52 protein-coding genes, 1 tRNA gene and 1 pseudogene (2 of these 54 only partly in view) are annotated in these 56,063 nt (G+C 65.7%); 43 read left to right on the top strand and 11 right to left on the bottom strand.

What is annotated here, in order from left to right:
- On the bottom strand, positions 1-526 hold the 5' portion of the coding sequence (gene fsa / locus PU724_RS17290; RefSeq protein ID WP_127283048.1) for a fructose-6-phosphate aldolase. Its footprint begins 131 nt before the window's first position; only the first 526 of its 657 coding nucleotides appear in the window; its start codon is at positions 524-526; the stop codon falls past the left edge of the window.
- Between the two features lie 89 nt (positions 527-615).
- On the opposite strand from fsa, the gene PU724_RS17285 reads away from it, so the two are divergent.
- The 8 genes from PU724_RS17285 (at position 616) to PU724_RS17250 (ending at position 9,431) form a co-directional block, all read left to right on the top strand.
- On the top strand, positions 616-2,799 hold the full coding sequence (locus tag PU724_RS17285; RefSeq protein WP_354423088.1) for a primosomal protein N': 2,184 nt from the start codon (positions 616-618) through the stop codon (positions 2,797-2,799).
- A gap of 30 nt (positions 2,800-2,829) precedes the next feature.
- Complete coding sequence (locus PU724_RS17280) at positions 2,830-3,525, top strand: aspartate/glutamate racemase family protein (protein WP_354423086.1); 696 nt, start codon at positions 2,830-2,832, stop codon at positions 3,523-3,525.
- Positions 3,526-3,619: 94 nt separating this feature from the next.
- Positions 3,620-4,015: an AGROH133_08824 family phage infection protein gene (locus PU724_RS17275; RefSeq protein ID WP_126057603.1), complete on the top strand. Its 396-nt coding sequence runs from the start codon at positions 3,620-3,622 to the stop codon at positions 4,013-4,015.
- Positions 4,016-4,261: 246 nt separating this feature from the next.
- Positions 4,262-4,822: a F0F1 ATP synthase subunit delta gene (locus PU724_RS17270; RefSeq protein ID WP_354423084.1), complete on the top strand. Its 561-nt coding sequence runs from the start codon at positions 4,262-4,264 to the stop codon at positions 4,820-4,822.
- The gene (atpA, locus tag PU724_RS17265; RefSeq protein WP_126057605.1) at positions 4,822-6,351 is read left to right on the top strand and encodes a F0F1 ATP synthase subunit alpha; all 1,530 of its coding nucleotides are present in this window, start codon (positions 4,822-4,824) and stop codon (positions 6,349-6,351) included. Before PU724_RS17270 ends, atpA begins: the two co-directional genes overlap by 1 nt.
- A gap of 34 nt (positions 6,352-6,385) precedes the next feature.
- Positions 6,386-7,273, top strand: coding sequence for a F0F1 ATP synthase subunit gamma (locus PU724_RS17260; protein ID WP_126057606.1), 888 nt, complete (start codon positions 6,386-6,388; stop codon positions 7,271-7,273).
- A gap of 76 nt (positions 7,274-7,349) precedes the next feature.
- Positions 7,350-8,915, top strand: coding sequence for a F0F1 ATP synthase subunit beta (gene atpD / locus PU724_RS17255; protein WP_127283052.1), 1,566 nt, complete (start codon positions 7,350-7,352; stop codon positions 8,913-8,915).
- A 108-nt stretch (positions 8,916-9,023) separates the two neighbouring features.
- Positions 9,024-9,431: a F0F1 ATP synthase subunit epsilon gene (locus PU724_RS17250; RefSeq protein ID WP_127283053.1), complete on the top strand. Its 408-nt coding sequence runs from the start codon at positions 9,024-9,026 to the stop codon at positions 9,429-9,431.
- A 151-nt stretch (positions 9,432-9,582) separates the two neighbouring features.
- Here PU724_RS17250 and PU724_RS17245 read toward each other — a convergent pair whose 3' ends face one another.
- A complete protein-coding gene (locus PU724_RS17245) occupies positions 9,583-11,232 on the bottom strand; it encodes a mannitol dehydrogenase family protein (protein WP_354423081.1) in 1,650 nt (549 codons plus the stop codon).
- A gap of 178 nt (positions 11,233-11,410) precedes the next feature.
- Here PU724_RS17245 and PU724_RS17240 point away from each other — a divergent pair, with 178 nt between their 5' ends.
- Genes PU724_RS17240 through PU724_RS17230 form a run of 3 tightly spaced genes read left to right on the top strand, consistent with a single transcriptional unit; the run spans position 11,411 to position 12,736 of the window.
- A complete protein-coding gene (locus tag PU724_RS17240) occupies positions 11,411-11,587 on the top strand; it encodes a hypothetical protein (protein ID WP_354423345.1) in 177 nt (58 codons plus the stop codon).
- Between the two features lie 19 nt (positions 11,588-11,606).
- Positions 11,607-12,386: a 2-dehydro-3-deoxy-D-gluconate 5-dehydrogenase KduD gene (gene kduD, locus PU724_RS17235; protein WP_354423079.1), complete on the top strand. Its 780-nt coding sequence runs from the start codon at positions 11,607-11,609 to the stop codon at positions 12,384-12,386.
- Positions 12,387-12,397: 11 nt separating this feature from the next.
- Positions 12,398-12,736 (top strand): cupin domain-containing protein, encoded by a 339-nt coding sequence (locus PU724_RS17230; RefSeq protein WP_354423077.1) that lies wholly within the window; start codon positions 12,398-12,400, stop codon positions 12,734-12,736.
- A gap of 15 nt (positions 12,737-12,751) precedes the next feature.
- Here PU724_RS17230 and PU724_RS17225 read toward each other — a convergent pair whose 3' ends face one another.
- The gene (locus tag PU724_RS17225; protein WP_354423076.1) at positions 12,752-13,765 is read right to left on the bottom strand and encodes a glycosyltransferase family 9 protein; all 1,014 of its coding nucleotides are present in this window, start codon (positions 13,763-13,765) and stop codon (positions 12,752-12,754) included.
- 343 nt (positions 13,766-14,108) lie between these two features.
- Here PU724_RS17225 and PU724_RS17220 point away from each other — a divergent pair, with 343 nt between their 5' ends.
- The 3 genes from PU724_RS17220 (at position 14,109) to PU724_RS17210 (ending at position 19,487) form a co-directional block, all read left to right on the top strand.
- Positions 14,109-15,776 (top strand): sulfotransferase, encoded by a 1,668-nt coding sequence (locus PU724_RS17220; protein WP_354423075.1) that lies wholly within the window; start codon positions 14,109-14,111, stop codon positions 15,774-15,776.
- A gap of 138 nt (positions 15,777-15,914) precedes the next feature.
- Positions 15,915-17,756: a DNA helicase RecQ gene (recQ, locus tag PU724_RS17215; protein ID WP_354423330.1), complete on the top strand. Its 1,842-nt coding sequence runs from the start codon at positions 15,915-15,917 to the stop codon at positions 17,754-17,756.
- Between the two features lie 243 nt (positions 17,757-17,999).
- Positions 18,000-19,487 (top strand): HAL/PAL/TAL family ammonia-lyase, encoded by a 1,488-nt coding sequence (locus PU724_RS17210; RefSeq protein WP_354423073.1) that lies wholly within the window; start codon positions 18,000-18,002, stop codon positions 19,485-19,487.
- Between the two features lie 114 nt (positions 19,488-19,601).
- Here PU724_RS17210 and PU724_RS17205 read toward each other — a convergent pair.
- A tRNA-Ser gene (locus tag PU724_RS17205) sits at positions 19,602-19,691 on the bottom strand.
- 305 nt (positions 19,692-19,996) lie between these two features.
- On the opposite strand from PU724_RS17205, the gene PU724_RS17200 reads away from it, so the two are divergent.
- The 4 genes from PU724_RS17200 to PU724_RS17185 all read left to right on the top strand — a co-directional run bounded on the left by PU724_RS17200 (position 19,997) and on the right by PU724_RS17185 (position 22,469).
- A complete protein-coding gene (locus PU724_RS17200) occupies positions 19,997-20,509 on the top strand; it encodes a hypothetical protein (protein ID WP_426213406.1) in 513 nt (170 codons plus the stop codon).
- 195 nt (positions 20,510-20,704) lie between these two features.
- Positions 20,705-21,391, top strand: coding sequence for a 50S ribosomal protein L21 (locus tag PU724_RS17195; protein ID WP_127284546.1), 687 nt, complete (start codon positions 20,705-20,707; stop codon positions 21,389-21,391).
- Between the two features lie 102 nt (positions 21,392-21,493).
- Positions 21,494-21,763 (top strand): 50S ribosomal protein L27, encoded by a 270-nt coding sequence (gene rpmA / locus PU724_RS17190; RefSeq protein WP_126057796.1) that lies wholly within the window; start codon positions 21,494-21,496, stop codon positions 21,761-21,763.
- Positions 21,764-21,881: 118 nt separating this feature from the next.
- Positions 21,882-22,469, top strand: coding sequence for a GNAT family N-acetyltransferase (locus PU724_RS17185; protein ID WP_127309311.1), 588 nt, complete (start codon positions 21,882-21,884; stop codon positions 22,467-22,469).
- Positions 22,470-22,645: 176 nt separating this feature from the next.
- Here the strand turns inward: PU724_RS17185 and PU724_RS17180 are convergent, their stop codons facing one another.
- Positions 22,646-23,509, bottom strand: a complete 864-nt coding sequence (locus PU724_RS17180) for an endonuclease/exonuclease/phosphatase family protein (RefSeq protein ID WP_127309312.1) — start codon at positions 23,507-23,509, stop codon at positions 22,646-22,648.
- Between the two features lie 250 nt (positions 23,510-23,759).
- Between PU724_RS17180 and obgE the strand changes: the two genes are divergently transcribed.
- The 5 genes from obgE to PU724_RS17155 all read left to right on the top strand — a co-directional run bounded on the left by obgE (position 23,760) and on the right by PU724_RS17155 (position 29,459).
- Positions 23,760-24,788: a GTPase ObgE gene (obgE, locus tag PU724_RS17175; RefSeq protein WP_354423068.1), complete on the top strand. Its 1,029-nt coding sequence runs from the start codon at positions 23,760-23,762 to the stop codon at positions 24,786-24,788.
- Positions 24,789-24,790: 2 nt separating this feature from the next.
- Entirely contained in the window at positions 24,791-25,957 is a 1,167-nt protein-coding gene (proB, locus tag PU724_RS17170) for a glutamate 5-kinase (RefSeq protein ID WP_127284550.1), read from the top strand.
- A 3-nt stretch (positions 25,958-25,960) separates the two neighbouring features.
- Entirely contained in the window at positions 25,961-27,247 is a 1,287-nt protein-coding gene (locus tag PU724_RS17165; RefSeq protein ID WP_354423066.1) for a glutamate-5-semialdehyde dehydrogenase, read from the top strand.
- Positions 27,248-27,496: 249 nt separating this feature from the next.
- Positions 27,497-28,084 (top strand): nicotinate-nucleotide adenylyltransferase, encoded by a 588-nt coding sequence (locus PU724_RS17160; protein WP_127284556.1) that lies wholly within the window; start codon positions 27,497-27,499, stop codon positions 28,082-28,084.
- 85 nt (positions 28,085-28,169) lie between these two features.
- Positions 28,170-29,459 (top strand): MFS transporter, encoded by a 1,290-nt coding sequence (locus PU724_RS17155; protein ID WP_354423064.1) that lies wholly within the window; start codon positions 28,170-28,172, stop codon positions 29,457-29,459.
- 22 nt (positions 29,460-29,481) lie between these two features.
- Here the strand turns inward: PU724_RS17155 and PU724_RS17150 are convergent, their stop codons facing one another.
- On the bottom strand, positions 29,482-30,339 hold the full coding sequence (locus PU724_RS17150) for a mechanosensitive ion channel family protein (RefSeq protein ID WP_127310251.1): 858 nt from the start codon (positions 30,337-30,339) through the stop codon (positions 29,482-29,484).
- A gap of 242 nt (positions 30,340-30,581) precedes the next feature.
- Here PU724_RS17150 and rsfS point away from each other — a divergent pair, with 242 nt between their 5' ends.
- From rsfS to PU724_RS17100, 10 genes are all read left to right on the top strand, one after another.
- Complete coding sequence (gene rsfS, locus PU724_RS17145; RefSeq protein WP_127284554.1) at positions 30,582-30,959, top strand: ribosome silencing factor; 378 nt, start codon at positions 30,582-30,584, stop codon at positions 30,957-30,959.
- Positions 30,960-31,028: 69 nt separating this feature from the next.
- On the top strand, positions 31,029-31,511 hold the full coding sequence (gene rlmH, locus PU724_RS17140) for a 23S rRNA (pseudouridine(1915)-N(3))-methyltransferase RlmH (RefSeq protein ID WP_127284555.1): 483 nt from the start codon (positions 31,029-31,031) through the stop codon (positions 31,509-31,511).
- A gap of 259 nt (positions 31,512-31,770) precedes the next feature.
- Complete coding sequence (locus PU724_RS17135) at positions 31,771-33,126, top strand: murein hydrolase activator EnvC family protein (protein WP_354423062.1); 1,356 nt, start codon at positions 31,771-31,773, stop codon at positions 33,124-33,126.
- A 1-nt stretch (position 33,127) separates the two neighbouring features.
- Entirely contained in the window at positions 33,128-34,453 is a 1,326-nt protein-coding gene (locus PU724_RS17130) for a S41 family peptidase (protein WP_354423060.1), read from the top strand.
- A 205-nt stretch (positions 34,454-34,658) separates the two neighbouring features.
- Positions 34,659-35,846 carry a divergent polysaccharide deacetylase family protein gene (locus tag PU724_RS17125; RefSeq protein WP_354423058.1) on the top strand — a complete coding sequence of 396 codons (1,188 nt, stop codon included), beginning with the start codon at positions 34,659-34,661 and terminating at the stop codon, positions 35,844-35,846.
- A gap of 132 nt (positions 35,847-35,978) precedes the next feature.
- Positions 35,979-36,494, top strand: a complete 516-nt coding sequence (locus PU724_RS17120; RefSeq protein WP_354423057.1) for an RNA pyrophosphohydrolase — start codon at positions 35,979-35,981, stop codon at positions 36,492-36,494.
- Positions 36,495-36,898: 404 nt separating this feature from the next.
- Entirely contained in the window at positions 36,899-37,993 is a 1,095-nt protein-coding gene (gene alr / locus PU724_RS17115; RefSeq protein ID WP_354423055.1) for an alanine racemase, read from the top strand.
- A 269-nt stretch (positions 37,994-38,262) separates the two neighbouring features.
- Positions 38,263-38,682: a nucleoside diphosphate kinase regulator gene (rnk, locus tag PU724_RS17110; RefSeq protein WP_354423053.1), complete on the top strand. Its 420-nt coding sequence runs from the start codon at positions 38,263-38,265 to the stop codon at positions 38,680-38,682.
- Positions 38,679-39,212, top strand: coding sequence for a GreA/GreB family elongation factor (locus PU724_RS17105; protein ID WP_354423051.1), 534 nt, complete (start codon positions 38,679-38,681; stop codon positions 39,210-39,212). Before rnk ends, PU724_RS17105 begins: the two co-directional genes overlap by 4 nt.
- Positions 39,213-39,234: 22 nt before the next feature.
- Positions 39,235-40,491 carry a D-amino acid dehydrogenase gene (locus tag PU724_RS17100; RefSeq protein ID WP_292174342.1) on the top strand — a complete coding sequence of 419 codons (1,257 nt, stop codon included), beginning with the start codon at positions 39,235-39,237 and terminating at the stop codon, positions 40,489-40,491.
- Between the two features lie 57 nt (positions 40,492-40,548).
- Here the strand turns inward: PU724_RS17100 and PU724_RS17095 are convergent, their stop codons facing one another.
- The 3 genes from PU724_RS17095 to PU724_RS17085 all read right to left on the bottom strand — a co-directional run bounded on the left by PU724_RS17095 (position 40,549) and on the right by PU724_RS17085 (position 44,137).
- On the bottom strand, positions 40,549-42,714 hold the full coding sequence (locus tag PU724_RS17095; RefSeq protein ID WP_354423049.1) for a phospholipase D-like domain-containing protein: 2,166 nt from the start codon (positions 42,712-42,714) through the stop codon (positions 40,549-40,551).
- A complete protein-coding gene (locus PU724_RS17090; protein WP_127286145.1) occupies positions 42,711-43,151 on the bottom strand; it encodes a phospholipase A2 family protein in 441 nt (146 codons plus the stop codon). The genes PU724_RS17095 and PU724_RS17090 overlap by 4 nt, the downstream gene beginning before the upstream one ends.
- Positions 43,152-43,255: 104 nt before the next feature.
- A complete protein-coding gene (locus PU724_RS17085) occupies positions 43,256-44,137 on the bottom strand; it encodes a LysR family transcriptional regulator (RefSeq protein WP_354423047.1) in 882 nt (293 codons plus the stop codon).
- A 377-nt stretch (positions 44,138-44,514) separates the two neighbouring features.
- Here PU724_RS17085 and PU724_RS17080 point away from each other — a divergent pair, with 377 nt between their 5' ends.
- The 3 genes from PU724_RS17080 (at position 44,515) to PU724_RS17070 (ending at position 47,412) form a co-directional block, all read left to right on the top strand.
- Positions 44,515-46,011 (top strand): CoA-acylating methylmalonate-semialdehyde dehydrogenase, encoded by a 1,497-nt coding sequence (locus tag PU724_RS17080; RefSeq protein ID WP_127282950.1) that lies wholly within the window; start codon positions 44,515-44,517, stop codon positions 46,009-46,011.
- Between the two features lie 498 nt (positions 46,012-46,509).
- Positions 46,510-46,815 carry a hypothetical protein gene (locus PU724_RS17075; protein ID WP_127282951.1) on the top strand — a complete coding sequence of 102 codons (306 nt, stop codon included), beginning with the start codon at positions 46,510-46,512 and terminating at the stop codon, positions 46,813-46,815.
- Between the two features lie 276 nt (positions 46,816-47,091).
- Positions 47,092-47,412, top strand: a complete 321-nt coding sequence (locus PU724_RS17070; protein ID WP_127282952.1) for a hypothetical protein — start codon at positions 47,092-47,094, stop codon at positions 47,410-47,412.
- A gap of 13 nt (positions 47,413-47,425) precedes the next feature.
- On the opposite strand, the gene PU724_RS17065 is transcribed toward PU724_RS17070, so the two are convergent.
- On the bottom strand, positions 47,426-48,085 hold the full coding sequence (locus tag PU724_RS17065) for a GntR family transcriptional regulator (protein ID WP_127282953.1): 660 nt from the start codon (positions 48,083-48,085) through the stop codon (positions 47,426-47,428).
- A gap of 101 nt (positions 48,086-48,186) precedes the next feature.
- Here PU724_RS17065 and PU724_RS17060 point away from each other — a divergent pair, with 101 nt between their 5' ends.
- The 3 genes from PU724_RS17060 to PU724_RS17050 all read left to right on the top strand — a co-directional run bounded on the left by PU724_RS17060 (position 48,187) and on the right by PU724_RS17050 (position 51,557).
- The gene (locus PU724_RS17060; RefSeq protein WP_127282954.1) at positions 48,187-49,122 is read left to right on the top strand and encodes a dihydrodipicolinate synthase family protein; all 936 of its coding nucleotides are present in this window, start codon (positions 48,187-48,189) and stop codon (positions 49,120-49,122) included.
- Between the two features lie 12 nt (positions 49,123-49,134).
- Entirely contained in the window at positions 49,135-50,451 is a 1,317-nt protein-coding gene (locus PU724_RS17055) for an NAD(P)/FAD-dependent oxidoreductase (RefSeq protein ID WP_354423044.1), read from the top strand.
- Positions 50,452-50,555: 104 nt separating this feature from the next.
- A complete protein-coding gene (locus PU724_RS17050) occupies positions 50,556-51,557 on the top strand; it encodes a 4-hydroxyproline epimerase (protein WP_292105674.1) in 1,002 nt (333 codons plus the stop codon).
- A 110-nt stretch (positions 51,558-51,667) separates the two neighbouring features.
- On the opposite strand, the gene PU724_RS17045 is transcribed toward PU724_RS17050, so the two are convergent.
- Positions 51,668-52,555 (bottom strand): LysR substrate-binding domain-containing protein, encoded by an 888-nt coding sequence (locus PU724_RS17045; RefSeq protein ID WP_354423041.1) that lies wholly within the window; start codon positions 52,553-52,555, stop codon positions 51,668-51,670.
- Between the two features lie 175 nt (positions 52,556-52,730).
- Between PU724_RS17045 and PU724_RS17040 the strand changes: the two genes are divergently transcribed.
- From PU724_RS17040 to PU724_RS17025, 4 genes and pseudogenes are all read left to right on the top strand, one after another.
- Positions 52,731-53,117, top strand: a complete 387-nt coding sequence (locus tag PU724_RS17040) for an ectoine synthase (RefSeq protein WP_354423039.1) — start codon at positions 52,731-52,733, stop codon at positions 53,115-53,117.
- A gap of 417 nt (positions 53,118-53,534) precedes the next feature.
- Positions 53,535-54,437 (top strand): branched-chain amino acid ABC transporter permease, encoded by a 903-nt coding sequence (locus tag PU724_RS17035; RefSeq protein ID WP_127282959.1) that lies wholly within the window; start codon positions 53,535-53,537, stop codon positions 54,435-54,437.
- 4 nt (positions 54,438-54,441) lie between these two features.
- Complete coding sequence (livM, locus tag PU724_RS17030; RefSeq protein WP_127309970.1) at positions 54,442-55,866, top strand: high-affinity branched-chain amino acid ABC transporter permease LivM; 1,425 nt, start codon at positions 54,442-54,444, stop codon at positions 55,864-55,866.
- A pseudogene (locus tag PU724_RS17025) lies at positions 55,866-56,063 on the top strand (ABC transporter ATP-binding protein) (its annotated part continues 930 nt past the right edge of the window); the annotation flags it as partial. The gene livM and the pseudogene PU724_RS17025, both read left to right, overlap by 1 nt.

The raw sequence follows: 56,063 nt of genomic DNA, 5'->3' as shown, positions 1-56,063 counted from the left end.
CCGCCTGCTTGACGTGGTTCACGGTGCGCACCGAGGCGGTCAGGATCTCGGTCTGGTAGTCGTAGTTGTCGTAGATCTGCCGGATCTCCTGGATCAGCTCCATGCCGTCCGAGCCGGTGTCGTCGATGCGGCCGACGAAGGGCGAGATGAAAGAGGCGCCGGCCTTGGCGGCGAGCAGCGCCTGGTTGGCGGAGAAGCAGAGCGTGACGTTGACCATGCGCTTCATCTCGGTGCGGATGGTCTTGCAGGCCTTCAGCCCGTCCAGCGTCAGCGGCACCTTGATGCAGACATTGGGGGCGATCTTGGCCAGCACCTCGGCCTCGGCCATCATCTGCTTGTATTCGGTCGCCACGACCTCGGCCGAGACCGGGCCCTCGACGATGTCACAGATCTGCTTGGTCACCTCGGCAATCTTGCCACCCGATTTCAGGATCAGCGAGGGATTGGTGGTGACGCCATCGAGCAGCCCCAGATCGTTCAGCTCGCGGATTTCCTTGATATCGGCGGTGTCGACAAAAAATTTCATCGCGGTCTCCTGAAGATTTTCATGTGCATGACATGCAGCTTGGGGGTCGGCCTTTGCTCTAGACCAAAGTCGGGGCAAGGTCACGCCTCATGATGGAAGATTCGCCCTTTGTCGCGGCCGCGCCGGTGCTGGTGCCGATGCCGGCCGAGCGGCCCTACACCTATGCGGTGCCGGCCGGCATGCGCGTGGTGCCGGGTTCGATCGTGCGCGTGCCGCTGGGGCCCCGGCAGGTCGCCGGCATCGTCTGGGACGGCACCGTCGAGACGGTCGACGCGAGGAAATTGCGGCCAATCGAGCAGGTGTTCGATTGCCCGCCGATCGACCGCGCGATGCGCCGCTTCGTCGACTGGATCGCGCAATACACGCTGGCGGCGCCGGGCATGGTGGCGCGCATGCTGCTTCGTGCGCCTGAGGCCTTCGACCCGGAGCCCTGGATCGAAGGCCTGCAGCTCACCCTGGCCAGACCCGACCGGATGACCGAGGCGAGGGCGCGCGTGCTGGCGACGGCCGAGGGCGGCCTCGCCTGGACGCGCTCGGGCCTGGCGCATGCGGCCGGCGTGTCGTCGGCGGTCATCGACGGCTTGCGGGCGCAAGGCGTGTTCGAGACGGTGATGATCCCGCCGCGGCCGGTGGTGGCGGCACCCGATCCGGCCTACGCGCAGCCGGCGCTGATGCCCGACCAGGAGGACGCGGCGGCCCTGCTGCGCGCCGGTGTCGCGGCGAACGCCTTCGGCGTCACCCTGCTCGACGGCGTCACCGGATCCGGCAAGACCGAGGTCTATTTCGAGGCGGTGGCGGCGGCGCTCGACCAGGGCAGGCAGGTGCTGATCCTGCTGCCGGAAATCGCGCTGACCCATGCCTTCCTGGAACGCTTCCAGGACCGGTTCGGCGCCAAGCCGGCCGAGTGGCATTCGGACCTGCCGCCGAGGATGCGCGAGAAAGTCTGGCGGCAGGTGGCGGAAGGCGGCGTGCGCGTCGTCGCCGGCGCGCGCTCGGCGCTGTTCCTGCCTTTCCCTGAGCTTGGCCTGGTCGTCGTCGACGAGGAGCACGACCCCGCCTACAAGCAGGAGGATCGCGTCTTCTACAATGCCCGCGACATGGCGGTGGTTCGCGGCCACATAGGCGGCTTCCCGATCGTGCTCGCCTCGGCGACGCCGTCGGTCGAAAGCCGGGTCAATGCCAGCCAGGGCCGCTATCATCGGGCGGTGCTTTCGTCGCGCTTTGCCGAGGCCGCGCTGCCCGACCTGAAGTCGATCGACATGCGACGGGCGCCGCCGGCGCGCGGCGGCTTCCTGTCGCCGCTGCTTCTCGACCAGATGCGGCGCACGCTGGAGAAAAAGGAGCAGTCGCTCTTATTCCTCAACCGGCGCGGCTACGCGCCGCTGACGTTGTGCCGCGTCTGCGGCCACCGCTTTGGCTGTCCGGTCTGCTCGGCCTGGCTGGTCGAGCACCGCTTTCGCGGCCAGCTTGTCTGCCACCATTGCGGGCACAATGAGCGTCGGCCGGAGGCGTGCCCGGAATGCGGCACGCTCGACCATCTGGTCGCTTGCGGTCCCGGCGTCGAGCGCATTGCCGAGGAGGTGGTGGCGCATTTCCCCGACGCCCGCACCATCGTGCTCTCGTCCGACCTGATGGGCGGCGTGCGACGGCTCAGGCTCGAGTTGGAAGCCATCGCCAATGGCGAGGCCGACATCGTCATCGGCACGCAGCTCGTCGCCAAGGGCCACAATTTTCCCAACATGACATTGGTCGGCGTGGTCGACGCCGATCTCGGCCTCGCCAATGGTGATCCGCGCGCGGCCGAGCGAACCTTCCAGCTGCTCAGCCAGGTGACGGGTCGCGCCGGCCGCACCGGCAAGAAGAGCCTCGGCCTGCTGCAGACCTACCAGCCGGACCATCCGGTGATGCGGGCCATCGTCTCCGGCGATGCCGAGGCGTTTTACGAGCGCGAGGTCGCCGAGCGCGAGCGGGCGGCGCTGCCGCCCTTCGGCCGGCTCGCCGGCGTCATCGTCAGCGCCGCGACGCGGGCCGAAGCGGAGGCGCATGCGCGCGGCCTGCGCCGCGCCGCGCCGCAGGCGGCCGATCTGTTCGTGCTGGGCCCGGCCGAGGCGCCGTTGTCACTGCTCGGCGGGCGCCACCGCTTCCGCCTGCTGATCCAGGGCGAGCGGCGCGCCGACATGCAGGGCTTCATCCGCGCCATGCTGGCCGAAGGGCCGAAATTGCGCGGCTCGGTCCGGGTGCAGGTCGATATCGATCCGCAGAGCTTTTTGTGAGATTGATCACGCGATCGGAGGCATGAACAGATGAAGACCCTCGGCCTCATCGGCGGCATGAGTTGGGAATCGACCGCCATCTACTATCGCCTGCTCAACGAGATCGTGCGCGAGCGGCTCGGTGGGCTGCATTCGGCGAAGCTGCTCTTATGGTCGTTCGACTTCGCCGAGATCGCCGAGCGCCAGCATGCCGGCGACTGGCAGGGCGCGGGCGTGCTGCTCGTCGAGGCCGCGCGCAAGCTGGAGGCGGGCGGCGCCGAGGGCCTGGTGGTCTGCACCAACACCATGCACAGGCTGGCGGACGACGTGCAGGCGGCGGTGTCGATCCCCCTGATCCACATCGCCGACGCCACCGCGGTCGCGGTCAGGGATGCCGGCGTCAGGCGGCCGGCGCTGCTCGCCACCCGCTTCACCATGGAGCAGGATTTCTACAAGGGCCGGCTCGCCGAGAAATATGGCCTGCAGCCTATCGTGCCCGACCAGGCCGGCCGCGACATGGTGCACCGGGTGATCTATGACGAACTCTGCCAGGGTATCGTCAAACCCGATTCGCATGCGGCCTATGTCGAGGAAGTCGGCCGGCTGCAGCGCGATGAGAATATCGACGGCGTCATCATGGGGTGCACCGAGATCACCATGCTGATCGGCCAGGCGGACTTCGACATTCCGGTGTTCGACACCACGCGCCTGCATGCCGAGGCGGCGGTCGCATTCGCTCTGCCTTGATACGCCTTTCCTAAAGTTCCGGCGCCATCTGGCGCACGGCTTTTCCTCCGCTAGAATGCCCCGGTTTTCAAACAGGCTTTTGCGAGGGGACAAGATGGAATTTGCGTTTCCGTGGCCGATGAGCCAGGGCGAGTGGCTGGCATGGTCGAGCGCGGTGGCGACCTTGCTCATCGGCCTGCTGTTGTTCCTGGCGCCGAACCTTGCTTTCCGGATCCTCAGGCTGCAGGCCAGACCGGAGAAGGCGGCGGCGATCGCCGAGGGGCGCGGCCGCATGTCGGGCTTCTATCTCGGCGTCAGCCTGTGCTGCATCCTGCTCGCTCAGCCGCTGCTTTACATGGCGCTCGGCTTCTCCTGGCTGTTCACCGCTTTCGGCCGTTTGCTGTCGATGATGTCGGACGGCGCCAACACCCCTTTCAACTGGGCTTCGATCGTCGTTGAGCTGGTGCTGGCGGCATTGCCGCTGGCCTTTGCTTTCGGCTTTTTGCCCTGAATCCTTGACTAATCCGGCGCTTGCGGTTGGTCTCTACCGCCGGATGCGACAAAAGTGCCTGAAAACCATGCCGGACGACGCATTGCGGTCTTAAAAGGCCTGTGCTAGACGGCAATCGACTTTCGGCCGGGGATAGCGGAAGCCGCGCCTCCGTGCTTGGAAAAATGCAGTAAGGTCAAAGATTTAGCCAGAGTTCTCGCTCGCGCCAACAATCTGCGGCCTGTCAGACAAGAGAAAAGACGGTCCGTGGCTCAATCGTCATCGCCAATCTCAGCTGTCGCAGAACGCTATGCGGGTTCGCTGTTCGAACTCGCGCTGCAGGCAAATTCGGTCGCCCAGGTCGAGGCTGACCTCACCAGTTTCGAGGCGCTGCTTGAAGGCAGCGCCGATCTTTCCCGGCTGATCAACAGCCCGGTGTTCTCCAGCGAGGATCAGGCCAAGGCGATCGCCTCGATCGTCGCCAAGGCAAAGCTCGGCGGGCTCGCCGGCAATTTCCTGCGCGTCGTCGCCAAGAACCGCCGCCTGTTCGCAGTGCCCGGCATGATCAAGGCTTTCCGCCGCATCGCCGCCGATCATCGTGGCGAGGCTTCGGCCGAGGTCACCTCGGCGCATGCGCTGACGGCGGCGCAGGAGACCGAACTGAAGGCGGCGCTGAAGGGCGTTGCCGGCAAGGACGTGGCCATCACGGTCACCGTCGACCCGTCGCTGCTCGGCGGGCTGGTGGTCAAGATGGGCTCGCGCCAGATCGATACGTCGCTCAAAACCAAACTCAATTCGCTCAAGCTTGCACTGAAAGAGGTCGGCTGATGGACATCCGCGCCGCGGAAATTTCCGCAATTCTGAAAGACCAGATCAAGAATTTCGGCAAGGAGGCCGAGGTCTCCGAAGTCGGCCAGGTGCTGTCCGTCGGTGACGGCATCGCCCGCGTCTACGGCCTCGACAATGTCCAGGCCGGTGAAATGGTCGAATTCCCCGGCGGCATCCGCGGCATGGCGCTGAACCTCGAAGCCGACAATGTCGGCGTCGTCATCTTCGGCAACGACCGCGACATCAAGGAAGGCGACACCGTCAAGCGGACCGGCGCCATTGTCGACGCGCCTGTCGGCATGGGCCTGCTCGGCCGCGTCGTCGATGCGCTCGGCAACCCGATCGACGGCAAGGGCCCGATCAAGGCGACCGAACGCAAGCGCGTCGACGTCAAGGCGCCCGGCATCATTCCGCGCAAGTCGGTGAACGAGCCGATGTCGACCGGCCTCAAGGCCATCGATGCGCTGATCCCGGTCGGCCGCGGCCAGCGCGAGCTGGTCATCGGCGATCGTCAGACCGGCAAGACCGCGATCATTCTCGACACGATGCTGAACCAGAAGTCGGTGCACGAAAACGGCCCGGAAAAGGAAAAGCTCTACTGCGTCTACGTCGCCGTCGGCCAGAAGCGCTCGACCGTCGCGCAGTTCGTGAAGGTTCTCGAGGAGCGCGGCGCGCTTGAATATTCGATCGTCGTCGCCGCCACCGCTTCCGACCCGGCGCCGATGCAGTTCCTGGCGCCGTTCACCGGCGCCACCATGGGCGAATATTTCCGCGACAACGGAATGCACGCGCTGATCAGCTATGACGATCTGTCGAAGCAGGCCGTCGCCTATCGCCAGATGTCACTCCTGCTGCGCCGCCCGCCGGGCCGCGAAGCCTATCCGGGCGACGTCTTCTATCTGCACTCGCGCCTGCTCGAGCGCGCCGCAAAGCTCAACGACGATCTGGGCGGCGGTTCGCTGACCGCGCTGCCGATCATCGAGACGCAGGCCAACGACGTGTCGGCCTACATCCCGACCAACGTGATCTCGATCACCGACGGCCAGATCTTCCTCGAAACCAACCTGTTCTTCCAGGGCATCCGCCCGGCGGTCAATGTCGGCCTGTCGGTGTCGCGCGTCGGTTCGTCGGCGCAGATCAAGGCGATGAAGCAGGTTGCCGGCTCGATCAAGGGCGAGCTCGCGCAGTATCGCGAAATGGCTGCCTTCGCTCAGTTCGGCTCCGACCTCGACGCCGCCACGCAGCGCCTGCTCAACCGCGGCTCGCGCCTGACCGAGCTGTTGAAGCAGCCGCAGTTCTCGCCGCTCAAGGTCGAGGAGCAGGTTGCGGTGATCTTCGCCGGCGTCAACGGTTACCTCGACAAGCTGGCGATCAACCAGGTCGGCAAGTTCGAGCATGGGCTGCTCAGCCACATGCGCTCGGCCGGCAAGGACGTGCTCGACGGCATTCGCAAGGAGAAGGCGTTGTCGGACGATCTGCGCGCCAAGCTCAAGGCCGAGATCGACGCCTTCGCCAAGACCTTCGCCTAAGAAGAAGCCGGACGCACGGGATCAGGTTTGAAGCATGCCTTCATTAAAAGACCTTCGTAACCGTATCGCCTCGGTCAAGGCGACGCAGAAGATCACCAAGGCGATGCAGATGGTCGCCGCGGCGAAGCTGCGCCGCGCGCAGGAAGCGGCGGAAGCGGCGCGTCCCTATTCCGAGCGGATGGGCGCGGTGCTGGCCAACATCACCCAGGCGATCGGCGGCGGCGGCGATGCTCCGGCGCTGATGACCGGCACCGGCAGGGACGACGTGCAACTGCTCGTCGTCTGCACCGCCGAGCGCGGCCTCTGCGGCGGCTTCAATTCGCAGATCGCCCGTCTTGCCCGCGACCACATCCGCAAGCTCCTGGCCGACGGCAAGCAGGTCAAGATCATCTGCGTCGGCAAGAAGGGCTATGACATCCTGCGCCGCGACTACGCATCGCTGATCCTTGAGCGCGTCGACCTGCGTGAAGTGCGGACGCTCGGCTTCGCCAATGCCGATGCAATCGCGAAGAAAGTCATCCACCTCTTCAACGAGGGCGGTTTCGACGTCTGCACGCTGTTCTATTCGCAGTTCAAGTCGGTGATCAGCCAGATCCCGACGGCGCAGCAGATCATCCCGGCGGCGACTGCCGCTCCGGCTGCTGCCGAGGCGACCAATGGCGGCAACGCCGTCTACGAATACGAGCCGGAGCCGGGCGAGATCCTCTCCGACCTCATCCCGCGCAACATCTCGGTCCAGATCTTCCGCGCGCTGCTCGAGAACGCAGCCGGCGAGATGGGCGCCAAGATGAGCGCCATGGACAATGCGACGCGCAACGCCGGCGACATGATCAACAAGCTGTCGATCACCTACAACCGCCAGCGGCAGGCGCAGATCACCAAGGAATTGATCGAAATCATTTCGGGCGCCGAGGCGCTCTAGTCGCGGGCCCATGTGGAGGTCGCTGACCTCCATGCGGACAGCGCGAGAAACAGAAAGACGAAAAAGGGCAAAGACGATGGCGAAAGCAGCGACTCCGAAGACCGCCGCCAAGGCGGCACCGGCCAAGGCTCCGGCAGCAGCCGCGAAGGCCGCTCCGGCCAAGAAGGCGGCGGCACCGGCCAAGGCAGCACCGGCCAAGGCGGCGAGCGTCGCCGTCAAGAAGACCGGCGCCGTCGGCAAGGTCCGCCAGGTCATCGGCGCCGTCGTCGACGTGCAATTCGGCGACCACCTGCCGGCGATCCTGAACGCGCTGGAAACCTCCAATGTCGGCAACCGCCTCGTGCTCGAAGTGGCCCAGCATCTGGGCGAGAACACCGTGCGCTGCATCGCCATGGACTCCACCGAAGGCCTGGTCCGCGGCCAGGAGGTCTATGACACCGGCGCGCCGATCTCGGTGCCGGTCGGTCCCGGCCTGCTCGGCCGCATCATCAACGTCATCGGCGAGCCGGTCGACGAGGAAGGCACGGTCGACGGCGTCGAACAGCGCGCCATCCACCAGCCGGCTCCGGCCTATGTCGACCAGTCGACGGAAGCGCAGATCCTGGTCACCGGCATCAAGGTGCTCGACCTGCTCGCTCCTTACGCCCGCGGCGGCAAGATCGGCCTGTTCGGCGGCGCCGGCGTCGGCAAGACGGTGCTGATCCAGGAACTGATCAACAACGTCGCCAAGGCGCATGGCGGCTTCTCGGTGTTCGCCGGCGTCGGCGAGCGCACCCGCGAAGGCAACGACCTCTATCACGAGTTCATCGAATCGGGCGTCAACAAGAAGGGCGGCGGCGCCGGCTCCAAGGCCGCTCTCGTCTACGGCCAGATGAACGAGCCGCCGGGCGCCCGCGCCCGCGTCGGCCTGACCGGCCTCACCGTCGCCGAGTACTTCCGCGACCAGGGCCAGGACGTGCTGTTCTTCGTCGACAACATCTTCCGCTTCACCCAGGCGGGCTCGGAAGTGTCGGCGCTGCTCGGGCGCATTCCCTCGGCCGTGGGCTATCAGCCGACGCTGGCCACCGACATGGGCGCGCTGCAGGAGCGCATCACGACGACAACCAAGGGCTCGATCACCTCGGTGCAGGCGATCTACGTGCCGGCCGACGACTTGACCGACCCGGCGCCGGCGACCTCGTTCGCTCACCTTGACGCTACCACCGTGCTCAACCGCGCGATCTCGGAAAAGGGCATCTACCCGGCCGTCGATCCGCTCGACTCTACCTCGCGCATGCTCGACCCGATGGTCGTCGGCGAGGAGCACTACCAGGTCGCGCGCCAGGTGCAGTCGATCCTCCAGCGCTACAAGTCGCTGCAGGACATCATCGCCATCCTGGGCATGGACGAGCTGTCGGAAGAGGACAAGCAGACCGTCGCCCGCGCCCGCAAGATCGAGCGCTTCCTGTCGCAGCCGTTCTTCGTCGCCGAAGTGTTCACGGGCTCGCCGGGCAAGCTGGTCGACCTCGCCGACACCATCAAGGGTTTCAAGGGCCTCTGCGCCGGCGACTACGACCACCTGCCGGAAGCCGCGTTCTACATGGTCGGCGGCATCGAGGAAGCGGTCGAGAAGGCTCAGCGCCTGGCGGCTGAAGCGGCGTAATCAAGGCAATAGGGAGTAGTCAGTAGTCAGTAGTGAATAGCAGCTGGGTGATCGGACAATTGTCCTCTCCCTACTCCCTACTCACTATTCCCTACTCACTAGATTGACATGGCTGAAGCTTTCAAGTTCGAACTGGTCTCGCCGGAGCGCCTGCTGGTTTCCGAAGAGGTCGAGTCCGTCGTCATTCCGGGCGCCGAAGGCGAGATGACCGTGATGGCCTTGCACGCGCCGGTCATGACCACGATCAAGCCGGGCGTCGTCACGGTGAAGACCGTCGGCGGCAAGGAAGAGCGCTACGTGGTGTTCGGCGGCTTCGCCGATATCGTGCCTTCGGGTTGCACGCTGCTTGCCGAATCGGCGGTGGCGGTCGGCGACATCGACCGTGCCGACCTCGCCCGCCGCATCCAGGAAGCCAAGGAAGACGCCGCCGACGCCAAGGACGACCAGGCGCGCAGCAAGGCGGAACAATTCCTTAGCCAGCTCACCACGCTGGAAGGCGCCATCCTGCCGGCCTGAGGTTCAGTTCTCACAGACGATTGAGAAAGCGGGGGCATGCCCCGCTTTTTTGTTTGCCTGGCCGTCCAATGGCAACGACTATTCATCGCGCCAAGTGGTAAGCATGTCCGCAGGTAAACAGGCGCGAGCGCCTCACTAAAGGAATCTCGGCTTAGTCAGCCTCAATGCTGTCTATGCCAAGCGCGGCGAAGGCCAGGGTGGGGCCGTCGCGGCGCAAGTGGACGAGATGGACAGCCACGAGTTCAATCAAGGTCTGGCGTTCGGGGTGGTCCCTGGCGAAGCCTGCGAGATCGAACACGGCCGTCACGGTTTCGTTCGCCGGCAGCTGCCGGCTCAAAAGTTCCGTCAGCGGCGCGTCGAGCGGATCCGTGAAATGGGCTTCCGGCAAGGCCTTGCCGCGCGCCGCGCAGGCGGCGATCCAGGCGGCCACCACCAGCGTGAGATGGACCATTTCGGTGCCGGCTTCCAGGCACTCCAAGACTGACGCCACGATGCGCTGCGGCAGTTTCTGGCTGCCGTCATTGGCGATCTGCGCGGTGCGGTGGGCAAGCGCGGTGTTCGAAAAGCGTTGGGCGAGTTCCGCCGTATAGGCGCTGGTGTCGAGCCCGGCGTCCTCGGGCAGCGTCGAAATGGCCTCGGCCCACAGGCGATCGACGAACTGCCGGATCGCCGGATCGGCGAAGGCGCGGTCGACGGTCGCATGGCCGCTGAGCAGGCCGAGATAGGCGATGCCCGAATGCGAACCGTTGAGCAGTCTCAGCTTCATGTCCTCGAAGGGACCGACATCGGCGACCATGGTGACGCCGAATCTTTCCCAGGCCGGCCTGCCGGCTGGAAAATCGTCCTCGACCACCCATTGGCAGAACGGCTCGGTCATCACCGGCCAGGCATCCTCGACGCCGAGCTCGACCGCGATGCGTGTCCGGTCGGCGTCCGTGGTGGCCGGCACGATGCGGTCGACCATGCTCGACGGGAAGGCCACGTCGTTTGCGATATGGCTGGCAAGAGGGGCATCGCCCTGTGGGGCGAGCCCGGCATCGCCTGCGGCGAGCTGGACATCGCCCTGTTGGGCGAGCCCGGCATCGCCTGCGGCGAGCTGGACATCGCCCTGTTGGGCGAGCTGGACATCGCCCTGTTGGGCGAGCTGGACATCGCCCTGTCGGGCGAGTCCTTGATCGCGAAGCGCGGCGAACTCGACCAGCAACCGGTGCAGCGTGGCGCCGTTGGCCGGCAGGTTGTCGCAGCAAAGAACGGTGAAAGGCGGCGTGCCGGCGGCGCGGCGGCGCGCCAGCGCTTCGGTCAGGAAACCATGCGCCGTGCGCGGCGATCCCGGATTGGCCAGATCGTGGACGATGTCGGGGTGGGTTTCGTCGAGCCGGCCGTCGGCGGCCCTCAGATAGGCCTTCTCGGTGATGGTCAGCGTGACGATGCGGGTGCGCGGGTCGATCAGCGCGGCCAGCACCGCGCCTGGGTCCTCGGGCGCCACCAGCATCGACTGGATCGAGCCGATGATACGCAGGCTCTCGCCGCCGCTGTCTCGGATCGCCAGCGTGTAGAGCCCGTCCTGCGGCGCCAGCGCATCGCGCGTGTCGGCGCTGCGCAGCGAGACGCCGACAATGCCCCAGTCACGGTCTCCCGCCGCCAGGCAGTCGTCGACATAGGCGGCCTGGTGGGCACGGTGGAAGGCGCCGACTCCGAGATGGACAATGCCCGGCGCGATGTCGTCCCGATCGTAGGCGGGAACCGAAGCCTGATTTGGCAAGGACCGCAGCGTCCCATCGGAGAGGCGGTCGTGGGTCATGGCACCAAAAACGCTGAGAGGTTTCGGCGGAGCGGCATGCGGATGTCCCCGTGCGATGGATCGGATGCGGGGTATCATCTGTTCCCCAATGCCGCAAGCAGGCGGGTGGATGCCGGCCGCGTTGACATCGTTCCTGCTCGACCGTACCGATTGTCCATCCTGGGGAGCCGCTATGTCCATGATCGCGCTGACCGATCCGGATCTGCTGTTCCCCACCGAGGCGGATGCGCGCGTTGCCGGCGCGCCTTACGCCGGCGTGGAAAAGCTGCCCATCGTCAGCCCGCACGGCCATACACAGGCGAACCGGCTTTTGCGCGGCTTGGACGCGATCACGGAGGCACTGCGTCATCGATGACAGACAAATGTTGGATATCATGAGCAGGACATTGCCCGATCTTTCCGCCTTCAGCCTCGCCGGCAAGCGCATCCTGGTCACCGGCGCCAATACCGGCATCGGCCAGGGCATCGCGGTGTCGGTCGCGCGTGCCGGCGGCACGGTGGTCGGCGTCGGCCGCTCGGCGATGGATGAGACCGCCGAAAGGATAGAGGCGGCCGGCGGACACTTCGAGGCGGTGCGCTGCGACCTTGCCGACTCGACGGCAGCGCAGGCGATGCTCGACCGGGTCTGGCACGACAGCGGATCGCTCGACGGCCTGGTCAACAATGCCGGTATCATAAGGCGGGCCGATGCGGTCGAGCTGACGGAGGCCGACTGGGACGACGTCATCGACGTCAATCTGAAGACGGTGTTCATGCTGAGCCAAGGTTTTGCCCGGAATGTGCTTGCCGAACCCGGACGGCGCGGCAAGATCGTCAACATCGCTTCGGTGCTGAGTTTCCAGGGCGGCATCCGCGTCGCCTCCTACACGGCCTCCAAGCACGGCGTGCTCGGCATCACCCGGCTGCTCGCCTGCGAATGGGCGCAAAAGGGCATCCACGTCAATGCCATCGCACCCGGCTATATCGAGACCAACAACACCGAGGCGCTGCGCGCCGATCCCGATCGCAGCGCCTCGATCCTGGCGCGCATCCCGGCCGGGCGCTGGGGGCGGCCGGAAGACATCGGCGACGCCGCCGCGTTCCTGCTCGCGCCGGCGTCGGACTATATGCACGGCGCCGTGGTCCCGGTGGACGGCGGCTGGCTGGCGCGGTGAGGAAGATGACGATGACCGAAGCGAAGATATTCTCGTATGCCGGCGAGGCAGCATGGACGCCGACGCAGGACGGCAACCGCCGGCGCGTGCTCGTCCACACCGACGAGCTGATGATGGTCGAGTTCGGCTTCGACAAGGGTGGCGTCGGCGCGCTGCATTCGCATCCGCATGTGCAGGCGAGCTACGTCGCCGAAGGCCGCTTCGAGGTGACCGTCGACGGCCGCACCGAAGTCCTGGAAGCGGGCAGCAGCTTCATCGTTCCGTCCAATCTGCTGCACGGCGTCAGGGCGCTGGAGGCCGGGCGCCTGGTCGACAGCTTCACGCCGCACCGCGCCGATTTCCTCGGCTGATTTCTTGACGGGGATCTAGCGGGGCAAGGCGTGGTCGCGTCGGCTCGCGGCGAGCAAGCGATGGGTGGCCTCGATAATCGCCTCGGCGGGCGTATCGGAGACTTTAGCCGATCTCCCGCGCCTTGGCGCGGTGACCACCTCGACGGTGTTCGACAGCGGCCGCCACCGCTCCATGTTGGCGCCGTTGTTGATGATCACCGTCGGGGTCATGACCGTGGCGAACAGATGGCCCAGGCCGCCTTCCATGCCGACATAGGCGGCCGCCATTTCGCCGAGCGCAAGCAGCAGGTCGCTGAACGCTTCGGCATCGAGCCCAAGCTCCGGGCCGACCGGTTGAAGGCGGGGTTCCTTCGCGGCAAGGGCCTGCTGGCTCGGTCCGCTGCCGGGGGTGACCAGATACAGCACCTGGTAGCCGGCATCGATGAGGTTGCCGGCGACGGCGGCGACCTGGGCGTCACTCATGAACTTGTTGCCCTTGGCGTTGCCGCCAAGAAGGATCAGCGGACGCTGGTCCGCGCCGCGTAACTGACGCGCCAGGGCGCGGGCAGCCTGCGGAACGTCCAGCCTGTGGTCGAATGGCAGATGCCTGCCGGCCAGCCGCTCCACTAGCCGATGGTAGCGCCAGGCATTGTGTTCGGGACGCAGCGTCCATCGGACGCCCGGACGCCAGGACAGCAAATAGCCGGCAAAATTGGGCTCGTAGCGAACGCCCCGGCCGATGAGCTGCAATCCGGTCACCAGCAGGCCGGGCACACCGGTGCGGAAATCGACCAGCGTCGTTTGTCCGCCGCGCGGCTTGAACTCGGCGAGAACAGCCGAAAGCGGCGTCACCGGCCTGAAATCGTCGATGAGGGAAGCGGCGTGCTTGCTCAAGACACCGGTGAGCGAGGAGTTGCCCATTGTGCCATAGACGATGTGGCTATGCGGGAAGGCCGTTCTTGCGGCGCGCAATGCCGGCAGCCTTAGCAATCCGTCGCCGAGGGCGTCGTTGCGGGCGTAGAAGATCAGCAGCGGTGCGGTCGAATCCATGCCGGTGCGGAACCCGTGGCTCAGGGCGGAAATGAGCCTCGATCAAGGCGCGCTCTGGTCCAGCCGCTGATACTGAAGCCGTCCTGGCGAGTCAAAGGCGATCTGCCGCGCATCCAGGAACAGAAAACCCGCGCCTCCGGGGAGGCGCGGGTATGTTGCCTGGGCGCGTGTCGCGCCGCGGTACTCAAAACATCACCGCAGGACTGGGACGGTGCCGCAACATGGTGAAGATAGGTTTAACGCGGGCTCGATCGAGGTGCTCCAGCCTGTGGATAAACCAGGCCATTTGCAGGCATCTGGAAATGCACGTATCTGACCATGTACGCGGGCGGAGAGGCAAAGCTTGAACGAAGGCCGCAAAGAGGCTTTTCAGCTTGGGACTCGCCTGGTCCTGGCGGCGCGGCGGCACGGACCCATCGTCACGCCGGGCATGCTGCCGGGCGACGACGGCGCCAACATCAACGGCCCGTCGCTGATCAGGGTCCCCGACTGGCTGCCGGGCCGGCTCGGCGCCTATTATCTCTATTTCGCCCACCACACCGGCACATACATCCGGCTCGCCTATGCGGATTCGCCGCAGGGCCCGTGGCGGGTCCATCCCGGCGGGTCGCTGTCGCTCGACCAGTGCGCGTTCCTGCGAGAACACATCGCTTCGCCGGACGTCCATGTCGACGCCCAAGGCCGCCGCCTGGTCATGTATTTTCACGGACCGACCGAGGCCGGCGGCCGCAGGCAGACGAGTTTTGCCGCGACCTCGCGCGACGGCATCCATTTCGAGCCCCATCCTGAGCCGCTCGGGCCATCCTACGCGCGGATCTTCCGTCACGGCGGCTGGTGGTACGGGCTTTTCGGCACCGGCGCGGTCTGGCTGTCGCGCTCCAGCGACGGGCTTTCGGGCTTCGAGCCGGGCCCCGTGCTGTTGTCTGCCTCGGGCCGCCGTCTCTCCCCCAGGCATGTCGCCGTGCAGACATGCGGCGAGCAGCTCAGGGTCTACTACACGCGCCGGGGCGATGCGCCGGAGCGGATCCTCTACGGGACCGTCGATCTTGCCCGCGACTGGCAACGCTGGAAGGTGCGCGGCAAGGCCGAGCTGCTGCGGCCTTCATGTGGGTTCGAAGGCAATGGCGAGCCCGTCCGGCGCAGCCGCACAGGAGCGGCAAAAGGCCGGGAAAACGCCCTGCGCGATCCGGCGATCTTCGAGGAAGGCGGCCGGACATGGCTGCTCTATGCCGTCGCCGGCGAGAGTGGTATCGCGCTGGCCGAAATCCATACGGCGCAGGAGCGGATGGCGGAACGGCTTGCCGGAACCCTTCGGCGGGTGACCTCTGCGCTGTCGGAACGGCTTCGACGCCTCGGCATCCGCACCAGGGCGCCCAGGCGGATATTCATTGCCGGCTGCGCGCGCAGCGGAACCACGCTCGCCCGCCGGCTGATGGGCTGCTTCGACGATACCTATGTCCATGAATTCGAATCGCCGTTCCCGAAGCTGCTCGAACTGAAGCGCCCGCATGCCAATCTCGTCGTCAAGCGCACCGCCGAGAGCCATGAGCTGCTCTGGCAACTGCCCGCCGGCATCGGCCTCATCTATTGCGTGCGCCATCCTTTCGACGTGCTAACCAGCGCGCATCCACAGACGGTGCATCTGCGCCCCTTCCATGTCACGACCGAACGCTGGGAGGCGGAGTATGCCGGCTTGATCCGGTTGCGCGAAGCCCAGCCGGCGCGAAAGATCCTCTATCTGCGCTATGAGGACCTGATTGCCGAGCCGGATGCCGAACAGGCGCGGATCGCCGGCGCGTTCGGCATTGCGCCGGCGATCCGCTTCAGCGCCGATGCGGACAATCCGGTCCACGCCACCTCGTTGCGGAAATGGGAACGCAATGAGGCGCTCAGGACCTATCTCCAGGGTCTGCCGCCGGCCTTCCTCGCCCGCGTCGAGATGTTCTGCCGCGAATTCGGCTACGAACTGCCGGCAGATGTGAACGCCGGAAGGGGCGAACGTGGAGTGTGAGTCGCACCGGGCGCCTGCGGCGGCGCACGGTCCGCCGCTTGAAGCCGACCAGAACGCAGGCGGCATACGCGGCGGGTGGCGCCCGGGCGATCTTGCCTTTAAGACCACGGCCTCGACCAAACCGGGGACCATTGGGTGATGCACAGATCGGCGGCGAGCGTCCCGGCGGATGGACGGGATGCCAAGCATCGCGTCCTCAAGGACGTCTTCGGTTTCGACGATTTTCGTCCCGGCCAGGCGGCGGTGATGGAGGCGCTGCTTGCCGGGCAACATGTGCTGGCGGTGATGCCGACCGGCGCCGGCAAGTCGCTCTGCTACCAGGTCCCGGCGCTGGTGCTGGGCGGGCTCACCATCGTGGTTTCGCCGCTGGTGGCGCTGATGCAGGACCAGGTCGCGGCGCTGCGCCTGGCAGGGGTCGCCGCCGACACGATCAATTCATCGCTCGACCGCGACGCCAACGTCGCCGCCTGGCGCCGCGTCGCGTCGGGCCAGACGCGGCTGCTCTATCTCGCCCCGGAGCGGCTGATGACCGAGCGCATGCTCGATGCGCTGGCCAGGCTCGACGTCCGCCTGATCGCCGTCGACGAGGCGCATTGCATTTCGCAGTGGGGGCCGGCGTTCCGCCGCGAATACGAGGACTTGTCGCGGCTCGGCGGCATCTTCCCGGATGTGCCCGTCATCGCGCTGACGGCGACGGCGGACGAAGGGACGCGCGCCGACATCGAAGCCCGGCTGTTCGCCGGACGCGTCGAGACCCTGGTGCTGGGCTTCGACCGGCCGAACATCAAGCTTGCCATCGAGGCCAAGCAGGACAGCAAGCGCCAGCTGCTGCGCTTCGTCGAGCGGCATCCCGGCCGCAGCGGCATCGTCTACTGCCTGTCGCGCCGGAAGACGGAGGAGATGGCGGCCTTCCTCGAGAAGAACGGCGTCACCGCGCTCGCCTATCACGCCGGCATGAGCAAGGAGGCGCGCGAAGCGAATCAGAACGCCTTCATGACGCTCTCCGGCGTGGTGATGGTGGCGACCATCGCCTTCGGCATGGGCATCGACAAGCCCGACGTCGCCTATGTCTTCCACACCGACCTGCCGGGCAGCCTCGAAGCCTATTACCAGGAGATCGGCCGCGCCGGCCGCGACGGCAGGGCGGCGGAGGCGCATATGCTGTTCGGCCTCGGCGACATCCGCACGCGCCGCATGTTCATCGACGATGAGGACGCCGCGCCCGAGCACAAGCGGCGCTCGCATGGCCGGCTCGACACGCTGATCGGCTATTGCGAGACGGCGCAGTGCCGGCGCCAGGTGCTGCTCGGCTATTTCGGCGAACAGGCCGAGCCGTGCGGCAATTGCGACAACTGCCTTGAGCAGGTGCCGCGCGCCGACGGCAGCGCCGAGGCGCGTCTCATCCTCGCCGCCGTCGCACAGAGCGGCGAGCGTTTCGGCGCCGCCCATGTCATCGACATCCTGCTCGGCCATGAGACCGAGAAGGTGCTGGCCAGGAGCCATCAAAGGCTTGCCAGCTTCGGCACCGGCATGGCGCACAAACGGCCTGCGTGGCTGTCACTGATCCGCCAGCTCGTCGCCGGCGGGTTTCTCATGCCCGATCCGGCCGGCCATGGCGGCCTCGCCATCGCCGACAGCGGCCATGCGCTCGGTCGTGGCGAGGGCTCGTTCGAGTATCGCGTCGAGACGCGGCACCGCTCCATGCGCGGCAAGGCGCGCTCCGCCGAGGGTGGCGGAGCGGACATGGACGGCGTGGATGCCGCGCTACTCGCCACGCTCAAGACGCTGAGGCTGCGCCTGGCTAAAGAACGCCAGGTGCCGGCCTATGTCGTCTTCTCTGACCGCACGCTGATCGACATGGCCGACCGCCGCCCGCGCGACCTCGACGCCTTCGCCGAGGTGAACGGCGTCGGCGAAGCCAAGCTCAGGGAGTTCGGCGAGATTTTTCTCGAAGCCATCGCCGGGCATCGCGCGATCTAGTTCGGGCGCAACCAGGGCGGCGAACGCCCTGTCTGCTCAGACCACGTTCCCGATCGCAACACGCATTCCTGGCCGGCAGTTGCCGAACGCCGGTCGGCACGAGCCAAGTTCCGCTGAATTTTTTCACCTTTGTCCCCCGCCGCGGCGAAATTCCTACAAAAGGCATGCTCGGAAAGCCTTAGGTACGGCGCTGCTGGGACCCAGCGCAGTTTTTGAGGGCGTCAGCCCGGGTGGAATGCACGAATGACAATAATCATCGACAATGCCGCAAACTGGCGCGACATCGCGCGCGTCGGAGACGGCGAAAAGCTGGAATTGGCGCCGGCCGCCTGGGATCGCATCGCCTATGCGAACCGCATCGTGGCAAGCCTCGTCGAAAAGGGCATCCGCGCCTATGGCGTGAACACCGGGGTCGGGGCGCTTGCAAGCCAGGTGGTGGCGCCAGCCATGCAGGAGAAGCTGTCGCGCAACATCATTCTAAGCCACGCCTGCGGCGTCGGCGAACTCGCGCCTGAACGCGGTATCCGCGCCATCATCGCCGTGCAGGTGGCAAATTTCGCGCATGGCCACTCGGGCGTGCGGCCCGAGATCGTCCGCAATCTGCTCACCTTCCTCGAGCGCGGCTGCATTCCGGAAGTTCCTTCCCGGGGATCTGCCGGATATCTCACGCACAATGCCCATATCGCGCTGGTACTGATCGGCGAGGGCATGGCAAGGGTCGCCGGACGCAGGATGAACGGTCGCCAGGCTCTGGCCGAGATCGGCCTGGAGCCGCTGGTGCTGGGCGCCAAGGAAGGCTTGAGCCTCGTCAACGGCACGGCATGCGCTACCGGCCTGACAAGCATCGCGCTGGTGCGCGCCGAGCGTCTGCTGTGCTGGGCCGATGCGGCGGCGGCGCTCACGCTGGAGGCCGCGGGCGGGCAGATGGCGGCCTTCGACGAACATGTGCTCGCCATGCGGCCGTCGCCCGGCATCGAGGCAGTCGGCACGTCGTTGCGGCGTCTGCTCGATGGCAGCGGGCTGATCGCGGCGGCGCAGGGCAGTCGCACGCAGGATGCGCTCAGCCTTCGCGCGGTGCCGCATGTGCACGGCGCGGCGCGGGAAGTCCTCGAGCGTTCCGCGCACCTGGTCGATCGTGAACTGGCCTCGGTAACCGACAATCCCGCGGTCTCCGGCACGATCGATGATCCGAAAGTGTTTTCGCAGGCGCATCCGGTGGCGCCCGCGCTCGGTCAGACCGCCGACAGCTTGACGATTGCGCTGGCGCAGGTCGCGGCGATGAGCGAACGTCGCATCGACCGCCTGGTCAACCCGCTGGTCAACAATCTGCCGCCATTCCTCGCCGCGGAGGGCGGTTGCAATTCCGGCTTCATGATCGCCCAGTACACCGCCACGTCGCTAAGCAACGTCAATCGACGCCTTGCCGCGCCGGCGGCGACAGACGGCGGCGTCACGTCCGGCCTGCAGGAGGATTTCCTCGCCCACCCGACCGTGGCGGCCAACAAGCTTTTGGCCGTCATCGACAACGCCGAATATATTCTGGCGATCGAACTCATGGCAGCCGCGCAGGCGCATGATTTCCTTTCCGACCGCGCGGCACGGGCGCCAGGCACCGATGCCATCTATCGCGCCATCCGCCAGCGCGTCGCGCACTACAGCGACGATCGCCCGCTGTCCTGGGACATGGAAAGGCTGCGCGATTTCATCCGCGAGGCCGATGTGGGGCAGTGAAAGGCGGATGTCGGGAGAGGCTCCGAGCCGCCCGCCTGCTCTAAAGCTTCGGAGGGGCAACCTGCTTCGCGCGACGGAGCGGGCTGTTCCGCGAAGCTCGAAGAGCGAGCAGGATGGCGGAGAGGGAGGGATTCGAACCCCCGATGCCCTTGCGAGCATGCCGCATTTCGAGTGCGGTGCATTCGACCACTCTGCCACCTCTCCGCGGTCATGGTCGGCCGTTGCCGGCGCGGCGCACTAGATAACGACTGGACGTAAAGGTTACAAGGCCAAATCTGCCGGATGAGCGGCTTCTTTGACGCGGTGTCGATTTGGTCACGGCCAGGCGGCTCCGACGGGCCGGCAGACGGCAAGTCCGCGAGCGTCAATGCCCGGCTCCCATACGGCCCGCGGCGGGCGGCCTGGGCGCCGCGGACCACCGGACGTTCATGGCGTCGGCCGGAGTGTCTCAGTTTGAAACTTGCCCGTCTTGACGATGCCCGTCGAAGATTGCCGATCATTCGCGTATGATGGCGGCTATCAGCCATGGGGAGGCGGCGAATATGCGAACAATCGATCTTTTTGCGGCCGGCGCTCTGTGCTTCCTGCCTTCCAGCCTGCTGGCGGCCGATGAGGTTTCCGTCGAACGCGGTTTGTATATTTCGATCATAGGCGGCTGCCATTTCTGCCACACGGAAGGATACCGTGAAGCCGATGGGAAAATCGACCCGGAGAAAGCATTGAAAGGCTCTTCCATTGGCTGGCAGGGTCCATGGGGCACGACCTACGCAGCAAACCTCAGGGACTCGGCGATGGGCTTTAACGAGGACAAATGGGTCGACCACCTCAAGACCAAGGTCAATTTGCCGCCGATGCCCTGGTACCAAGTTCAAGCCATGAGCGACAGCGACTTGCGTTCCATCTATCTCTACATCAAGTCGCTCGGACCGCCTGGCGAGTTGGCCCCGTTTTACCGGGAGCCTGGCAAGGCGCCGAGGACACCTTATGTCACACTAGTGCCACCTCAGACGCCGAAGAAGTAACGACCTTTCAAACTGAAGACTCTACCCCGTCGGCCACTTGCCTTGACTTTGACCGGACCTTCGGTTAGGGAACGCGCGCAATCGGCGTGGAGGGTCTTCCGCGCCGCTTGTTTTTTGAACCCGCAGACTGACAAAAAGACGGCCGAACCGCTCGATGCGGTTCATCGAGGCCGACCGAACAGCGAAAGGCAAAAAATGTTCGCAGTCATCAAAACGGGCGGCAAGCAGTATCGCGTCGCCGCCAACGATCTCCTGAAGATCGAGAAACTCGAAGCCAAGGTCGGCGACATCGTCGAGATCGGCAATGTGCTGGCGCATGGCGAGGGCGAGAACGTCACGTTCGGCGCGCCGTTCGTCGATGGCGCTCTGGTCACGGCCGAAGTCGTCGAGCAGGGCAAGAACCGCACCGTCATCGCTTTCAAGAAGCGCCGCCGGCAGAATTCGCGCCGCAAGATCGGCCACCGCCAGCTTCTGACCACCGTCCGGATCGCCGAGATCCTGCTGGGTGGAGCCAAGCCGGCGAAGAAGGCCGCCGCCAAGCCGGAGGCCAAGGCAGAGGCTGCTGCTGTCGAGGCGAAGGCCGAGGCCGCTCCGAAGGAGGCCAAGGCCAAGAAGGAAGCCGCTCCGAAGGAAGAAGCCAAGGCCGAGGCCGCCGCCGCGCCGCTGTTCAAGGCGCCGAAGGGCGAGCCGGACGACCTGACCGTGATCAAGGGCATCGGCCCGGTCGCCGCCAAGGACCTCAACGAGCAGGGCATCATCACCTTCGCCCAGCTCGCCAAGCTCTCCGATAAGGATGTCGCCAAGATCGACGAGCACATGCCGTTCAGCGCCGACCAGATCAAGGACTGGCGCGAGCAGGCCAAGGAGCTGGCGAAGAAGTAAGGCGCATCCGGCGAAACGATCGCCGGATCGGACTTGAAACGGAACGCGAACGCGTTCATAAGACCTTTCAAACGCCCCTTGCGGCGTATCGGAGTTAGTTAGATGGCACACAAGAAAGCTGGCGGTTCGTCGCGCAACGGTCGCGACTCGCACTCCAAGCGGCTCGGCGTGAAGAAGTTCGGCGGCGAAGCCGTGATTCCGGGCAACATCATCATTCGTCAACGCGGCACCTCGTGGCATCCGGGCACCAACGTAGGCATGGGCACGGACCACACCCTGTTTGCGCTCGAAGCCGGCGCAGTCGCCTTCAACAAAAAAGCCAACGGCCGAACCTACGTTTCGGTGAACCCGATTACCAAAGCAGCGGAATAGCCGGTTCCGCACCACAACACCGGCACCCATCTCGGGAACCGGTGTCTGGCCAGGCCAGGAAAAGGATCAGGGGAGATGGGTTTCCATCTCCCCTTTTTCTTTGCCTGGAGGACTGAAAATGGTTGCCGAAGCGGAAGACACGGATGACGAAAGTTACGCGATAGACTGCCCGGTGCTGGCCACCGAGCGGCTGGTGATGCGCGCCCCGCGCGACAGCGATGTCGGGCAACTGGTGGCGCTCGCCGACAACCGTCACGTGGCCGAGATGCTGGCCCGCATGCCGCATCCCTATGGCGAGGCAGAGGCGCGGGCATTCCTGGCCATGGCCTCATCGCGCCGGGCAGGCATCGTGTACGCGCTAACGCTTGCCGGCACCGGCACCTTCGTCGGCTGCGCGGGGCTCAACACCACCGATCGCGGGCTGGAGCTCGGCTACTGGATCGGCGAACCCTACTGGAAGCGCGGCTATGCGACGGAGGCCGCGCACGCGCTGGTCGACCTCGCCTTCCAGAACACCTCGACCCAGGTGCTGCACGCCTCGACCCGGGTCATCAATCCGGCCTCGCGCCGGGTCATCCACAAGTGCGGCTTCCAGTATGCCGGCCAGGGCATGCTGAACTCGATCGTCGCCGGCCAGGTGCCGGTCGAGCGCTACCGGCTCGATCGCAAGACGTGGACCAGTCTGAGGAACTGGGTCCACTTCTAGGCATGTTGAAATTCAGGTGAGGCCGGCCTGCAAATGACCGTTTCCTGCGCTTCCGGTGCTCACGTACTTAAGTACGCTCCGCTCCGGTTCTCGGAAACGGTCATTTTCGACTCGGCCTGACCTGAATAGCAACACGCCTAGGCGCCGCGCTTCGAAGCTGAGATCAAAAGAACCGGTCAGCCCAACTCGACCCAGACCGGCAAATGGTCCGAACCCACCGCTTGCCGGTCGACCCACGAGCGCTTCAGCGACCTGGCAAGCGAGGCGCTGGTGAAGATGTAGTCGATGCGCTTGTGGCGGCTCGCATCGTCGGGCCGTTTCGGGTCGACCCAGGTGGCGAGATCCGGGACGCCGAGGCGCTCGGCGACGTCGACGGCGAGGTCGGCGGTCAAGGGCATGCCGAATTCGTGGTCCGGGCGGCCGGCAAGCTCGGCATATTCCGCCGAGCCGGGCAGCATGTTGAAGTCGCCCATGACGATGAAGGCTTCCGGGTAGGGCAGGTCCGGCAGGCCGATCTCGGGAATGCCGGAAAGACCGCCGCCCTCCAGCGCATAGTTCAACAGGCGCTGGCGCAGGAAGCGGATCTGGCTCTGGCGCTCGACGGGGCTGCGATGGTCGAGATGGGTGGAGTAGAAGCGGATGAAGCCGAGCGGTGTCTCGATCAGCGCCTCGAGCGCGCCGCGCTGGAAGTTCATCGCTTCCAGGCTGCGGCTGCGCGGCAGAAGAAGGTTGCGCGACAGATGAATGGGTGTCTTCGACAGCACCATGTTGCCGAGCTGGAAGGTGGTCGTGATGGCGCGGCCGGCCTCCAGGCGCGAGGAGATGTTGACCTCGAAATTGCTGCCATAGGCGGCAAAATAGTCGGGCAGCGCCTCGCCGAGCTCGGCCACCATGTCGCGGTTGTTGTTCCTGGGGTTGTTGCGGGTGACCTCCTGCAAGGCGATGACATCGGCGCCGCGCACGGCATCGGCGATGCGGGAGACATCATAGCTGCCGTCGAGACCTATGCCATACTGGATGTTGTAGGTGACAAGCTTCATTCCCGCACCCCTTCAGCTCCGCCCGCCAACAGTGCTACCGCGTCCCTGGCAAAAGGGCATCCGGCGCTTTAGTCGCAAATCGCCCTCGCCCTTCGCCCCGCTTGATTGGACCGGGTCTGCGTTTCCCGGAAACGGCGACCCGCCCTATCTCGTTCTTCCTCCGCAATTCCGGACGGAAAACCGCTCACACTTTTCCTGGAATTGCTTTAGAGCAATCCCGCAAGCGCAATAGCAGAAACCCGAAGATCCGATGAAATTTCTCGACCAGGCAAAGGTTTATATACGCTCCGGCGACGGTGGCGCCGGCTCGGTGTCGTTCCGCCGCGAGAAATTCATCGAGTTCGGCGGACCGGATGGCGGCGACGGCGGCCGCGGCGGCGATGTCTGGGCGGAGGCGGTCGACGGGCTGAACACGCTGATCGACTATCGCTACCAGCAGCATTTCAAGGCCAAGACCGGCATGCACGGCATGGGCCGCAACATGACCGGCGGCAAGGGCGCCGACGTCACGCTCAAGGTGCCGGTCGGCACCCAGATCTTTGCCGAGGACAATGAGACGCTGATCTGCGACATCACCGTCGTCGGCCAGCGCTTCCTGCTCGCCAAGGGCGGCAATGGCGGCTTCGGCAACCAGCATTTCAAGACCTCGACCAACCAGGCGCCGCGCCGCGCCAATCCCGGTCTGCCGGGCGAGGAGCTCAGCATCTGGCTGCGGCTGAAGCTGATCGCCGACGCCGGGCTGGTCGGCCTGCCCAATGCCGGCAAGTCGACCTTCCTCGCGGCCGTCACCGCGGCCAAGCCGAAGATTGCCGACTACCCCTTCACCACGCTCTATCCCGGCCTTGGCGTCGCCCGCATCGACGGTCGCGAATTCGTCATCGCCGACATCCCCGGGCTGATCGAGGGCGCGCATGAGGGCGTCGGCATCGGCGACCGCTTCCTCGGCCATGTCGAGCGCACGCGCGTGCTGCTGCATCTCGTCTCCGCCCAGGAAGAGAACCCCGGCAAGGCCTACAAGACCGTGCGCGCCGAGCTCGAGGCCTATGGCCACGGGCTGGCCGAGAAGGTCGAGGTCGTGGCGCTCAGCCAGATCGACATCCTCGACGCCGAGGCGCGCAAGAAGAAGACGGCGTCGCTGAAGCGCGCCGCCGGCCGCGCGCCGCTGCTGTTGTCGGCCGTCACCGGCGAAGGCGTGGAAGCGGTGCAGCGTGCGCTGATGGCTGTCGTGGCCGAGGCCCGCGACGCCGTTCCCGCTCCTGTCGACACGCGCTGGCAGTGACCATGCAGTCGCTGAAGAAATACCGGCGCATCACCGTCAAGATCGGCTCGGCGCTGCTCGTCGACCGCGGCACGGGGCTGAAGCGCGACTGGCTGGATTCGCTCGCCGACGACATCGCGGTGCTCGCCCATGGCGGCGCCGAGGTGCTCGTCGTCTCCTCAGGCGCGATCGCGCTCGGCCGCACCATCCTCGGCCTCGGAAAAAGGGCACTGAAGCTGGAGGAGAGCCAGGCGGCGGCCGCCGTCGGCCAGATCGCGCTCGCCGGCGCCTGGTCGGACGCGCTCGGCAAGGGCGGGCTGAAGTCCGGCCAGATCCTGCTCACGCTCGGCGACACCGAGGAGCGGCGGCGCTACCTCAACGCGCGCGCCACGATCTCGACCTTGCTCAAGATGAAGGCGGTGCCGGTCATCAACGAGAACGATACGGTGGCGACCTCGGAAATCCGCTACGGCGACAACGACCGCCTGGCGGCGCGTGTGGCGACGATGATGGGCGCCGACCTCCTGGTGCTGCTCTCCGACATCGATGGACTCTACACGGCGCCACCGGCCAGGGACCCGCAAGCGAAATTCATCCCGGTGGTCGACCGCATCACACCCGACATCGAGGCGATGGCGGGCGCGGCCGCCTCCGAGCTGTCGCGCGGCGGCATGCGGACAAAGCTCGACGCCGGCAAGATCGCCAATGCGGCCGGCACCGCCATGGTCATCACGTCGGGCACCAGGCTGTCGCCGCTGATGGCGATCGAACGCGGCGAACGCGCCACTTTCTTCAAGCCGAGCGCCAATCCGGTGAAGGGCTACAAGACCTGGATCGCCGGGCAGCTCGAACCGGCGGGGCGGCTCACCGTCGATGCCGGCGCCATCGGCGCGCTGCTATCGGGCAAGTCGCTGCTGCCGGCGGGCGTCAAGCTGGTCAGCGGCAATTTTTCGCGCGGCGACACGGTGGCGATTCTGTCGCCCGAGGGCCGCGAGATCGCGCGCGGCCTGGTTGCCTACGATGCCGCCGATGCCGTAAGGATCGCAGGCCTGAAGACGGCCGAGATCGAAACCGTGCTCGGCTACGAGGCGCGCTCGGCGATGATCCACCGCGACGACCTTGTGGTGAGCCATTCGAGTGATCAAGTATTGGCCGTTGATCAAGTATTGGCCGGCCGAAGCGGAGGATGAGCCATGCTGAAGCTGCATGAGAAATCCCGAGACGACACTGCGGCGCTGATGGCCGATATCGGCCGCCAGGCGCGCGCCGCAGCCCGACCGCTGGCCATTGCCACCACCGCCGCCAAGAACGCCGCGCTTGTCGCCATGGCCGAAGCCATTCTTCGCAACGACCAGGCGATTCTCGACGCCAACGCCATCGACGTCTCGAATGGCGAGGAATCCGGCCTTTCCGGTTCCTTCATGGACCGGTTGAAACTGACACCGTCGCGCATCGAGGCGATGGCCGACGGCATTCGCGAGATCGCCGCGCTGAAGGATCCGGTCGGCGACGTGATCGCAGAATGGGACCGGCCGAACGGACTCCATATCGAGCGCGTGCGCACGCCGCTCGGCGTCGTCGGCGTCATCTATGAGAGCCGGCCAAATGTGACGGCCGATGCCGGCGCGCTCTGCCTGAAGGCCGGCAATCCGGTGATCCTGCGCGGCGGCTCGGATTCGCTCAACTCGTCCGCGGCGATCCATGCCTGCCTGGTCGAGGGACTGAAAGCGGCCGGCCTGCCGCGGGATGCGATCCAGCTGGTGCCGACCACCGACCGCGCCGCCGTCGGCGAGATGCTGAAAGGCCTCGGCGGCAATCTCGACGTGATCATTCCGCGCGGCGGCCGCAGCCTGGTCGAGCGTGTGCAGAGCGAGGCGCGGGTGCCGGTCTTTGCCCATCTCGAAGGCATTTGCCATGTCTATGTCGATCGATCGGCCGATCTCGACATGGCGGTGAAGATCGCCGTCAACGCCAAGATGCGGCGCACCGGCGTCTGCGGCGCGGCCGAGACGCTGCTGGTCGACCGTGCGGCGGCGGGAACGCATCTGGTGCCGATCCTCGAGGCGCTGCGGGCCGCCGGCTGCGAAATCCATGCCGATACCGAGGTGCTGAAGGCGTTCTCCGACGCCAGTCCCGCGACCGATGCCGACTGGGTGACCGAGTATCTCGACGCCATCATCGCGGTGAAGCTGGTCGATGGCGTTACCGGCGCGATCGAGCATATCGAGAGCTTCTCCTCGCACCATACGGAGGCGATCCTGGCCGAGGACGCTGAAGCGGTGGAGCGCTTCTTCAACGAGATCGATTCGGCGATCCTCTTGCATAACGCCTCGACGCAATTCGCCGATGGCGGCGAGTTCGGCATGGGCGCCGAGATCGGCATCGCCACCGGCAAGATGCATGCGCGCGGCCCGGTCGGCGTCGAGCAGCTGACCTCGTTCAAATACCGCGTGCGCGGGTCGGGACAGGTGAGGCCTTGATGCTATTTGCCGCTAGAGGTTGAAGCTTGCGCCCAGGCCCCCCTCTCTGGCCTGCCGGCCATCTCCCCCTCAAGGGGGGAGATCAACTTGCGCATAGGGCTTCGCCAATCGCCTACGTCATAAGATTGGCGCCTGCGGACGAGCTGCCGATCTCCCCCCTTGAGGGGGAGATGCCCGGCAGGGCAGAGAGGGGGGCCTAGCACCGTGCTCTCGTCGCCTCAGCCCGCCGTCCCCGCGCACTATCTGCGCATGCCGCATGCCGGCAAGGGCGTTGCCGTCGGCCTGTTCGGCGGCTCGTTCAATCCGCCGCATGCCGGCCACGCGCTGGTCGCCGAGATCGCGCTGAGAAGGCTGGCGCTCGACCAGCTGTGGTGGATGGTGACGCCGGGCAATCCGCTGAAGAGCACGCGCGAGCTGGCGCCGCTGGCCGAGCGGTTGCAGCTGTCCGAGCAGATCGCAAAAAATCCGAAGATCAAGGTCAGCGCGTTCGAGGCCGCTCACCACATCCGCTTCACCGCCGACACGCTGGCGCTCGTCAAGGCGCGCAATCCCGGCGTCGACTTCGTCTGGATCATGGGCGCCGATTCGCTTCGCGACTTCCATCGCTGGCAGCGCTGGCGCCAGATCGTCATGACCTTCCCCATCGCCGTCATCGACCGCCCGGGCGCGACGCTGTCCTTCCTCTCCTCGGTGGTCGCCAAGACCTTCGACTACGCCCGCGTCGACGAGGGTGACGCGCCGCGCCTTGCCCGCATGAAGGCGCCGGCCTGGACCTTCATCCACGGCCCGCGCTCGTCGCTGTCGTCGAGCGCCATCCGCAAGGCGGCAAGGGGCTGAAACGTCCCCCTTAGCGAGAAGGGGAAAGTTCGGCCATGTCGCTTTTGCGGCGGCCTTTCGTCGGCAGGTCGGCGATGCTGCGTGAATGCTGGAGAAGAACCGCACCACCATCGAGCCAGATGACGGCAAGCAGCCGGCGCCGCTGATCGCCATTGCCAGCGTCGTGGCGTCGATGGCGCTGATCGCGATCGGCAACGGGCTGATGTTCGCCTTCATCCCGGTGCGGCTCGGCGCCGACGGCTTCGATCCGACCTGGGCCGGGCTGATCGTCACCGGGCTTTCGGCCGGTGGGCTCGCCGGCTGCATCCTGACCGGGCCTCTCGTCCGGAGAGTTGGTCACGCCCGCGCTTTCATGGTGCTTTCGGCGCTGATCGCGCTCTCCAACGCGGCGATCGGCGCCGGCCCGATCCCGCTCATCTGGATCGCGGCGCGCGCGCTCTACGGTTTCGCCATCTGCGGTCTGTTCATCGTCGCCCAGAGCTGGCTGAACGATGCCGTCCCCAATGCCATACGCGGCCGCGTCATGGCGGTGTTCTACGTCGCCTATGTCGCCGGCCTCGGCGTCGGCTATGCGACGCTCGCCGCCATCGACATCCGCACCGCGGCAGCGCCGCTGATCGGCATCACCTTCACGGCGCTGTCGATCCTGCCGGTCGGCATGACGCGGCTGGCGCAGCCGCCGCCGCCGCAGGCGGCCTCGGTGGCGCTCGGCCGCGCCTGGCGGATTTCGCCGGTCGGGGTGGCGGGCATGCTCGCCGTCGGCGGCCTGTCGATGATCATCTCCGGTTTCGCGCCGATCCATGCCACTGCCAAGGGCTACAGCCAGGCGGATGTGGCGCTGCTGTTGTCGGCCATGCCGGTCGGCACGCTGATCCTGCAGATACCGCTCGGCTGGATCTCGGACCGGACCGACCGGCGCTATGTGCTGATCGGCGCGGCACTGCTTGCCCTCGTTTCCAGCCTGCTCGCCATTACCTTCGATGGCGGCGCGCTGGCCGTCCTGCTTGTGGTCTATCTGATCTGGGATGGCGCGTCGGAATCGATCTATTCGCTGTCCAGCGCGCATGCCGCCGACCGCGCCGGCAAGGACGATCTGCTCGCCCTGTCGAGCTCGATGCTGTTTGCATGGTCGCTGGCGGGGTTTGTGGTGCCGGGCATCGTGACAGGGCTTTCCGCGGTCTATGGCACCGGGACGTTCATCTATGTCGGCATCGTCATCGCCTCGGCGTTTTGCCTGTTCGTGTCGTGGCGGGTGCTGGCGGCACGGCCGGTCCCAGCCACCGCGACAGGCAGCTTCGCGCCGATGTGCGCGCAGGCACCGCTGCCGGTGGAACTCGCCTTCGCGCCGGACGAGCAGCCTCGCCCCGGCAATTGAGGCGCGTTGTCGACGGCTTGCGCTACTGCCTGGTTGAGGGCGGTTCCTGGTGCGATGCTTCCGGCGGCGGCACCGGGACGGAAATGCCTTCGGTGTCGAAGGCCTGCTTGGCGCGTTTGGTGAGATCGATCTGGGTGGCGAAGAAATCGGCGGACGAAGTCCAGTAGCGCAGGCTGATGGCGACGCCGCTGTCGCCGACCGTGGCGACGAAGGCGATCGGCGCCGGCTCGCGCCTGACGCGCCGCTCGGTGGCGGCGACGGCGAGCATCGTCTTTTGCGCGAGGTCGATGTCGTTCCAGGAGCCGATGGTCAGCGTGACGTCGCCGCGGCGGACGCCGTTGCGCGTGTAGTTGCGCACCGGCTGGTTCCACAGCGTCGAATTGGGCGCCAGCACATAGACGCCGTCGACCGTCCGCAGCCGGGTCGCGAACAGGCCGATCTCCTCGATGGTGCCGGAAATGGGGCCGACCTCGACATACTCGCCGATGCGAAACGGTCTCAGGGCAAGCAGCATGATGCCGGCGGCGATGTTCTGCAGCGTGCCCTGTAGGGCCAGGCCGATGGCGAGGCCGATGGCGCCGATGGCGGCGATGATCGAGGCGGTCTGCACGCCGAACTGGCCGAGCACCATGATGACGACGAGGATCAGGATGGCGTAGCGGACGATCTTCGAGAAGAAATGGCGCAGCGTCGCGTCGAAGCCGTGGATGTGACCGAGGCCGGCGAAGATCGAGCGCTCGGCAAGGCCGGCGACGAGATAGCCGACGACCAGCAATATGACGGCGCCGACGGCCGAGAAGGAGTAGGAGACGATCAGGCTGCTGAGTTGCGCGAGGCCAGCCTGCACGGAGAGGAGCGTGTCCTGGGGATCGATCGGCATTTGGGAAATCCGGTTGGTGGGCGAGCCGATAACCCATGTGGACGCCATGGGTTCCCGACTTTTTTCCCGCTTTGCGGAACCAAGCGGAGGGGGTCGCGTTGGCGAGCGCGGGGCCACCGTCTTGAAACTGCAACGGAACTCTGCCTATCTAAGTGGTGTCACCTGATTTCACGGGTGATTTGGTTGTTCTTGCTGCGAAAGGAAAGACACTGAGAACAGCACTGCGGAAGAAGGCCGACATCGTGCCTTCGCCGGCCGGGATCAGCGGAAATGACGCCGTGTCCCGCGCCATCAAGACAGTCCTTGCCAGTCTGGAAGACTCCAAGGCCGAAAACATCGTCTCAATCGACATCCAGGGGAAATCGAGCCTCGGCGACTATATGGTCGTAGCGTCGGGCCGATCGCACCGTCATGTCTCGGCTGTCGCCGATCATCTCCTCAAGGCGCTCAAGGATGCCGGCCTCGGCATGGCGCGCGTCGAGGGGCTGGCCAGCGCCGACTGGGTCCTGATCGATTCGGGCGACATCATCGTCCATGTCTTCCGTCCCGAAGTCCGCGAATTCTACAATCTCGAAAAGATGTGGCAGGCGCCGGACCTCGAGGAAGAGACCCTTCACTGAGCCGTAACCGTTGGGGTGCGTGTCCCCGAATCCCTGGGTGACATGCACTAGCGGCTCTTCGAGGCAAGGATGAAGATCACCGTTCATGCCGTGGGCCGGATGAAAGCCGGCCCCGAGAGAGAACTCGCCGACCGCTATTTCGAGCGCTTCGCTAGGAGCGGCCCGGCGGTGGGGCTGGAATATGCCGGCCTCGTCGAGATTGCCGAAGGCCGCGCCCAGACCGCCAACGAGCGCCGGCGCGAGGAAGGCCAGAAGCTGCAGACGATGCTGCAGCAAGGCACGGCGCTGATCCTGCTCGACGAGCGCGGCAGGAGCTTCTCCTCCGAGGAATTCGCCGGCCGCCTCGGCCTGCTGCGCGACAGCGGCCGCAAGGCGCTGGTGATCGCCATCGGCGGCGCCGACGGCCACGACCAGTCGCTGCGCGACCAGGCCGATCTGGTGGTCTCGTTCGGCGCGCTGACCTGGCCGCATCAGCTGGTGCGGGTGATGCTAGGCGAGCAGCTCTACCGGGCCGCGACGATTCTTGCTGGACACCCCTACCATCGCTCCTGATGTCGCGGCCAAAGGACACGCCAGGGTCAGCACGCTCGGCCCAAGCTTTCCGGCGGCCGGATCGGCGTCATGAGCCATCCTGCATGATCGGATGGACGTGCCTGTACGCCTGGCCGAGGACCTGAGGACCCTGGAAGCGCGATCGGAAGATGCGTAGTTCTCCGAATTTCCGCCTCAATGGCCCGACATCACGGTAGTTGTGGGTTCTCCATCATGGTTGATGGTTCGTTAACGAAGCGGCGGATAGAGTCTGGGCCTGATGTCTGAAGGCTGGAATTCGAGAACGCGCGCCTGGCGCAGCCGCTGCGGCCTGACATTTGTCGCCGCGCTGATTGCGTTCCGTCCGGCCCTGGCGGCGGAAAACACCCTTGATCCAGCGCCCGATCCCGACCGGAGCCGGGCCGAATACGAACAGGTCTCGAAGGAAATCACGCTCTCGTCCGAGCGGCTGGCCAAGCTCGCCGCCGACATTGCGGCGGTCAAAAAGGACCATGCCTCGATCACCGCGGCGTTGATCCAGTCGGCGATGACCGAGCAGAAGCTCGGCCAGGACATCGAGGACATCGGCGCCAAGCTGGAAGGGTTGAAAGCGGAAGAGCAGAAGATACGTGCCTCCCTGGCGGCGCGGCGCGACGTGCTGGCCGAAGTGCTGGGCGCGTTGCAACGCATGGGACTCAATCCGCCGCCGGCGATCCTGGTCAAGCCGGAGGACGCGCTGTCGTCGGTGCGCAGCGCCATCCTGCTCGGCGCGGTGGTGCCGGAATTGCGGCAGCAGACCGAGGTGCTGCTCGCCGACCTCAAGGAACAGACGCGGGTGACGACCTCGATCGAGGCGGAGCGGGCCAGGCTGACGACGGCGGTCGGCGAACAGGCGGCGGAAAAGAAGCGGCTGAGCATGCTGCTCGAGGCCAAGCAGAAGCTTCAGGCAGACACCGAGACGGAGATCGCGGCCGAGAAGCAGCGCTCACAGGTACTGGCCGCCAGGGCGGGCAGCCTCAAGGAACTGATCGCCTCGCTGGAGGCCGACAAGGCGCGCAGGGCGACAGACCAGGCCAAGGCGGCCGAGCGCAAATCGGCCGATGGCGATCAGGCTCCGGGAGGAGACGGCAAGACGCCGGCGCCGGCGGAAATGGCCGCGCTGCCGGTGCCGGAAGGCAACCGGCTCACGGCCGCAGCGCCGTTCTCGGCGCTGCAGGGACAGATCGCGCTGCCGGTGACCGGCAAGATCAAGCGGCGCTTCGGCGCCGATGACGGTAACGGCGCGGTGATGCAAGGGGACATGGTTGCGACACAATCGGGAGCCATCGTCACCGCGCCGGCGGATGGAAATGTGCTTTATGCGGGGCCGTTTCGCTCTTATGGTCAACTCTTGATCCTCAATGCCGGCGACGGGTATCATGTCGTCTTGGCTGGGATGAGCAGAATCAGTGTCGCGACTGGCCAGTCGGTGCTCGCAGGAGAACCGGTCGGCGCGATGGGAGAGGCCCGGGTGGCGAGCACCTCGGCCTCGCAGAATGGAAATGCCACGCCGGAGCTCTATGTCGAGTTCCGCAAGGATGGAAAACCCGTCGATCCGACCCCATGGTGGGCGGACCGTTTTTCTGGAAGGACGTGAAATGATGCGGAAACTTTCGCTTCTGTTCGCCGGCGCGCTGATGGGCGCGTCAGCGATGAGCCTGGTCTACGGCGCGCCAGGCTCGACGGCGAACGCTGCGGGCTCCGAGACCTACAAGCAACTGGCGATCTTCGGCGACATTTTCGAGCGCGTGCGGGCGCAATATGTGACGCCGCCGGACGACAAGTCGCTGGTCGAGAACGCCATCAACGGCATGCTGGCCTCGCTCGATCCGCACTCGTCCTACATGAACGCCGAGCAGGCGCAGGACATGCGCGTGCAGACGAAGGGCGAGTTCGGTGGCCTCGGCATCGAGGTCACCATGGAGAACGACCTGGTCAAGGTGATCACGCCGATCGACGACACGCCGGCCGCCAAGGCGGGCGTGCTGGCCGGCGACTACATCGCCAAGATCGACGGCGAGGAGGTGCGCGGCCTGACCCTCAACGACGCCGTCGAGAAGATGCGCGGACCGGTCAATACGCCGATCAAGCTGACCATCCTGCGCCAGGGCGCCGACAAGCCGATCGAGCTGACGGTGGTGCGCGACATCATCAAGGTCAAGGCGGTCAAGTTCCGCGTCGAGAACGACGTCGGCTACATGAAGATCACCTCGTTCACCGAGAAGACCTACGACGATCTCGAGAACGCCATCGACACCATCAAGAAGCAGGTGCCGGCCGACAAGCTCAAGGGCTATGTGCTCGATCTGCGCCTCAATCCGGGCGGCCTGCTCGACCAGGCGGTGAGCGTGTCGGATGCCTTCCTCGACCGCGGCGAGATCGTCTCGACGCGCGGCCGCGATCCGAAGGACGTCACCCGCTTCGATGCGAGGGCGGGCGACGACATCGGCGGCAAGCCGCTGATCGTGCTGGTCAATGGCGGTTCGGCGAGCGCGTCGGAAATCGTCGCCGGCGCGCTGCAGGACCTGCGCCGCGCCACCGTGGTCGGCACCCAGTCCTTCGGCAAGGGTTCGGTGCAGACCATCATCCCGCTCGGCGAGAACGGCGCGCTCAGGCTGACGACGGCGCTCTATTACACGCCGTCCGGCAAGTCGATCCAGGGCAAGGGCATCACGCCAGATATCAAGGTCGAGCAGCCACTGCCGGCGGACCTGCAGGGCAGGGACCTGACGCGCGGCGAATCGGACCTCAAGGGCCACATCAAGGGCGCCGACGAGAGCTCGACCGGCTCCGGCTCGGCCGCCTATGTGCCGCCGGATCCGAAGGACGACCTGCAGCTGATCTATGCCGAGCAGTTGCTGCGCGGCCACAAGACCGATCCGGCGTTCCCGCCGAATCCGCAGAAGGCCGTGCTCAACCAGTAGGGATTCGGCGGACCAGGCCAAGAGGTCTGGCCGCCTGATCGAAGCAATGCGATGCTGCCGGGACCGCGAGGTTCCGGCAGTTTGATTCGGGGGTCGCGGCCGGCGCGCCGCGCCCGAGGCGTGGCAGGCGCCGAGGAGACTTGGATTGGCGTGGCGTTCCGGGAGGTGAGCCCACCTGCCGGTCCCAACGCTTCGGGGTTGCGGCTTGGTGGACATCGGCAAGGACATAGAACGACCGCTCGGGCAGGGTCCCAGGCCGCAGCGTGTTGCCTCGCGCGGCATCAGCACCGGCGCGGTCGCGGCGACGCTCGCCGTGCTTGCGGTGATCGGCGTCTCCGGCGCGATCGCCTTGCGCGAAAAACCGTTCCGCAAGCCGCAAGAGGTCGCGGTGTCGACGCCGAAGGTGACGCCGGCCCCGGCCGCGACGCCCGCCCCGGCACCCGCCGCGGAGGCGGCGACGGCGGCACCCAAGGTCGAAACGCCCAAGGCCGGCGGACCGCAGATCATCCATGTCCAGACCGAGGAAGGCGACGGCCCGCCCAAGGCGGCCATCGTCATCCGCGATCCTTCCTCGATCGGCCAGAACCTGAAGATCGCGCATATCCCCGACAAGGCGTTGATCGAAGCCAGCGACACCGGCCCGCTGCCGGTCCGCGCCGCCGACGGCAGGCGGCCGTTCGACGTCTATGCGCGGCCGTGGTCGGGATCGCGGGGCGCGCGCGTGGCGATCGTCATCGGCGGGCTCGCCGTCTCCCAGACCGGCACGCAGGCGGCGATCGCCAAATTGCCGGCCGAGGTGACGCTGGCCTTTGCACCGCAAGGCAACAGCATCGGCCGCTGGATGCAGGCGGCGCGGCAGAGCGGGCACGAGATCGTCATGCAGGTACCGCTCGAGCCGTTCGACTATCCCAACGTCAATCCCGGCCGCAACACGCTGACGGTGGCGGCGAGCCCGGACGAGAACCTGAAGAACCTGCACTGGGCGCTGTCGCGGACGACCAACTACACCGGCGTCATGAATTACATGGGGGCGCGCTTCTCGGCCGATCCAGGGGCGATGGCGAGTTTCATGGCGGAGCTCGGCAAAAGGGGTCTCGCCTATGTCGACGACGGCTCGTCGGCGCGCAGCCTGGCGCCCGACCTGGCGCTGAAGGACGGCGTGCCCTTCGTCGCCGGCGACACATCGATCGACGCCGTGCAGGATCGTGGCGCGATCCTGAAGAAGCTGGACGAGCTGGAAGCCACCGCGCGGGCGAAGGGCACTGCCGTCGGCATCGGCTCGGCCTTCGATCTCACCGTCGATACGGTTTCGGCCTGGGTGGCCGAGGCGAAGAAGCGCGGCATCGAGATCGTGCCGATTTCGGCGGTAGCCATCGATCCGCAAAAAGGGTGAATAGTGAATAGTGAATAGTGAATAGTGAATAGTGAAGGGTTTCGGTGCCGTGATCTGATTCTGCCAGCTATAGGTACTCACTACTCACTACTCACTACTCAGACGTCACGCCGCAGCGCAGAAGGTCCGACGATGGCCAAGAATGTCGATCCCGAGACCCTGCCTTATCGCCCCTGCGTCGGCCTGATGATCCTCAATGGCGACGGGCTGGTCTGGGTCGGCCACCGCATCGCCGAGCCCGACAGCGAGTTCGCCGGCACGACGCAGCTCTGGCAGATGCCGCAAGGCGGCATCGACAAGGGCGAGGAACCGCTCGATGCGGCGGGACGGGAACTTTACGAGGAAACCGGCATGCGCTCGGTCTCGCTGCTCGCCGAGGCGCCGGAATGGATCAACTACGATTTGCCGGCGCACCTGGTCGGCGTTGCCTTCAAGGGGCGCTATCGCGGCCAGACGCAGAAATGGTTCGCCTATCGCTTCCACGGCGACAGCGGCGAAATCCAGATCAACCCGCCGCCGGGCGGCCACACCGCCGAGTTCGACAAATGGGCCTGGCGGCCGATGCAGGACCTGCCCGGGCTGATCGTGCCGTTCAAGCGCAAGGTCTATGAAGAGGTGGTGGCGGCGTTCCGGCATCTCGTCCCGTAGAGGCGCGTTCGATCGCACTGTTCGGGATCGGGCACTCTTGATATTGATGCCGGTACGCCGCAAGTACCAGAGGCTGACATGAACCATGCATGGCAAGAGCATCATAGGGGAGCGCCGGCGCTGCCCCTCACCTGCCTGCCGGCATCCTCTCCTCGTATTGTGACGGGGAGAGGGAAGCTCTCGGCGCCGATTTCGCTAATCGCCAACGTTGCAGGAAGACAACCGAGGCTGCGGCCAGCCCCTTCTCCGCGTCACTATACGGGGAGAAGTGCCCGGCAGGGCGATGAGGGGCGGCGCCGGCGTCGGCAATCGCGCGTCTTCGCAACAGGCGCAACCCTGGCGCGGTCGCCTCGATGAGTGGCGACAAGGCGCCTTTGCCGCAAGCGCCTGACGCGGGTAGCTGCATGCCTAGCGAGGCCACAGCCGGGGCGATCCTGACCATCGATCTTGGCGCCATCAGGGAAAACTACCGGCGGCTGAAGGCGCGACTCGGCGCCGCGCAATGTGCCGGCGTGGTCAAGGCAGACGGCTATGGGCTGGGCGCCGCCGAAGTGGCGCGGGCGCTGGCGGCGGAAGGCTGCACGAGCTTTTTCGTTGCGCTGCTCGCCGAAGGCGTGGCGCTGCGCCGGGCGCTCGGCCCCGGACCAGCGATTTATGTGCTGAACGGGCTGCCGCCCGGCTCGGAAAACGAGGCGGTCGAAGCCGAACTTGCTCCCGTCATCAACAGCACCGCGCAGCTCAAGGCCTGGGGCAAGGCCGGCCTAGCCGCCGGCCGCAAGCTGCCGGCCGCGATCCAGGTCGACAGCGGTATGTCCAGGCTCGGCATGCCGCCGGCGGAGGTCGAGGCGCTGAGCCGTGAGCCGACTTCCTTCGACGGCGTCGCGGTCACCCTCGTCATGAGCCATCTCGCCTGCGCCGACGAGCCGGCGCATCCGGCCAACGAGCGGCAGTGGCTGGCCTTCGAGCGGTTGCGCAAGATGCTCCCCGAGGCGCCCGCGTCGCTCGCCAACTCCTCCGGCATCTTCCTCGGACCGGCCTTCCATTTCGATCTCGTGCGCCCCGGCGCGGCGCTCTATGGCATCAATCCGACGCCGGCGGAGCCGAATCCGATGCTGCCGGTGGTGCGGCTGCAGGCCAAGGTGGTACAGACGCGAAGCGTCGAGAAAGGCGCCGGGGTCGGCTACGGCCACACCTATCGCGCGGAGGATCCGCTCAATCTGGCGACGATCTCTCTCGGCTATGCCGATGGCTGGCATCGCCGCGCCGCCTCCGCCGCCTGGTTTGAAAACGTGCGGCTGCCCTTTGTCGGGCGGGTGTCGATGGATTCGATCATCCTCGACATTTCCGCGCTGCCGCAGGGCAAGCTCGGCACGGGCGACCTGGTCGAGCTGCTCGGACCATCGCAAAGCGTCGACGCCGCAGCCGGCCATGCCGGCACGATCGGCTACGAGATCCTGACCAGCCTCGGGCCGCGCTTTCACCGGCGCTATACCGGCTGAACGAGTGCCTTGCTTGACAAGCAGGCGCTTCTCGGCAAGGGTTCCGGGATGAGCAACCTCGCCCATACCAGAACCTTTTTCAGGGTCTGCCCCATCGCGGGAGCGTAGCCCCGGCCCGGCCACCAAGCTGGCGGCCGCCTGAACCGGGGCATTTGAATTCCATACATCGCCATTGAGCCGGCCGGCCTTGTGCGGCTGCCGGCTTTGTCCGCCGCCCCTGATCTGGCGCCAGCGCAGTCGTCCTGTGCGCCGGGCCCATGAGGTTTGCCATGTCTGCAACAACTCCATCACGTTACCGAAACCTGCTCCTCGTCAGCGACGCCGATCACAACAGGCTGACCGGCCTAGCCAGAGCCTGTCTCGACCGGGCGCCCGACATTGCCGAGGGTCTGCTCGCGGAAATGGACCGCGCCAGGGTCGCGGCAGCGGCGGCCATGCCGGCAGATGTAGTGCGGATGGGCTCGACAGTGACTTTGCGCAACAGCGATGGAAGTTGCCAACGCGTCACGCTGGTCTATCCCAGCGAAGCCGACATCGCCGAGAAGCGCATTTCGGTGCTGACGCCGCTCGGAACAGCGCTGATCGGAGCGCGTGCCGGCGGGTCGGTGCACTGGCAAAGCCGTGACGGCCGGGTCCTGTCGGGCACAATCGACGCTGTCGAGCAGCTCCCGTCCGGGAGGCCGTCATGACCAAGACCATCTACTGCGTCACGACGAAGGATTTGGGGATGATTGAGGTGATGCTGTTGCGCAGGCGCGCCTTTGCCGATCCGATCGTGCCAGTGCTCGAGCGCAAGCTTTCGCAGAGCAGCATTGTTCCGGTCGACCTGGTCGGGCCCGACTTGGTGACGTTGGCCAGCCGCGTGACTTTTTGCATAGATGGCGGCCCGGCGGAGACGCGAACGCTGGTGCAGAGCGAAACATTCGCTTCCATAGGGGCCGGCCTGTCCGTCAGCACGTGGCGGGGCCTCAGCCTACTCGGCATGAGGAAAGGCCACAGCCTACTGGTCGAACGGCCCGACGGCAGGAACGAGCGGATTGTGGTCGAAGACGTACCTTACCAGCCTGAGGCTGCGCGACGAGCAGCTCGGAACGTCGGCGGACGTCTGTCGCAGGGCCTGACCCTTGTCCACAGCGCCTCAGCGACCAGCAGGCCCCTTGGCGAGACGGGCAAAATCCGGCAGACAGAGGAAGACGATCCGGGCCCTTCGGCGGCATGATCGGCCTTTGAGGGAGCAAGCGATGAAGATCTTCGTGCTGGGCGGCGGCGTGATCGGGGTCACCACCGCCTACTTCCTCGCCGAGGCCGGCCACGAAGTGACAGTGTTCGACCGCCAGAAAGGTCCGGCGCTGGAAACCAGCTTCGCCAATGCCGGCGAGGTCTCGCCGGGTTATGCCTCGCCCTGGGCCGGCCCCGGCATTCCGCTGAAGGCGATCAAATGGCTGCTGATGAAGCATGGTCCGCTGGTGGTGCGGCCGGCCTTCGACCCGCATATGTGGACCTGGCTGCTGAAAATGCTGCGCAACTGCACGGCCGAGCGTTATGCGCTCAACAAGTCGCGCATGGTGCCGCTTGCCGAATACAGCCGCGACACGCTGAAGGCGCTGCGCCAGGCGACCGGCATCGCCTATGACGAGCGTTCCAAGGGCACGCTGCAGCTTTTCCGGACGCAAAAGCAGCTCGACGGCACCGGTGGCGATGTCGAGGTGCTGAAGAAATACGGCGTCCCCTATGAAGTCCTCGATCCCGAAGGCTGCATCGCGGCCGAGCCGGCGCTGGCCAACGTGCGCGGCAAGTTCGTCGGCGGCCTCAGGCTGCCGGGTGACGAAACCGGCGACTGCAAGATGTTCACCGACCGCCTGGCCGAGCTCTGCGTGGCGCGCGGCGTGACCTTCGAATACGACACCCTGATCAGGCGCATCATCCGCAGCCGCAACCGCGTCCACAACATGCATACCAGCACGGGCTGGAGGGCGGCGGATGCCTATGTGATGGCGATGGGCAGCTACTCGGCGCAGGCGATGCGCTGGCTGAAACGGCCGATCCCGGTCTACCCGGTCAAGGGCTATTCGATCACTGTGCCGATCAAGGATGCCGAGGCGGCGCCGGTTTCGACCGTCATGGACGAGACCTACAAGGTGGCGATCACCAGGCTCGGCGACCGCATCCGCGTCGGCGGCACGGCGGAGATTTCAGGCTTCGACATGAGGCTGCACGAGTCGCGCCGGCGCACGCTGGAGCATTCGGTCGGCGATCTCTTCCCGGGCGGCGGCGATCTCAAGGCCGCAACCTTCTGGTGCGGCTTGCGGCCGATGACGCCGGACGGGCCGCCGCTGGTCGGCCGCAGCGAGCTGTCCAACCTCTATCTCAACACCGGCCACGGCACGCTCGGCTGGACCATGGCCTGCGGTTCGGCGAAGGTGCTAGCCGACATCATCTCCAGCCGGGTGCCGGAGATCAACGCCCGCGACCTCGGGCCGGAACGCTACCTGAAGTAGGGCAACTGCTCCTTCAGGTGTCCCCAGGACCGCAGCGCGCTTTTAGGGCGACCTGCCTCAAAACGCCTGCTTCACCCAGCCCTCTCTGAACAGCAGCCGGTAGGCCCAGGGGATGGTCACGTTGGTGGCGACCGGCTTTGAATGGGCAAGATAGTCGTCATAGACCGGTTTCATCCTGGCGTAGAAGGCGGGGTCGAGAACGGTCATGCCGTTCTCCGAGTCGTGGAAGAAGCTGCGGTTGTTGAGGTTGACCGATGAGATCGTCACCAGCCTCTCATCGATCATCATGATCTTGGAATGCAGCACCACGTCGGGCGCCTTGAATTCGCGGATATCGATGCGGTCGCCATACTTCTCGACGAACAGCTTGTTGAGCGCGGTGAGGAACTTGCCGCCGATGTCGCCCTTGAGGTCGATGCGGCCGACAATGTCGATCTTCACGCCTCTGGCCAGCGCCCTGTCGAAGGCCAGCGCGAGCTTCGGCGTCAAATTCAGGTAAGGGTTGACGATCTGGATATGGTGCTCGGCGGTGTCGATCAGCTCGACGAAATAGCTCTCCAGCGCGTGCCCGTCTTCATAGGGCACGGAGATGAAGTGCCGGGCGACGCCTTGCGGAAGCCGGCCACTGGCGCGGACCGGGATCGAAAACGGTCGCGAGATGTTGGTGTCGGCGTCGCGTAGCCACACGGTCGAAAGATGCGCGGCCAGCGTCTCGACCGTGGCCGGGTCGGCGAACTCAACGTCGAAATCGCTCCAGTTCGAATAGTAGTTCAGCGAGAAGCCGTCGGTCCTGCCGTATTGCTGCAGGTCCGGATAGCGCGACAGGTCGACCGGCTTGTGGAACAGGAAGCCGTCATGGATGTTGCGGCCGCCGATGATGACGCGCGAGCGGCCGGGATCTTCGGCCAGCGTCGCCAGCATCTTGACGTGATGGGTCTTGTGCAGCTGTGAGATCTGCTCGTCGATCGGCGCACCATGGTCGGCCCGCCAGCGGTATTCCTGAAGCTGGACATTGGGGAATTCGGCCGCCAGCCGGTGCAGCAGGGCGTCGTCCTTCTCGCGCTCCAGCACGTCGGTCACCAGGATGCGCACCTTGGTGCCCAAGGCGGCATGATGGCGGATCAGCCGCTCGATGATGCGGCCGGAAAAGTCCGCCTTGAACTCCAGCGACGATAGATAGATCAGCCTGAGTTTCGGCGCGTGCGAGAAATCGAGCGGCTGCTCGGGATCGGCCTTGTCGAACGCGCTGTCGGGAAGCCGCTCTCCCAGCAGCGCCTCGACCTTGGCGTTGAAGCCGTCGCGCGACTTGCGCAGCAGCAGCGGTTTGCCAAGTGGCAGCGCGCAGGTCTGCGACAGCCAGCGGCCGGCGTAGAAGACGCGGTCGAGCTCTTTGAGCCCATCGGGATCGGGCACCGGGCAGCGGTCGTAGCGGCTGTCGAGGCCGGCGACCCAAGGGTCTGCAACCTCCTCGCGGAAAATGGTTAGCGGCGCGCCGGCCGGCGCCAGGCCGGAGCTGACGCTGAGGTCGCAGCGGCTGAGCGCCTCGCCGGGATAGAGGCTCGCGGATGCCTCGCCCGCCGGCAGAGTGAGATGGAATGCCGAGCCCGCGGCGATCGTGCTCGATCGTCCCGACGCGCGGATCGCCAACGGCCCATCGCAAGTGCCGCCGATATCGAGGGGCTTCTGGCCGGCCTGGCTGAGCACAATCTCGACCGAGCGCGCCTCCAGACCGGAAAAGCTGAATGTCTTGGGCCCGGAGGGCCGGGCGGCGGCATCGAGATAGAGTGTCTGCCGCGACATGCGCCAGCGCCCGGTGAAATGATCCTCGCCGGGTTTGCCGCGCGCCGGCGTCAACGCGGTCGTGTCGATCGGCCTTGCCAGCTGTTGCAGCGCCCGGTAGGTCGCCTGGAAACGGCTGTTATGAATGTCGCGCCAGTCATGCCCGAAACGGCCGGTGCCGTTCGTGCGGTCGAGCGCGTCGAGCCGGCTTTGGGCCAGCAGCGCCTGGAAGCGTTTCTCGTAGTCGCTGTTGTCGGCATTGTTGAAGTAATGCGCGGTCGCGAGAGCGGCGCCGGTGCCGTCGGCCGAGATCGGCGGCCGGTCGCAGGCATCGTCGCCCGGAAAGAAAGCGCAGGCGGAGCGGCCGGGCATGCCGGCGCAGCCGGCCATCGCCGCGAGCGCCAATCCGAACAGCGCTTTTGTTGCCGCGGACCTTACGTTCACCCGGTCGCCCCGTTCATCGCCTTGAGCTGAGCGGGGTCGCGCGGCGGCATGAAGCCTTGCGGAAAGACCTTGCAGACCGGGACGGCGAAAGTGGCGATCAAAAGCTCGGCCTCGTTGCGCATCGTCCTCGGGGCGGTCTTGTCGTCGCGGATCACTTTCGCCGAGGCGACAAGCGCACCGTCGCAGTCGCAATGGTTGCGGCGGGCGATGTAGCAGGCGTCGTGGACCTGGCAAGCGGCGTCGAGGCGGCCGACCGGCCGCAGCGACAGATCGCCGGAGCGGGTCCCCGGCCCGCAATAATTGCCGAAGACGAAAGCCGAGGGGCGCGCCATCGCAGTGCGGATCGGCTTCGGAAGTTCAGCCTCCGGCACTTTCGTCCACGGGTTGGCGCAAGCCGAGAGGAAGGCCAGCGGCAGGATGGCAAGAACGGCTCGCATTTTATCCGCGCCAGCTTTCTGAAAATGTCCCCACCGGGCGTTACAGCCGCTCGATCAGCTGATGCCACACTCGCCGATTTTGTGGCAAGCGCAAGGCAGGCGATTCAGACGAACAGAGCGCGTTCCCTTTCCACCGCCCTGGTGATGAAATTGGCGACGAGCTGCACGCGGCGCAGCGGCCTCACCGATTCGTGATAGACCAGCCAGTAGGCGCGGCGGATCGGCGCCACGATATCGACCGGCACCAGTTCCGGCATCGATCGGGCGACGAAAGTGTGCAGGATGCCGATGCCGGCGCCGGAGCGCACCGCTTCGGCCTGGCCGAGCGCTGAGGAGATGGCGAAGCTCGAACTCCAGTCGGCGCTGAACTCGGCGGCATAGTCGAGCGAGGGGCTAACGATGAGGTCGGGCACGTAGCCGATCAGCGTGTGCCGGCCGAGCTCGGCCGCTGTCGCCGGCAGACCATTGGCTTCGGCATAGGCGCGCGAGGCGAACAGGCCGAGCGTGTAGTCGACCAGCTTTCCCGCCACCAGCCGGCCTTCGGTCGGGCGTTCCACAGTGATGGCGATGTCGGCCTCGCGCCGCGACAGCGAAAACGAGCGCGGCACCGGCACAAGCTGAATGGTGAGCTCGCGGTGGAGGGCGGTCAGTTCTCCCAGCCGTTTTGCCAGGAAGGCGACGCCAAAACCGTCCGGCGCGCCTATGCGCACCGTGCCCGAAACATCGTCGCCTTCGCCGGCAATGGTCGAGCGCGCGGCGATCATGTCGCTTTCCATGCGCTCGGCAATGTCGAGGAAACGTTCGCCGGCCGGCGTCAGCTCGCTGCCGGTGGTCAGGCGGCGGAAGAGTTTTGTGCGCAGCGCCTCCTCGAGCGCTGCGATGCGGCGCGAGACGGTGGCATGGTTGAGCTCGAGGCGCTTCGCAGCGCCGAGGATCTGGCCGGCGCGCGCCACGGCGAGGAAGATGCGGACGTCATCCCAGTTCATGGGAGTGACCTTGATGACAATAGTCAAAGCCGCGTTCCTTCGCGCCCCCCTCTGTCCTGCCGGACATCTCCCCCACAAGCGGGGAGATCAGCAGTTTTGGCGTCGGCCATTTCCTTGCAACGTTGGAGATTGGCGAAAGCAGAAATGAGGGAGCAATCTCCCCCCAAGTGGGGGAGATGTCCGGTAGGACAGAGGGGGGCGCGAAGGAACTCAACCTTGGTGATCCCAAACGACAGACGCAGCTCGCTATTTGCGGGAATTAATGCACAGTCGGCTGCCGTTGTCCATTTCCTGCACAACGGTTGCGATTCCGCTCGCGTTGCCATCACCGCCGCAAAGGCGGACAATGCCTCATCACCAAAACAGGGAGAGAAACCATGATCGACTACGGTCATTTCATCGGCGGCAAGCGTGTCGCCGGCACCAGCGGCCGCAAGCAGGACGTGATGCAGCCGATGGACGGTTCCGTGCGCGGCACGGTGGCGCTGGCTTCGCAGGCGGAACTGCGCGCCGCTGTCGAGGACGCCAAGGCGGCGCAGCCCAAGTGGGCGGCCACCAACCCGCAGCGCCGCGTGCGCGTGCTGATGAAGTTCCTCGAACTGGTCCAGCGCGACTATGACGAACTGGCCGACATCCTGGCGCGCGAGCACGGCAAGACGATCGCCGACGCCAAGGGCGACATCCAGCGCGGCCTCGAAGTGGTCGAGGTCTGCATCGGCGCGCCGCACATGATGAAGGGCGAGTTCACCGACGGCGCCGGCCCCGGCATCGACGTCTATTCGATGCGCCAGCCGCTCGGCGTCGTCGCCGGCATCACGCCGTTTAATTTCCCGGCGATGATCCCGCTGTGGAAGATCGCGCCGGCGATCGCCTGCGGCAATGCCTTTATCCTGAAGCCCTCCGAGCGCGATCCGGGCGTGCCGATCCGCATTGCCGAACTGTTCATCGAAGCCGGCCTGCCGGCCGGCATCCTCAACGTCGTCAACGGCGACAAGGAAGTGGTCGACGCCATCCTCGACGATCCGGACATCAAGGCCGTCGGCTTCGTCGGCTCGACGCCGATCGCCCACTACATCTATTCGCGCGGCACCGCCGCCGGCAAGCGCGTGCAGTGCTTCGGCGGCGCCAAGAACCACATGATCATCATGCCCGACGCCGACATGGACCAGACAGTCGACGCGCTGATCGGCGCCGGCTACGGCTCGGCCGGCGAGCGCTGCATGGCGATCTCGGTCGCGGTTCCTGTCGGCAACGACACCGCCAACCGGCTGATGGAAAAGCTGGTGCCCCGCGTCGAAAGCCTGAAGGTCGGCCCGTCGACCGATTCCTCGGCCGATTTCGGCCCGCTGGTAACGGCGCAGGCGCTGGAGCGCGTCAAGGGCTATGTCGACATCGGCGTCAAGGAAGGCGCGAAGCTCGTCGTCGACGGCCGCGGCTTCAAGATGCAGGGCTACGAGAACGGCTACTACATGGGCGGCTGCCTGTTCGACAACGTCACCGCCGACATGCGCATCTACAAGGAAGAGATTTTCGGCCCGGTGCTCTCGGTGGTGCGCGCGCCGACCTACGAGAACGCCATCAAGCTCGCCAACGACCACGAGATGGGCAATGGCGTCGCCATCTTCACCCGCGACGGCGACGCCGCGCGCGACTTCGCCTCGCGTGTCCAGGTCGGCATGGTCGGCGTCAACGTGCCGATTCCGGTGCCGATCGCCTACTACACGTTCGGCGGCTGGAAGGCCTCGTCCTTCGGCGATCTCAACCAGCACGGCCCGGATGCGTTCCGCTTCTACACCAAGACCAAGACGGTCACCTCGCGCTGGCCGTCCGGCATCAAGGACGGTGCCGAGTTCGTCATCCCGACGATGAACTAGCCGGACTGTTCCCGGTTTTGCGCGTCCTCGCCCTTCGGCTGCGGGCGCGCGGCTGGCATCAAGGACGGTGCCGAGTTCGTCATCCCGACGATGAACTAGCCGGACGGTTCCCGGTTTTGCGCGTCCTCGCCTTCGGCTGCGGGCGCGCGGCCGGCATCAAGGACGGTGCCGAGTTCGTCATCCCGACGATGAACTAGCCGGACGGTTCCCGGTTTTGCGCGTCCTCGCCTTCGGCTGCGGGCGCGCGGCTGGCATCAAGGACGGTGCCGAGTTCGTCATCCCGACGATGAACTGATCCAGATCCGACGACCGACTGATAAAGGCCCGGCCATCGCCGGGCCTTTACGCTTTCCGATCGCGGCCGGTATCCGCCAAAACACCGATGTGATGGAACCAAGCGGGCTCGCTCCGTCTTAGGTTGTATTCCTGCAAACTTGCAGGCCAATCCAACAGCGCCGGTGGCTGCCGGGGTTCTCGTCTGGCGCAAGGAGTTGTCAGATGACACGACGTCTTTTGGCGGGAACGTGCTTTGCGGTGTTTGCGATATGCGGTGGTGTCGCGCAGGCCGTTGCGGGCGGACAATGCGCCGCGCGTGCCGACGTCATCAAGGCGCTCGGCGAGAAGTTCCATGAAAGCGAGGCCGCGCGCGGTCTGGTCAACCCGAATGTGATCCTCGAAATCTTCGTGTCGGAAAAGGGCACCTGGACCATCCTGGCCACCGACACGCACGGCCTGAGCTGCATCATCACGGCGGGCGACGGTTGGGACGGAGCCATGATGGCGGCTGCACTGCCGGGCACCTGAGCGGACGTCGTTCCCGCTGTCGTAGGGAGGCGGCCCGCGGCCGGGTCTTTTGGCATTTCGAATGGATTGCGGCGCCCGAAAGGGTGCCCGCTTGTGCTTTGCCTTCGCCGTCACCATATATGGAACATAATGGGAACATCCGGAAGGTTCCCATTGGTGGCAGACCGGAACGCAGAAAGGAACGACGCGATGATGACGTCGGAACCGGCCTGGGCCGCTCCGGCAAGATGAGGCTGTCTCCTTTTGCCGGGACGCGATGGCAAAAGGAGGTGCCCCATGGCACGCAAATCCCTGTTGGGTTGGGTGAGAAACCTGGTTCTTGCCAGCGCGCTGGCGATGGGTACGAACAGCGCCGGCGCTCAATATCAAAACTGTGCCGAACACAGCGCTCTGGTTACCCACCTGAGCGAGAACTTCCAGGAACGGCAGTTTGCCTTCGGGCTGATCGGCCAAGTCGCGATCATGGAAATGTTTGTCGGCCAGAGCGGAACGTGGACCATCATCGTCACCGACGTTACCGGCACGAGCTGCATAATCGCCGCCGGCAACAGTTGGGAAAGCGTGGCGGCGCCGGCCGACCATAGCGCGCGATACTGAGATCGAGCATCGCTCAGCGGGTGGCGGCCACCTCGGCATGGCTGCGCAGCAGCGCCATCAGCCGCTTGGCATCCTTGGCCGCCCCCTCCTCGTCGCCGTCGAGGATCGAGCGGATCAGCGCGACATGGTGTTCGGCCGATTCGGCCAGGCCGGTATCCGACTTGTAGCGGAACCAGAAGCGGCGGCTGTGGGTCTGCAAGGGCGCCGCCAACCGCGCCGCGAAGGGGTTGTCGGCGGCCAGTGCGAGCGCCTCGTCGAGCGCCTTGTCGGCCTGGATGAAGGCCAGCACATTGCCCGAGATGACCGCCTTCTGCATGGCAAGGGCGGCGTCGTGAAAGAGGTCGGCTGCCTCGCGGGTGACGAAACGCGCGGCCGAGCGGGCCAGCACCACCTCGACGCCGCGCCTGGCATCGAGGACACGCAGCCAGTCGCCGGGATGGAGCGGCGCAATCGCGATGCCGGCGCGCGGCCGGACATCGAGCAGGCCCTCCCAGGCCAGACGCTGGATCGCCTCGCGCACCGGCGTGCGGCCGAGCCCGAGACGCTCGATCAGCGCACCCTCGGTGACAAAGCTCGACGGCGCCAGTTCGAGCGTGACGATCATGTGCTCGAGCGCGCGATAGGCCTTCGCAGCCGCCGGCTCGAAACGAGATATATCTTCCAATAGAGCCATTGGGCCTCCTGATATATTTTCCATATATCATAGCAGATTCCGCATTGACAGCCGGTTTCCTGTTAGATATATCACTGATATATCAGATTGGAGATGATGCCATGTGGACTGGAGTTTTCCCCGCCGTCACGACCAAATTCACCGAGGACGACCGTCTCGATCATGCCGAGATGGAGCGCTGCTTTTCGCTGCAGATGGAGGCCGGCTGCGACGGCATCATCGTCTGCGGCTCGCTCGGCGAAGGGCCAATGCTGTCGCATGACGAGAAGATCGAGGTGCTGAAGACGGCGCAGCAGGTCGCCGGAGGCAAGCCGGTGCTGCTCACTGTGAACGAGCCCGGCACCCGCGAGGCGGCAAGCATCGCGCGTCGCGCCGCGCAGGCCGGAGCCAGCGGGCTGATGGTGGTGCCCAGCCCGATCTACCATACCGACCCGGCAGAGACGGCCGCCGCCCTGCGCGCCGTGGCCGAGGCCGGCGACCTGCCGGTCATGATCTATTCGAACAGGCTGGCGTACCGCGTCGACGTCACCGTCGACCTGATGGAGGAGCTGGCGTCCGACGCGCGCTTCGTCGCCATCAAGGAATCCTCCGACGACATCCGCCGCTCGACCGAGATCATCAACCGGTTCGGCGACCGCTACGACCTGTTCACCGGCGTCGACAATCTTGCCTTCGAGGCACTGTCGGTCGGCGCCATCGGCTGGGTGGCGGGGCTGGTCACCGCCTTCCCGCGCGAGACGGTGGCGATCTACCAGCTGATGAAGCAGGGCCGGCGCGAGGAGGCGCTGACGATCTATCGCTGGTTCCGGCCATTGCTCGACCTCGACGTCTCGACCTATCTGGTCCAAAACATCAAGCTTGCTGAAGTGCTGGCGATCAATACCAATGATCGCGTTCGCATGCCGCGCCGGCCGCTGTCGGGCGAGCGCCGCAAGGCGGTGGAAAAGATCGTCATGGATGCGCTGGCTGTGCGGCCGAAACTGCCGGCGCTGCAGGCGTCTCCTCGATCGGCGGACAAGCTGGTGGCAGCCGAATAGGGGTAGCATCGCGTGCAGGAAAATTCCGATGAGACCGAGGAGGGGCGCCGCCCCTCATCCGCCCTTCGGGCACCTTTTCCCCGTGAACGGGGAGAAGGGGAAGACATCGCCATCATCGGCGGCGGCATCATCGGCATCTGCGCCGCCACCTACCTGACCGAGGCCGGGCGAAACGTCACGATCTTCGATCGCACGGGCATCTGCGAGGAAACGAGCTCGGGCAACGCCGCCGCCTTCGCCTTCACCGACGTGCTGCCGCTGGCGCATAAGGGCATGATGCGGCAATTGCCGAAATGGCTTGCCGATCCGCTCGGCCCGCTCACCATTCCGCCCGCCTATCTGCCGAAGCTGCTGCCCTGGCTGATCCGCTTTTGGCGCGCCGGGCGCGGCGACCGCTACGAGACCAGCCTTGCCGCACAGGCCGCGATGATGAGGCTTGCCGAAGCGGAGTGGATGGGCCTGCTCGACCGCTCCGGGACGAGGCCGATGCTGCGCGAGGACGGCTCGCTCGAACTCTACGAGAGCGAGGCCGAGTTCCGCGCCTCGCTTTCCGACTGGGGGGCACGTGAGCGCTACGGCATCGGCTTCAACCATGTCGAGGGCACGGAGATGGCTGCCCTGCAGCCGGGGCTTTCGCCGCGCTTCATCAAAGCCACCTTCGTGCCGGGCTGGAAAACGGTCGCCGACCCCAAGCTGCTCGGCAAGGCGGTCTGGGCCCACGCCGAACGGCTCGGCGCCCGCTTCGAGCACGCGCGAGTCGCGCGGATCGAGGCCGGCGCGGATGGAGCGACGATCATGCTTGCCGACGGCTCGACCCGGAAGGCGAACCAGCTCGTCATCGCCGCTGGCGCATGGTCGCATCTTCTGGCCAGGGACCTCGGCGAGCGCATCCCGCTGGAGACCGAGCGCGGCTACAACACCACGCTGCCTAAGGCCGCGTTCGATGTCAGGCGGCAGCTGATCTTCTCCGGGCACGGCTTCGTCATCACGCCGCTGGAAACCGGCCTGCGCGTCGGCGGCGCCGTCGAACTCGGCGGCATCGAGCGCCCGCCTAATTTCGCGCGGTCGAAGGCCATGCTGGAAAAGGCCGGGCGCTTCCTGCCGGGGCTCGATCCGTCGGGCGGGCGCGAATGGATGGGCTATCGCCCGTCGCTGCCGGATTCGCTGCCGGTCATCGGCCGGGCGCGCGCGCCGAACACTTTCTATGCTTTCGGCCACGGCCATCTCGGCCTGACCCAGGCAGCGGCAACCGGGCGCTTGATCCGCGATCTCGTTCTCGGGCAGACTCCGCCCGTCGATCTCACCCCCTTCAGTCCGCAGCGGTTCTGACCGGTCTCTCTTGTCTTGACGCAATTGCGGACGGAAGGTTACGGCCAAGGCGCCGAACTTAACCGCTTCACACTTTTCCTGAAATTGCTTTAGGAAGCATCATCATGGCCAAGAAAACCTTCTCCTGCATCGACGGCCACACTTGCGGCAATCCGGTCAGGCTGGTCGCCGGCGGCGGGCCGCTGCTCGAGGGCAAGACGATGATGGAGCGGCGTGCGCATTTCCTCGCCGAGTACGACTGGATCCGCACCGGGCTGATGTTCGAGCCGCGCGGCCATGACGTGATGTCGGGCTCCATCCTCTATCCGCCGACGCGCGAGGACTGCGACATCGCCATCCTGTTCATCGAGACGTCGGGCTGCCTGCCGATGTGCGGCCACGGCACCATCGGCACGGTGACGATGGCGATCGAGCATGGGCTGGTGCAGCCGAAGACGCCGGGGATCTTGCGGCTCGACACGCCGGCCGGCCTGGTCATCGCCGAATACAAGCAGGTCGGCGAGTATGTGGAGGAGGTGCGCATCACCAACGTGCCCTCCTTCCTCTATGCCGAGGGGCTGACGGTCGAGTGTCCCGGCCTCGGCGAGATCAGCGTCGATGTCGCCTATGGCGGCAATTTCTACGCCATCGTCGAGCCGCAGGCGAACTATCGCGACATGGCCGACCATTCGGCCGGCGACCTCATCGCCTGGAGCCCGGTGGTGCGGCAGCGGCTGAACGAGAAGTACTCGTTCGTGCATCCGGAGAACCCCGGCATCAACCGGCTGTCGCACATGTTGTGGACCGGCAAGCCGACCAATCCGGAAGCCGATGCGCGCAATGCCGTTTTCTACGGCGACAAGGCGATAGACCGCTCGCCTTGCGGCACCGGCACCTCGGCGCGCATGGCGCAGTTGCACGCCAAGGGCAAGCTCAAGGCCGGCGACAGCTTCGTCCACGAATCGATCATCGGTTCGCTGTTCAAGGGCAGGGTCGAAAAGGAGGTCGTCGTCGCGGACAAGCCGGCGATCGTCCCCTCGATCGGCGGCTGGGCGCGGATGACCGGGTTGAACACCATCTTCATCGACGACCGCGATCCGTTCGCGCACGGGTTCGTCGTCACCTAGGGCAATTCCAGGAAAAGTGTGTAGCGGTTAAGTTCGGCGCCTTCGCCGTAACCTTCCGTCCGGAAATGCGTAAAAAACAAATAAGGCGACGCCGTCGCTGCTCGAGGGCGTCAGGCTTCCTCGCCGTTCGTCGAGACCTGATCGCGGAACCAGTCGGCGAAGGTGATTTCGGCGGCCGAGGGTTGCGCCGACATGGTCAGATAGTAGCCCTTGTCCGTGTCGGTCGCGATGTCGGAGACGACGACGAGATCGCCGCGCCGCAGCTCCTCGCGAAAAACCTCGATCGGGCAAAGGGCGACGCCGTGACCGGCGATGACGGCCGTCGCCAGTATGTTGAAATCGGCAAAGACAGGCCCGGTGCCCACGTCGGCCCCGGCCATGCCGGCTTGCGAGAACCACTCGCGCCAGCCCTGACGCGTCTCGTCATGCAAAAGGTCCGCCGCGGCAATCTCGGCCGGCGACCCGAGCCGGCCCTTGCGCGCCAGATAGTGCGGGCTGCAGGCGGGCCGGCTCATGCGGGAAAAGAGCTTGAGGCTGGTGGCGTTGGGGGACGGATCCGCGCCGAGCGTGATGAGGACGTCGTTGTCATCGTCCTTAAGCCGGTCCTCGGCTTTCGCGTAGGCGACGCGGATGGCGATCTCCGGGTGGCGTTCGGTGAAGTCCGGCAAGCGCGGCACCAGCCATCGGCTGGCGATGGATGGAATGCAGCCCACCGACAGCGATGCTACGGCCCCGTTCCTGCGGATGCGCCGGCAGGCGGCGGCAAGGTCGGAGAGGGCCGCGTTCGCCGAGACCTGCAGGGTCAGGCCGGCATCGGTCAGGCGGACCTTGCGGGCATCCCGGTGGAACAGTGGCACGCCCAACCATTCCTCCAGCCGCCTGATCTGATGGCTGACCGCCGGATGGGTGACATGCAGTTCCTCGCCGGCGGCCGAGAAGCTGAGATGGCGCGCGGCGGCCTCGAAAGCGCGGATGGCGTTCAGCGGCAGATAGTCCATCTGTAAATTTTTCTAATGTGTTCAACGAAAAACGGTCATTTGAAACCCGCCTCGGGTCGCGACATGCTGAAGGCAGCTTCGAATGTTGATCCAGAAAATAGCAGCCAAAACAGAGCGAAGCCAGATCATTCCGTCGTCGTGGTCGTCCCACGCCCCTTTCATAGAGAGAGATACCATGTTCACCAGGCAACTGGCCGATGTAGAAAAAACTGACTTCTTCGTCGACTGGGGCAACGGCACCAGCCACCGGCTGCTGACCCGGCGAGACGGCATGGGGTTCACCGTCTGTCATACCGTCGTGCGGGCAGGGAGCGAGTCGCGCCTGCAATACCGGCGGCATCTCGAGGCCTGCTATTGCATCTCGGGCCAGGGCGAAGTCGAGGATATGTCGGGCGCGATCCATCGCATCGAGCCCGGGACCATCTATGTGCTTGACGCGCATGACGATCATTACCTGCGCGCCGATGCCGCCGGCGACATGGTGCTGGTCAGCGTCTTCAACCCGCCGCTGAGCGGCACCGAGCGGCACAGTCTGAGCGGAGAAGGCGGCTCCGCCTACTGAAACTTCATCCCCGCAAGCAACCCCATCGAGCAGGCCGGCGCTCGCCCACGGCCGCGCCGTCACACGAATGTCATATGTGAAAGAATCCCGACCTGGCGAAAGGCGAAGGAGCGCGAGACGGGCGACCTTCGCCGACGCAAGGAATCGCTCCATCACCTAATCTTGACGGCGATTTCTTCGAAACGAAGCGCATCATACGGCCGAATCGTCAAAGACATTGCGTTATGCCAATGATAGGGTCCGCGATAGTCCAGGGGTCGGACGGCGCAAAACGGACAATCGGACGGCGTGCTTCCAAAACACGCGAGGCGATTGAAAAATCACGTTGCAATCCGGGCTCGAAACTTTACGACTAGGGGAAATACGAAAAGGAGTGCGACCCGAAAGCGGGCGACATTCCAGGGGAGCCACGGCAGTATGCAGTACTTCGTCCAGCAGCTTATCAACGGGCTGACGCTGGGATCGATCTATGGCCTGATCGCGATCGGCTACACGATGGTCTACGGCATCATCGGCATGATCAATTTCGCCCATGGCGACATCTTCATGGTCGGGGCCTTCACCGCCCTCATCGTCTTCCTCATCCTCGGCGCCCTGTTCTATTCGGTGCCGGTCGTCATCGCGCTCTTGATCATGATGATCGTGGCGATGCTTCTGACCAGCCTCTACAACTGGACGATCGAGAAGGTGGCCTACCGGCCACTGCGCGGTTCGTTCCGGCTGGCGCCACTGATCACCGCCATCGGCATGTCGATCGCGCTGTCCAATTTCGTCCAGGTTACGCAGGGTCCGCGCAACAAGCCGATCCCGCCGCTGGTGTCCAAGGTCTACAGCTTCGACGGCATCAGCGTGTCGCTGAAGCAGATCATCATCGTGGTGGTCACCGTGGTGCTGCTGGCGCTGTTCTGGTACCTGGTCAACAGGACGGCGCTCGGCCGGGCGCAGCGCGCCTGCGAGCAGGACCGCAAGATGGCCGCGCTGCTCGGCATCGACGTCGACCGCACCATTTCGATCACCTTCATCATGGGCGCTGCGCTGGCCGCCGTCGCCGGCACGCTGTTCCTGATGTATTACGGCGTGGTGGTGTTCTCGGACGGCTTCGTGCCCGGCGTGAAGGCCTTCACCGCCGCGGTGCTCGGCGGCATCGGCTCGCTGCCCGGCGCCGTGCTCGGCGGCCTCTTGATCGGCTTCATCGAGAGCATGTGGTCGGCCTATTTCTCCATCGACTACAAGGACGTCGCCGCCTTCTCGATCCTGGCGATCGTCTTGATCTTCCTGCCTTCCGGCATTCTGGGCCGGCCTGAAGTCGAAAAGGTCTGAGCTCATGGCCGTTACCGTGTCCCCGGAGAGCGATACCGTCGCCACTCCCATCCAGCGCGCTTTCCGCGAGGCGCTCTATGCCGGCGCCGTCTCGCTCGGCCTGTTCGTACTGTTCATCGGTCTGAGGACCGACCAGAACATCTCCAACGAACTGATCCTGGTGCAGCGCTGGGGCCTGCTTGCCCTGGTGGTGATCCTCACCGCCGTCGGGCGCTTCCTCTATGTCGGCTTCGGGCAGCCGGCGCTGGAGCGCGCCAAGGCGCAGAAGGCTGCGGCGCCCGCCGTCGCGGCTGAACCCAGCTTCGTGCGCCGCAACTTCAACAAGATCGGCATCGCCGTGCTGTTCCTGTACCCGATCGCGATGGTCCTGCTGTTCGGCTTCCAGGGCTCGCTGAAATGGGTCGATAATTTCGGCATCCAGATCCTGATCTACGTGATGCTTGCCTGGGGGCTGAACATCGTCATCGGGCTGGCCGGCCTGCTCGACCTCGGCTACGTCGCCTTCTACGCGGTCGGCGCCTATGCCTACGCGCTGCTCGGCACGCATTTCGGCCTGTCGTTCTGGATCCTGCTGCCGGCCGCCGGCTGCATGGCCGCCTTCTGGGGCGTCATGCTCGGCTTCCCGGTGCTGCGGCTGCGCGGCGACTATCTGGCCATCGTGACGCTTGCCTTCGGCGAGATCATCCGCCTGGTGCTGATCAACTGGCGCGAGGTGACCAACGGCTCGGCCGGCATTTCCGGCATTCCGAAAGTCTCCTTCTTCGGCCTGATATCGTTCAACGTCTCGGACCCGAACTACATCTCCAAGGTGCTGGGCATCGCCCAGTCGGGCGCCTACTACAAGATCTTCCTCTACTATCTCATCCTGCTGCTTTGCCTGCTCACCGCCTTCGTCACCATCAGGCTGCGCCGGCTGCCGGTCGGCCGGGCCTGGGAAGCGTTGCGCGAGGACGAGATCGCCTGCCGCTCGCTCGGCATCAACACCACCACCACCAAGCTGACGGCGTTCGCCACCGGCGCCATGTTCGGCGGCTTCGCCGGGTCGTTCTTCGCTGCCCGCCAGGGCTTCGTCAGTCCGGAGTCCTTCGTCTTCCTGGAATCGGCGATCATCCTTGCCATCGTGGTGCTGGGAGGCATGGGCTCGCTGGGAGGCATCGCGGTCGCGGCGGCGGTGATGATTGGCGGCACCGAGATCCTGCGCGAGCTGGACTTCCTCAAGACCGGCCTGAGATGGGGCGACACAACCCTCATTCCCGGCTTCGGTCCCGACTTCACGCCGGAACTCTACCGTATGCTTTTGTTCGGCGTGGCGATGGTCGTCGTCATGCTATGGAAGCCGCGCGGCTTCGTCGGCAGTCGCGAGCCGACAGCCTTCCTGAAGGAGCGAAGAGCGGTCTCAGGCTCCTTCACCAAGGAGGGTCACGGCTGATGAACGCGACCCCTTCCTCGAGCGACTTCATCCTGCAGGTCGAGCACCTGTCCATGAAGTTCGGCGGCCTCATCGCCATCGGCGACCTGTCCTTCCAGGCCAGGCGCGGCGAGATCACCGCGCTGATCGGCCCCAACGGCGCCGGCAAGACCACCGTGTTCAACTGCATTACCGGCTTCTACAAGCCGTCGGAAGGC

This window comes from Mesorhizobium abyssinicae, assembly GCF_049887195.1.
Classification (GTDB): domain Bacteria; phylum Pseudomonadota; class Alphaproteobacteria; order Rhizobiales; family Rhizobiaceae; genus Mesorhizobium; species Mesorhizobium abyssinicae.
Note: the sequence above shows the minus strand (reverse complement) of the source record. Positions and strands in the feature narration are given on the sequence as shown.

Bases quoted from the DNA above. Each gene is read 5' to 3' on its own strand.
- PU724_RS17275 (WP_126057603.1), top strand. From the start codon at position 3,620: ATGGAATTTGCGTTTCCGTGGCCGATGAGCCAGGGCGAGTGGCTGGCA.
- PU724_RS17225 (WP_354423076.1), bottom strand. From the start codon at position 13,765: ATGGATTCGACCGCACCGCTGCTGATCTTCTACGCCCGCAACGACGCC.
- PU724_RS17230 (WP_354423077.1), top strand. From the start codon at position 12,398: ATGACCGAAGCGAAGATATTCTCGTATGCCGGCGAGGCAGCATGGACG.
- PU724_RS17280 (WP_354423086.1), top strand. From the start codon at position 2,830: ATGAAGACCCTCGGCCTCATCGGCGGCATGAGTTGGGAATCGACCGCC.
- PU724_RS17210 (WP_354423073.1), top strand. From the start codon at position 18,000: ATGACAATAATCATCGACAATGCCGCAAACTGGCGCGACATCGCGCGC.
- PU724_RS17250 (WP_127283053.1), top strand. From the start codon at position 9,024: ATGGCTGAAGCTTTCAAGTTCGAACTGGTCTCGCCGGAGCGCCTGCTG.
- livM (WP_127309970.1), top strand. From the start codon at position 54,442: ATGGCCGTTACCGTGTCCCCGGAGAGCGATACCGTCGCCACTCCCATC.
- PU724_RS17035 (WP_127282959.1), top strand. From the start codon at position 53,535: ATGCAGTACTTCGTCCAGCAGCTTATCAACGGGCTGACGCTGGGATCG.
- PU724_RS17090 (WP_127286145.1), bottom strand. From the start codon at position 43,151: ATGCGAGCCGTTCTTGCCATCCTGCCGCTGGCCTTCCTCTCGGCTTGC.
- PU724_RS17135 (WP_354423062.1), top strand. From the start codon at position 31,771: ATGTCTGAAGGCTGGAATTCGAGAACGCGCGCCTGGCGCAGCCGCTGC.
- PU724_RS17045 (WP_354423041.1), bottom strand. From the start codon at position 52,555: ATGGACTATCTGCCGCTGAACGCCATCCGCGCTTTCGAGGCCGCCGCG.
- PU724_RS17160 (WP_127284556.1), top strand. From the start codon at position 27,497: ATGCCGCATGCCGGCAAGGGCGTTGCCGTCGGCCTGTTCGGCGGCTCG.
- PU724_RS17165 (WP_354423066.1), top strand. From the start codon at position 25,961: ATGCTGAAGCTGCATGAGAAATCCCGAGACGACACTGCGGCGCTGATG.
- PU724_RS17260 (WP_126057606.1), top strand. From the start codon at position 6,386: ATGCCTTCATTAAAAGACCTTCGTAACCGTATCGCCTCGGTCAAGGCG.
- PU724_RS17040 (WP_354423039.1), top strand. From the start codon at position 52,731: ATGTTCACCAGGCAACTGGCCGATGTAGAAAAAACTGACTTCTTCGTC.
- PU724_RS17180 (WP_127309312.1), bottom strand. From the start codon at position 23,509: ATGAAGCTTGTCACCTACAACATCCAGTATGGCATAGGTCTCGACGGC.
- PU724_RS17155 (WP_354423064.1), top strand. From the start codon at position 28,170: ATGCTGGAGAAGAACCGCACCACCATCGAGCCAGATGACGGCAAGCAG.
- PU724_RS17150 (WP_127310251.1), bottom strand. From the start codon at position 30,339: ATGCCGATCGATCCCCAGGACACGCTCCTCTCCGTGCAGGCTGGCCTC.
- PU724_RS17075 (WP_127282951.1), top strand. From the start codon at position 46,510: ATGACACGACGTCTTTTGGCGGGAACGTGCTTTGCGGTGTTTGCGATA.
- PU724_RS17080 (WP_127282950.1), top strand. From the start codon at position 44,515: ATGATCGACTACGGTCATTTCATCGGCGGCAAGCGTGTCGCCGGCACC.
- PU724_RS17185 (WP_127309311.1), top strand. From the start codon at position 21,882: ATGGTTGCCGAAGCGGAAGACACGGATGACGAAAGTTACGCGATAGAC.
- rpmA (WP_126057796.1), top strand. From the start codon at position 21,494: ATGGCACACAAGAAAGCTGGCGGTTCGTCGCGCAACGGTCGCGACTCG.
- PU724_RS17120 (WP_354423057.1), top strand. From the start codon at position 35,979: ATGGCCAAGAATGTCGATCCCGAGACCCTGCCTTATCGCCCCTGCGTC.
- PU724_RS17065 (WP_127282953.1), bottom strand. From the start codon at position 48,085: ATGGCTCTATTGGAAGATATATCTCGTTTCGAGCCGGCGGCTGCGAAG.
- PU724_RS17070 (WP_127282952.1), top strand. From the start codon at position 47,092: ATGGCACGCAAATCCCTGTTGGGTTGGGTGAGAAACCTGGTTCTTGCC.
- kduD (WP_354423079.1), top strand. From the start codon at position 11,607: ATGAGCAGGACATTGCCCGATCTTTCCGCCTTCAGCCTCGCCGGCAAG.
- PU724_RS17100 (WP_292174342.1), top strand. From the start codon at position 39,235: ATGAAGATCTTCGTGCTGGGCGGCGGCGTGATCGGGGTCACCACCGCC.
- PU724_RS17050 (WP_292105674.1), top strand. From the start codon at position 50,556: ATGGCCAAGAAAACCTTCTCCTGCATCGACGGCCACACTTGCGGCAAT.
- atpD (WP_127283052.1), top strand. From the start codon at position 7,350: ATGGCGAAAGCAGCGACTCCGAAGACCGCCGCCAAGGCGGCACCGGCC.
- PU724_RS17200 (WP_426213406.1), top strand. From the start codon at position 19,997: ATGGCGGCTATCAGCCATGGGGAGGCGGCGAATATGCGAACAATCGAT.
- PU724_RS17085 (WP_354423047.1), bottom strand. From the start codon at position 44,137: ATGAACTGGGATGACGTCCGCATCTTCCTCGCCGTGGCGCGCGCCGGC.
- PU724_RS17130 (WP_354423060.1), top strand. From the start codon at position 33,128: ATGATGCGGAAACTTTCGCTTCTGTTCGCCGGCGCGCTGATGGGCGCG.
- PU724_RS17105 (WP_354423051.1), top strand. From the start codon at position 38,679: ATGACCAAGACCATCTACTGCGTCACGACGAAGGATTTGGGGATGATT.
- PU724_RS17240 (WP_354423345.1), top strand. From the start codon at position 11,411: ATGATCGCGCTGACCGATCCGGATCTGCTGTTCCCCACCGAGGCGGAT.
- recQ (WP_354423330.1), top strand. From the start codon at position 15,915: ATGCACAGATCGGCGGCGAGCGTCCCGGCGGATGGACGGGATGCCAAG.
- proB (WP_127284550.1), top strand. From the start codon at position 24,791: ATGCAGTCGCTGAAGAAATACCGGCGCATCACCGTCAAGATCGGCTCG.
- rnk (WP_354423053.1), top strand. From the start codon at position 38,263: ATGTCTGCAACAACTCCATCACGTTACCGAAACCTGCTCCTCGTCAGC.
- alr (WP_354423055.1), top strand. From the start codon at position 36,899: ATGCCTAGCGAGGCCACAGCCGGGGCGATCCTGACCATCGATCTTGGC.
- obgE (WP_354423068.1), top strand. From the start codon at position 23,760: ATGAAATTTCTCGACCAGGCAAAGGTTTATATACGCTCCGGCGACGGT.
- PU724_RS17060 (WP_127282954.1), top strand. From the start codon at position 48,187: ATGTGGACTGGAGTTTTCCCCGCCGTCACGACCAAATTCACCGAGGAC.
- atpA (WP_126057605.1), top strand. From the start codon at position 4,822: ATGGACATCCGCGCCGCGGAAATTTCCGCAATTCTGAAAGACCAGATC.
- PU724_RS17285 (WP_354423088.1), top strand. From the start codon at position 616: ATGATGGAAGATTCGCCCTTTGTCGCGGCCGCGCCGGTGCTGGTGCCG.
- PU724_RS17195 (WP_127284546.1), top strand. From the start codon at position 20,705: ATGTTCGCAGTCATCAAAACGGGCGGCAAGCAGTATCGCGTCGCCGCC.
- rlmH (WP_127284555.1), top strand. From the start codon at position 31,029: ATGAAGATCACCGTTCATGCCGTGGGCCGGATGAAAGCCGGCCCCGAG.
- PU724_RS17245 (WP_354423081.1), bottom strand. From the start codon at position 11,232: ATGACCCACGACCGCCTCTCCGATGGGACGCTGCGGTCCTTGCCAAAT.